This window comes from Nostoc sp. (genome assembly GCF_036917465.1).
In the GTDB taxonomy this organism is placed as follows: domain Bacteria; phylum Cyanobacteriota; class Cyanobacteriia; order Cyanobacteriales; family Nostocaceae; genus Nostoc.
The window spans coordinates 1-42207 of record NZ_JBALDL010000040.1 but is presented as its reverse complement, the minus strand read 5'-3'; the positions used below and the strand labels follow the sequence as shown (position 1 = coordinate 42207).

The window sequence follows — 42207 nt, the reverse complement described above, 5'->3', positions numbered from 1 at the left end:
AAATTATTTGTTTACTTGGTCTATCACCTGATATTTATGGTCATTTGGTCGATAATTCCTCTTAGTCAAATCCTATTACGCGAACGGTGAGTAATTCATGTTGTGTATTGAAGAATTGATCGACTTAGACCCGTTTCAACAGCTTTCTCAAGAGCAATTAGAGTGGGTTTGCGATCGCGCTCAAACAGTTGAACTTTGCGCCGGAGACGTGTTGACGCATGAGGGAGATCCTGGACGAGGCTTATTTCTCCTAGTCAAAGGCAAAATTAATCTCACCCGCCGTAATCAAGGAGTTGAAATTCCCATTGGGCAACATCAAGCCCCATCCTTTTTTGGTGAAATTCCAGTCCTCACAGACGAACCAGTACCTGTGACAATGCGGGCATTGACAGATTGCAACCTCTATGAAATCAAGGCAGAGGACTTCCGTAAACTGCTCTATGAATGTCGGAATTTTGAGCGGATGGTCTTCCGCATTATGGAACGTCGGCTGCGGGGATTAGAGTCTTTTATTCGTGGGCGGGAAAAGATGGCAGCTTTAGGGACACTTGCCGCCGGTTTAGCTCATGAACTTAACAACCCAGCCTCAGCCCTGGTTCGGACTTTAGGGGAAATGCCAGCTGCCATCCTGGAACTACAACGGATGAACTTAGTTTATGGGCAACGCAATGTAGAGGAAGCCCATACTCAAGAATGGTTGAGAGTACGCGATCGCGGTTATGATGCGATTTTAAACAATCGTCTAGATCCGGTGACACTAAGCGATCGCGAAACCATATTACTGGAATGGCTAGAAGATTATGGTGTGAACCAGGCATGGAAATTAGCAGAACCTTTAGCAGAAGGTGGTGTTGATGTCGAAACCTTAGATCGCCTCATGGAACGTTGGCGCAACGACAACACTGAATTGCGAGAAATCGGATTGCACTGGCTATCGCTCTCCTTTGAAGTCATATCAATGATTAAACATGGTTTACGAGGAGCCGAGAGGATTTCCGAACTTGTGCAAGCGATGAAGTCATACTCTTACCTGGATCAAGGCGTTCAGCAAGAAGTGAATGTGCATCAAGGTTTAGAAGATACATTGCGATTGTTTGTTCATAAACTCAAATGCGGCATCCAAGTACAACGCAATTACGATCGACACCTTCCTAAAATCCTTGCTTATGGCAGCGAACTGAATCAAGTATGGACAAACTTAATTGACAACGCCATTGATGCAATGGATGATAAAGGACTGCTGGAAATTACAACACACCATTGCGATCGCTTCGCTCATATTGACATCATCGATTCTGGTAGTGGAATTCCACCTGAAATTAAAACCCGCATTTTTGAACCTTTCTTCACCACCAAATCAGTAGGACGTGGTTCAGGACTTGGTTTGGAAACCGTTCGCCGGATTGTAGAAAATCGCCATCACGGTACGCTCTCATTTGAGTCCCACCCAGGGAGAACTTGTTTCAGTATTTGCTTGCCCTTATCCGATATTCCGCAGGCTAGCTCAATATAATAGATAAGATTTCTGACAAGCGCTCCCACAATAGCAGTATTTCTACTTAAACTCTAAAATACCATCACCTGACCCTCCAAGCCTTGGAATGTCGGCTCAACCGCGTACCTATAGGGCTTCTCGTACTCTGCAAGAAGCCGCTATGCATCTATGGATGCAATACACTTTGACCTCACTTCCATTCCTCTCTCCTGAAAAGCTACGCTGTACACACAAGTCATCGAATGACCTAAAACAAAAACCACCTCACCCTGTCCTATCAGACATCCCTCTCCTTACTAAGGCTACGGTGTACACACAAGTCTAATTACCCCCCTCAATCCCCCCGATGTATTGGGGGGAAGCCGGAAATCTAGTTCCCTCCCCTTTGCAAGGGGAGGGTTAGGGTGGGGTAAAAACCAGATTAGTAAACTACTTCAGACTTGTGTGTACACCGTAGCGTTACTAAGGAGAGGGACAGGTTTTACTACGTAAAACCAGGGTGAGGTTTCTTAGAGGCTATAAGTATGAGATTGTAATTATTGTTCTTACAGAGTTCAATCCCCAGTTAAAAGGGGTTTTGGCTTAACTTGACACCTCTATACTTTAAGCTAAAGTATGCTGGTAAGTAGTAGGCATAATTGAATACAAGATGTCATTGCCAGAGGCAGCGCCAACGTTTGCAATCACGGAATATATTATATTTATTTACGCTCATCTACTTAAGCGATGATAATTTTCTCATATAATTTTGCTTACTGATTTCATGTTCAGTTGGATTCAAAAAATTATTATTTATTGAAAATTTACTTAGTAACTGATATGGATATTCAAAAAATCAAAATTTTATTAGTTGATGATAAATTAGAGAATCTAAAATATTTATCAAATATTCTTCAAACCCAAGGTTATCAGTTGCAAATTGCCATACCTGAAGAATTGGGAATAAATATGGTAATTACTTCTTCACCTGATTTACTTTTGCTAAACTTATCCATATCAAATAAAGTTTATCAAAACTTGAAGGCATCCCAAAAAACTGAAGATATCCCGATAATTTTTTTCGGGTTTATAGATGAATTAGATGAAGAATTAAACATTTTTGAGTTAGGTAATGTTGACTATATTACTCAACCCTTCCAAACTAAAGAAGTTTTATTCCGCATCCAAAATCAATTAACTCTCCAAAGGCTAAAACAACAGTTAAAAGAGCAAAATATCCAACTGCAACAGCAGATTCAAGAACGCCAACGGGCAGAAGCAGCGCGACAAGCTTCTGAAGAAAAGTTAGCATCAGCTTTTCGGTCATCTCCCGATCCAATTGCCTTAATTACTCTTCCCCACAAACACTATGTCGAAGTTAACGACAGCTTTTGTCGGTTTTTTGGTTATTCTCGTTCTCAGGTGATTAATCGCACCGATCGAGAATTGAATATTTGGGCGAATCCAGAAGAATATAATTTCCTCACCCAAATGCTGCAAAAAACTAAAGCCATCCGTAACTATGAAGTTGATGTCTGCACTTGTTCAGGAGAAATTAAGACAACATTGTTGAGTGCAGAAATGATCGAGATTGATGGAAAATGGTATGTACTCGGTACAGCGAAAGATATTACTGAACGCAAGCAGGCAGAAAATGAAAGCCGTTTGTTACTATTGACAACCCAAGCGATTACTCGCGCTAGTGATGTCAATAGCGCGTTAGTCCTAGTATTGCGTTTAATTTGTCACACTATTGGCTGGGATTTTGGTGAAGCGTGGATACCTAATGAAGATGGTACTGTTTTAGAACGCAGTCTCGGCTGGTACGGAGAGGAGAGCAGTTTAGAAGAATTTTGCCGCCAAAGCCAAACAGTGAAATTTCCTCTGGGAGTGGGACTACCAGGAAGAGTTTGGCAGAATCAAGAACCAGAATGGATAGAAGATGTTTCGGAAGTGACAGAGCCAATTGTTTTGCGTAGGCGTAGCCCGCCGCAGGCATCGCAACAAGCACCAAAGGTAGGATTAAAAGCTGGTTTTGGTGTTCCCATCCTGGCTGGAAACCAAGTATTAGCTGTTTTAGTGTTTTTTAAACGTAGCTCAGTATTGATAGATAAACGTTTGCTCTTGCTAGTCAATACTGTTGCTGCTCAATTAGGTGGGTTAATTGAGCGCAAAACCCTAGAACAAGAACTAGCACTCAGACAAGCCCGCCTCAATGCCTTTTTTAGCAGCGCTCCCGTCGGCATGAATATCATAGATAACCAACTGCGGTTTGTGCAAATCAACCACCTACTGGCAGAGATTAATGGACTACCCCAGGAGGATCATATTGGTAAGACTATTCATGAAGTTTTACCCCAGATGGCTCCTCTAGTGGAACCAATCTATCAACAGGTTCTGTTAACTAGTCAACCCATTCTAAATCAACAATTAAGTGGCGCATCAATTAAACAACCAGATATTATCCGCCACTTCTTAGCTTCTTATTTTCCGATTCCTGGTGAAGATCATCGCCCCTCTGGTGTAGGCACGGTTTTAGTAGAAATTAGTGAACTGCAAGCAGCGCTACGCGAACGCAAAAACGTCGAACAAGAACTGCGTTTAGCCAACGAACGCCTCCAATATCTGCTCACCTCTGGCCCTGTGGTGATTTATAGCAGCAAAAAAACATCAGGCAACTTTAGCACTACCTTCATTAGTGAGAACATTAAAGCGATGGTTGGCTACGAAGCGCGAGAATTTCTCGAAAATCCTAGTTTCTGGCTCCATCACGTCCACCCAGAAGATGTTGAACTGATCTCAGAAAAATTTTCTCAGTTGGTTGAGCAAGAGTACAGTTCCTACGAATACCGCTGGTTACACGCTGATGGAACTTATCATTGGTTTTACGAAAAGATGAGGCTAATCCGTGACGAAACTGGTAAACCGATAGAATGTGTTGGTTATTGGGCAGATATTAATGATGCTAAACTAGCGGAATTAGCTTTGCAATCAAGTAGGCAGCAATATAAACTTTTAGCAGAAGCCTCACCAGCTTGTATATTTCACACTGATGTCGATCGCAATGCCTTATATTTTAATCAACGCTGGAGTGAGATTACTGGATATAGTTTAGAAGAGTCTCTGGGAACAGGTTGGACAAAAGCCGTACATCCAGACGATCGCGACCAGCTATTGTTGATATGGAATCAAGCAAGAACTGATAAAAGCACGTATAAGTACGAACATCGTGTTTTACGTAATGATCATACAGTTGTCTGGGTAATTTGTCAGGCTTTGCCAGAATTTCGAGATGATGGAGAAATCAAAGGCTACATCGGTACAATTACAGATATTACCGAGAGAAAATTGGCAGAAGAAGCCCTGTGTGAGAGTGCAGAAAGGGAAAGAGCGATCGCCCAAGTTATTCAAAGGATGCGCCAAACACTGGATTTAGAGACTATATTTGCAGCTACAACCCAAGAATTACGGCAAGTACTTAATTGCGATCGGGTTGTTGTCTATCGTTTCAATCCCCATTGGAGTGGCGAATTTGTCTCCGAGTCGGTGGGTAATGGTTGGATATCTCTGATAGAAGAACATAACAATGACCCTTATCTCACAGAGGGTGTCTTAGATGATGGCCGTTGTCTAGCAAAAATTTTGGATAGCATCGATAATCATCTAGAAGATCCTTATCTGCAAGCAACCCAAGGTGCAAGTTTCCTCTGTGTGCCAGACATTTACAACGCTGAGTTTCATCCTTGTTACATCAACCTCTTAGAGCGCTTTCAGGCAAAAGCCTACATTATTGTCCCCATTTTATATGGTAGTCAGCTTTGGGGATTACTAGCGAGTTATCAAAATTCCGATATCCGCCAATGGAAACCAGGAGAAATCAACATCGTAGTTCAAATTGGCAATCAATTGGGTGTCGCTTTACAGCAGGCACAATTACTAGCGCAAACTCAAAGGCAGTCACAAGCATTGCAAGAAACTGTGATCGTTGCTGATGCTGCCAACCGTGCCAAAAGCGAATTTCTCGCCAATATGAGCCACGAACTACGTACCCCTCTCAACGCCATCCTTGGTTTTACCCAAGTTATGAGCCACGATCTTGCTTTATCTACTGAACATCAGCAAAACCTAGCAATTATCAATCGTGCTGGCGAACATCTCCTCAACTTAATCAACGACATTTTGGAAATGTCTAAAATCGAAGCTGGTAGAATCACATTAAATCTCAACAGTTTTGACTTAATTCGCCTCTTAGAAAATCTCGAAGAGATGTTGCGCTTTCGTGCTACGTCCAAAGGATTAGAATTAGTATTTGAATATACATCTCACCTCCCCCAATACATCCAAACTGACGAAAGTAAACTGCGTCAAGTCTTGCTTAACCTCTTAGGAAATGCCATCAAATTTACCGATACAGGAAGAGTGATATTACGGGTGGGGACTGGGGACTGGGGAGCAGGGGAAGAAGAATTAATAACCAATTCCCAATTCCCAATTCCAAATTCCCAGTCCCCAATCCCCAATGCCCAATCCCTAATCTTCGAGGTTACGGATACTGGCCGCGGTATAGCCCCACAAGAAATTGACTTGTTGTTTGAAGCTTTTGGGCAAACTGAAACTGGAAGAAAATCGCAACAGGGAACAGGATTAGGTTTAGCAATTAGCCGCAAATACGTGCAACTAATGGGGGGAAATATTAGTGTTACCAGCATTATTGGTGAGGGAAGTAAATTTGCCTTTGATATTCAAATTAGTTTATCCGCAGCCAGCGAAATCCAGATTAAGCAAATTAGACGGCAAGTTCTGAGTTTAGCCCCAGATCAAAGCGAATATCGAATCTTGGTGGTTGATGACTCCATAGACAGTCGTTTAGTGCTGGTAAAAATTCTGACATCTATCGGCTTTGTAGTTCAAGAAGCGGCAAATGGCATCGAAGCGATCGCACTTTGGCAGAAATGGCAACCACACCTAATTTTAATGGATATGCGGATGCCGATTATGGATGGTTACGAAGCCACAAAAATTATTAAAACAACAGAAGAAACCTCAATCTCAAATTGCAAGACTATTATCATCGCCTTAACCGCTAATGCCTTTGAGGAACAGCGAGAGGCAATGATTCAAGCGGGTTGTGATGATTATATGAACAAGCCTTTCCGTGAGGAACAATTACTGGAAAAATTGAGTGAATATTTAGATGTTCAATATATTTATCAAGAAGATAATTATCAGATAGGAAACTCAAAAGAACAGATAACAAAATCTATCTTAAAGCTTGCAGATTTAGTGCCTATATTATCTGAAATGTCACCTGAATGGGTTCAACAGGTGTATACTGCCGCAGCCCAATGTAGCGATGACTTAATTTTAGAATTGATTAAGCAAATCCCTTCAGAAAATGAGGGACTGCAAGATTTTATTAAAAATTTAGCTCAAAACTTTCAGTTTGAGAAAATTATGGAATTGACAAGTATTGCAGGAGTATTATCCAGTTAATCAGAATTGTAGGTTTGCCCATACTTGAAAATCTGGCGTTGCTGAATTAAGGGATGATTATTGTGGGGTGGGCATCCTGCCCGCCCGGAAATACAAGGGACGCTCATGTTGCCCATCCCACAAAAATAGTAAAATCATCCCGCAAATATACAACGCCGAAAATCTTTCTTTTCCGCGATTTTGCTTGAGTTCTGAAGGTGAAGGAGGCAGGAGGTAAAAGCTTTATCAAGAATTTTTTTCAATAAATGGCAACTCTGCATTAATCGCCTCAATCTCCTGCTGTTCGAGTTGATTCACTTCCTTAATATAGGGACGGATAATTTGTCCGAGACGATTGTTGTAAAAGCGGTGCAAACTGTGATTGGGCATGGCGGGGAAACCGCGCCGTTTTTTGTGGCGGCCACCCGCACCAGGATCAAAACTTTGGATGTTGTTAGCGATCGCCCACTCAATCGGCGCATAATAACAAGCATCGAAATGTAGGCAATCTATTTCTTGAAAACTCCCCCAATAGCGTCCATAGAGTTTGTCATCTTTAAACAAACAAAAGGACATTCCTAAAGGATGAGAATTATCTTCTTCGCTATATGCAGCGACAAACAAGACTCGATGGCGATAATCGGTGTATAGCTGCTCAAAAAATCGCTGTGTGAGATACTTGCTACCCCACCAGCCAAACTTATCACAGGTGTCAGCATAAAATTGGTACATCAAAGGAAATAAAGAGTGGGGAATTTCATCACCAGTCAGAGGTTGCAATCTTAAACCTGCTTTCTCTACAGCTTTGCGTTCCCGCTTAATATTGCGACGCTGATTAGCGTTGAAAACTTTCAAGTAGTCATCAAAAGTTTTAAAGCCAGCATTTTCCCAAACGTAACTGTGGTGCAGCCAAGTTGTAAAACCATGCCGTTCCAGCATCGGCCGCCATTGGGGATCGACGTAGAGAAAATGACACCCAGAAATCCGATTTTTGGAGCAAAAAGTGTCAATTTCATGCACCATCATCGCTGTGATTTCATCCTCATCTTCTCCAGGGGCAATTAAAAACCGATAACCTTCAGCTGGGGTAAATGGTGTCATTCCCAGCAATTTTGGGTAATATTGAACTCCGATGCGATCGGCTAACTCTGCCCATTGGTGATCGAAAATAAATTCACCAGAGCTATGTCCTTTGAGATAAAGTGGCGCAGCCGCAATCAGTGTTCTATCTCGCCACAATGTCAAGTGATTTGGCAACCAACCAGTTTTAGCCGTAGCACTCTGGGAGGTTTCGATATTGTTTAACCACTCCCATTCTAAAAACGGCGTTTTGAGTGGCATTGCCAAAGCATTCCAGGCATTTTGGGGTACTTCGGCAATTTTGTTCGTCCAAACAACAGAATAGCGAGGCTTAAGTTGTTCCACCATCTTAGAGAAGTAGGGGACAGGGGATAGGAAGCAGGGGAAGCAGGGGAAGCAGTGGGAGAAGAACCATTTATGATTATTTACCCAATGCCCAATGCCCAATGCCCAATTCCCAATTCCCAATAAATAGCGTAATCTAATTTGCTGATCGTTGCAGGCGATAGTGCAGAAACACTTCTTGCTCGACTGTATGAACCTCTAAAAGTTGCAACTTGGGAGCTAAATCTGATAAAAATCCTTTCCCTCCGACGGGTGTGGGGGCGGTGTTACCACCTAAAATTAAGGGACAGACAGTTAGCCATAATTCATCGATTAAATCTAAGCCCAGCAGGGAAGCGACTAATTCACCTCCACCTAAGACTACCAATCGTGTTATATCTATATTGGCTAGATGCTTCAAAGCTGCGGAAATGTCGATTTCTCGCGTTGGTGTTTCAAAAACCAGAATCTGTTCAAATTCTGGAGAACACTCTTGTGTTCCGGTTCTTATAGTTGAAGGAAGCGTCTGTAAGCGTCTTTTCCATGAAAGTGTTCCCGCTTTTGTCGTGAGTAGCCAGCGTCTAACTGGTTGCTTAAAAAAGTTAATTTCCGGATTGAGGTTTGCAGAGTGTGTAGTCACTATATGAACTGGCTGCGGAGGCTTCCCTTGTTGTGCCCGAAGTTCCACTAGAGTTGGATCTGATACAGTAAGTGTCGTTCCGTAGGCCCGGAGAGTACCAGCACCGAATAAAACCGCATCAGAGGCAGCGATTTGTTTTTCTAGATGTGCTTTATCAACCCTTGAGCCAAACCGAGCAGGCGATCGCCTAAAATCTGCTATCTTGCCATCTACACTCATTGCTAAAACAACTGTAGTATGAGGACGATGTTGCAACATTAAATTGATTTCATCGGTTGAATATTTTTTTTATTAGTGTGTAGATTCTCAAAAAAATCCCTGCCTGTGAGTTGCTTTTTTACAATTTTACCACTGTATTTATATGCAATACAAACAAGTTTTGCATTTAGCATATATAACTTTTGGTATAACAGGTTTCTTTTTAAATTATAGCAATTTGTTATTTTTAAACATTGAAAATAAAATTCTGATAATTTAATAAAATGTCTCATCTAGCCAGTCTAATTACATATCTTTGCTGTTGTGGTTTGCGGATGCAAAGTGAGACACTCGATGATTAATTCTCGCCAATCTTCCTTTCGTCGAATTTTAGTAACGAAAATATTGCTGCTGTTCGTTCCAGTTTTACTTATAGGCGAGATTATTGCGTTGAATAAGGCACGTTCTAGCATATTGGGAACTGCGCGTCAAAATTTAACAGAAAGTGCCATCAATAAAGGGGAGAGAATTGGGGATGCGATCGCAATCTTAAAAGCTAGTTTACTCAGTGTAAGTAAAACAACAGCGATTCCGTCGGGTTCACCTATACAAGAGCAAGAAATTCTCACGCAGCTAAAGCAACAACTTCCAACCAATATTGAGTGCATCCAATTAACGGATCTCCTAAACCAGAAAGTAATTGCCAGCAGCTGCGGGGATCAAGCAATAGGAGAATTGGTATTCCCTTTGCCTAGTGATGGAATTGATGTCAAAGCAATCTTCCCGCCAAAGGCAGGAATGACTGGAAAAAGAAACGCACAAAATCAATTGCGATTAGTGGTATCTGCACCAGTCTCTGATAGCCGAAAAAATTTAGTTTACAGCTTAAGTATTCAGTCTGCACTATACCAACAAACCAGAAATCCGCCGGGATCGCTCACAGGCTCTATGGTCGTGATTGCTGAAGATGGCACAATTTTAGCGCACCCATACACAGACTGGGTGGGAACTAATATCAATCAACACCCAAATTATTCCCAATTTAAGAGCATAATTAAAAATGCCCTTGCCGGACGAAACGATTCGATAAATTTGTCTTTTAAAGAGGGGAACGAATTAGTCGCTGGTTATACGGCTATTGCAAATCCGCTTACCCAAGAACAGCAACAAAAATGGGTAGTCTTAGCTGTTACTAGTATCGATAATGCGCTTTTTGGTTTAGAAGAAATTAAACTGATTCTCATCGTTTTGACAGTTGGTTTGATTGGCGCAAGTTTGTTTGCATCCCTATATTTAGCTCCTTACTTGGCACGTCCTGTAGAAGAATTGCGAGACTACGCTCTCAATATTCACTCTCACCACGCCGCACAACCAGTTCCCCACAATTTCCAAATTCGAGAATTCAATCAACTAGCCCAAGCATTAGACCAAATGGTAGAACGCCTCAAAGCTGGGGCAGAAGAGTTAGAAATAGCATGGAAAGAAGCAAAAAGCGCTAACCAAATTAAAAGCCAGTTTTTGGCTACTACTTCCCATGAATTGAGAAATCCATTACATACTATTATTAGCTGCATTCGCGTGGTTGAAGATGGCTTATGTGATAACCGAGAAGAAGAAATGGACTTCCTCAAACGTGCCGATGAAACAACCATTCATTTGTTAAATATTATTAATGATTTACTCGATATTTCTAAAATCGAAGCAGGTAAACTTTCTGTAGTTATTACACCTCTTGATCTCCGACAAATATTGCTAGAGGTGATTAATTTACAATCAGTTAATGTTCAACAAAAAGGCTTGCAATTGAAATGCGAGTTAGATCCTCAATCAATACCAATTAAGGCAGACGCGGCAAAACTGAAGCAAGTGCTGATTAATGTTATTGGCAATGCTACTAAGTTCACCGACACAGGCAGCATCACCATTGCTACAGAAATTCAATCTAGTAATGGTAAATCTCAAGTGGTGGTAATAGTTAAAGATACAGGTATAGGCATTGATCCCGCTCAACAACACAAACTATTTCGCCCCTTTGTGATGGTGAATGGCACAACCACGCGCCAGTTTGAAGGTACTGGACTTGGACTCGCAATTTCACGGAACTTAATCGAACTCATGGGAGGCAGCATTACTCTTGAGAGTACGGGACTTCATCAAGGTACGACACTGAAGATTACCCTACCTTTGATTGATATCTCGCTGTTACCTGTTTCAAAAAAAGATGAAAATGTCGGGGATTTGGGATTTTCCTCTGAGAAGAAGGGGGCAAAAGCAAGCCAGCATTCTAGTCTACACCAGTCTGGGGAAAGCCCCTCTTTGGGAAGCAACAAATCTGTAAAAGCAGGTGTAGATAAAGAGAAGTCGATGAAATTCCAGGTGTTACTTGGGAGTGAGACTTACGAGATTAGTCTTTCGCCGCAGCAAACTCTCTTGGTAAGTCTTCCAAAAACAGAAGTTTATGCAAATGGGACTTCTGAAAGGTAATACTATTTAGAATTTTAGATTTTGGATTGAGAATTCTTTTTCTTAAAGGGTTCTTTGATTCCATCTGTCGCAATTATTTTTCAAATTGGTAGAACCCCTTTTTTGATTTTTTCAGCAAGCCCTAATTATTTAATGCTATTCTCAATTGCGTAGGCGTAGCCCGTCGTAGACATCGTTGCGATTAGGTGGCGACAGTTGAATAATTTCAGAAAAACGTGAATACTTAACCACATCAGTAAGAGGATAATCCTCTGACACTGCAAGTAAGCCAATTTTTATATCATCGAAATAAATCACACCCCCAATACGTCCTTCAACTTGGAAAGCTCCATGAAATAACTGATACTCTGCAATGTAGATCAGAAAAAAACCAGTAATCTTTGTTGCTTTACCAAACAAATGCTTACAACTTTTGTGGACGATAGCATCTAGGTATTCATTATAGGCAGGCTGACCTAGTTCAGTAAATTCTGGATGATCGGCAAAATGATCCATATAAAATAACCAGATATGTGACAAATCTGATTCATTCGTCAATTTTTGCTTAATTTCCTGCAATCGGTCGATTTTCATAGTGTGGATATTCACTCTTATGGGCTAGCAGACAGCAATGGTGAACTACTCCTAACTGCATAAAAAAACTCAACTGGATCTATTAAGTTACTGAAGGGTTTTAAACCTACAATCTGGAATCCTATTGCTTGCTTTTGTAGCTAAGTATCTACAAAGGGATAGACTCTCTAGTAGTTCAGCTTTAAGTATATATTCAAAAGGAAAAAGACTTGATATGCAAAAGCAAATTTTAAGTTTAGCGATCGCGTTACCAACAATATTATTCACTGCCTTACCCACTTTGGCAAATCCCATACAACCCATCACACCCAAAGTTCGTAATTTACAACCAGGTTTGGTACAAGCCGAGTTTCAAATTCCTGGAATTAATAATCAACTCAGGAACCCAGGCGATAGCGAATCACCAGGGCAAACAGGTAGTACCAAACCAGTAAAAGGCCCTGGGCCTAAACCTCCTCGCAAAGATCAAGATACATCGTTCCACAACCGGGGCATAGGTTTACCAAATACGCTCAATTCTAGCCCCGTAAATCTGAACATAGCGAACCCCGCTCTTGGTTACTAATCTTAGGGTTAGTTTTGAGGTAATCGTTTAGCAAATTACAACTGCGAATCAGGAGATTGTCTAAATCTTGGGTTTGCAGTTCTGTGCTAAGAAGATGCCAAAGTTTAGCTGTACCATCAAAACTGGCAGAAGCCAAAAATTTTCCATCTGGGCTAAAACTGAGGCTTAAAACTGCATTAGTATGACCTGGAAGAGTTTTCAGTTCTCTACCATCACGGTTCCAAAGTTTGATGCTTCCATCACCGCTAGCTGAGGCTATCATCTTGCCATTAGGACTAAAGCTGATGCTATAAACACCATCAGTATGTCCGGTAAGAGTTTGTAGTAAAACTCCATTGCTGACTTGCCAGAGTTTGATAGTTTTATCATCACTAGCCGAGGCGAGTACTTGACCATCAGGACTGAAACTGATGGCGTTGACAGCATTAGTATGTTCTGGAAGAGTATACAGTAACTTGCCATCTTTAACTCTCCAAAGCAAAACTTTGTTATCTCTACCAGATGAAGCCAGTACTTGACCATCAGGGCTGAAACGAACGCTCAAAACTTCAGCCGTATGTCCTTGGAGAGTTTTAATTAAAGCTTTTGTCTGAATATTCCAAAGTTTAATGGTCGTATCAGCACTAGCGCTTGCCAGAATTTGATTATCAGGGCTAAAACTAAGACCATTAACTTCGCGGCGATGATCTTGGAGGGTTTTAATCATATAGCCGTCACGAGTCCGCCAAAGTTTAATGTAATAGTCTTGACTCGCTGAGGCTAATGTCTCGCCGTCAGGACTGAAGCCTAAAGCGTAAACATCAGAACTGTGTCCATAAATTGAAGTACTATAACCTTCCAAGGTTTGGCGCAAAGTTCCGTCACGCCGCCAAAGTTTGATAGTAGTGTCTTGTCCTGCGGTGGCTAGAGTTTGCCCATCGGGGCTAAAACTCACACTATAGAGTTTACCTTGATGTGCTGTGAAAGTTTTGAATAGAAGATTATCTCGCTGCCAAAGTCTCACAGTTTTATCAGCGCCAGCCGAAACTAAAGTCTGGTCATCTGGGCTAAAACTGACGCTGTAGACTGCAATACTATGTCCTAATAAAGTTTGAACTAAAGAGCCGTCGTGAGAATTCCAAAGTTTGATTGTGCTATCAGCGCTAGTGGAAGCTAGGGTTTGACCATCATGACTGAAGTTGACGCTGAGAACCTCTGCATTGTGGGCTGCAATAATTCTTTGTAAACTGCCGTCTCTGTGCCATAGTCTCACAGTTTTATCTTCACTGGCTGAAGCTAAAGTTTGACCATCGGGGCTAAAAGCAACACTGGAAACTCCAGCACTATGCCCTTGCAGGGTTTGCCGCAACATTCCATCGCTAACGCTCCAAAGTTTAACAGTTTTATCTGCACTAGCGATCGCCAAAATTTCACCATCAGGGCTAAAACTTACACTATTAACAAAATCCTTATATCCGCTCAAAGTTCTCAGCAAATGACCATCGCTAACTTTCCAGATTTTAGCAGTGCGATCGGCGCTACCTGTGGCGATCGTCTCACCGTTGCTAGACCAAGATAAGCTCAGAACTTCCGCAGTATGACCGTTTAGTGTTCTAATTAAACTACCGTCTTTAGTTCTCCACAGCTTGACAGTACGATCGAAACTAGCAGTTGCAATCATTTGACCATCTGGGCTAAAACTGACACTCCGCACTTTAGCAGTATGCCCTGTTAATGTTCGTAACTTTGTGCCATCACGTCCCCAAAGTATGGCTGTTTTGTCGTTACTAGCCGATACAATTGTTTGCCCGTCAGGACTAAAACTGACGCTCACTACTTCAGCGCTATGGGCTTCCAAACGATTGCGTTCTTGAGTTCCAGAAATTACTTGTTGTAAAACACCCAGAGTTTGAGTTTGCACCTCAGTTGGTGCTAGAAGAGTGTTTTTTAGCTGTTTACCTGCTTTGACACTGGCAATCAGTGCTTCTAACTGCTGATGTGATAAAAGATTAGCTTGAGATGAGGCATTTAAGGCTTCAATTTCTCTTAATTGGGCTGCTTGGGATTTCCAATAGGCCAAAGAGCCGAAACAGACAGCCGCTAATCCCAAAACACTGAGTGCAACTACAGCCCTTTGAGCTTGCTTGAGTCTTGTTTTCTCTTGTAGTTGCTGTTGTTTTCTTTGTACTAAACAAGCTTCAATAAACCGTTGCACATCAGCAGAAAGTTCGTCGGTATATTTGATATAGATATCTTCTGCCTCGGCTAGCCGCACTCCTTGCAACAAGAAATCAGCTTGCTGAGTCCGTTGTAGCCACAATTGGGAAGCCTGCTCAATTTGCCGTTGTTTTCGTAAGCGATCGCGGTTTTCTTCTAACCACCAACGTAAAGTTGACCAATGACGGATGAGGATTTCATGGGCAACTTCTACTGTTATGGGAGAAGGGGAGATATTGAGCAGGGGAGCAGGGGGAGAAATGTTTTCTATTTCGCCTTGTCTACCTTGTCCTTGTGTGACTTCTTCTTCTTCTAAATTCATCACTACTAACTTGGCAGAGGTTAAAGCGTTGAGGGTTTTTTCTACCAATGCGGCTGGATATTTTTTAACTATCAACTCTGATTTATGTATCCGTCTGCGAGTATCTTCTGTACCCTCGCCTAGTTGCGTCAAAGATAAAAAAATCCATTTAGCACACTCGCGCATTTGAGGATCTAAACTTTCGTAAACAGCTTGAGACGATCGCTCTAATGCTCCTTTAATTCCACCTAATTGCTCTTGGTAAACCTGTAAAGTCAACTCACCAGCAACTCGATGTTGCCATAATTGCTCTAAAACAAATTCCAGTAACGGCAAATCTCCTGGCGAGTGATTTAGCTCCCGCAACAATACTTCCACCAATTCTGGTTCTACTTTTAACCCGACTTGTTGAGCCGGGTTAAGAATCACCCGCCGATAATCATCCAAACTGAGCTTCGGTGGAACTAACACGCTAAAATCCTGCAAAGCTTTAGCTAGTGCTGGTACTTCTAAACAGGAAGAAATAAAGTCTGCGCGTAAAGTAATAATTAATTTGAAGCGATCGCCAGCATATTGCACCGCTCCCAGCAATAATTCTAAAAATAGCTCTCTGTCTGGGGTTGGAGCGAGAGTAAAGAGTTCCTCAAACTGATCTACCACTAGCACCACAACTCGATGGGGTTGATTACGTATCCAGTAAACAAATCCCTCTACCCCTTGGTGAAATATTCCCTCTAACAAGAGATGGGGGGATTGGGGATTGGGGATTGGGGATTGGGGACTGGGGATTGGGGACTGGGGATTGGGGATTGGGGACTGGGGACTGGGGATTGGGGATTGGGGACTGGGGATTGGGGACTGGGGACTGGGGATTGGGGACTGGGGATTGGGGATTGGGCAAGAATAATTCTTTTGCTCTTTTGCTCCCCCTGCCTCCCCTGCTCCCCTGCTCCCCTGCTCCTCTACTACTCCCCCAAGCCGCCGCGCTAAAGCTTCTAAGGGATTTGCTCCGGGACGAATGCTTTTAATCCACCATTGTTCGCTACTGGGTATTTGTTTACCCGATCGCAGTTGAGGGATGACACCAGCTTGTACAATTGAAGATTTACCGCTTCCTGAAGCACCGATGACGGCTAGAAAGGAGCGATCGCGTAGTTGGTGAATTAATTGCTGAGTTAAAGCTTCTCTACCGTAAAAATACTGGCTATCTTCTTCCGAAAAAGCACTTAGCCCCATGTAAGGGCATACTCTCAAATCCAATCCTGTGGTTGATTCTTGGGTGTCTTTGTAAGTTTTTGCGCGGAGAATTTCTATAATGCCTTGTTTGCCTGATAGCCAGATGTAAAGAGGAACACCACTACCTGCCAAGAATAATTGTAGTTGAGCGATCGCTCCGGCGGCTGAGAGTCCATCTGCTTGAGAAGTTGCCATCAAAGTATCGAGAAATTTTTGGGCGAAGCGTTCTGGTGCTTCAGCAGGGGAGGTGTAGGCGATTAAACATTGTCCTTGGTGGGAATCAATTTGCAAATCTTCTACCCAATTTTGCAAGGATGTATTACCTAGAGGGCAATCAAGGATGATAATTTGTTGAGCGGTGCATTGGCGTAGCTGTTGTTTCAACCAAGAGCGTTTGATCCGAATATTTTCTCCCAGCAATAACCATTCACCTGCTTCGGTTTCTTCAATTCGTCCCCGCAGATAAAGCAGAATCACTTCTGAGGCTGGTTGTTGTAACTGACGAGCGATCGCTTCTTTAATCTGCTCGGCAGAGACTTTTGTTGCTGGCAAATACTCTACTGCAAAACCCCCAGCACTTCCGAGAAATTTGCTAATATCTAATGTTGTTTTACTAACTGACAATCCCTCTACTACTATTCCTATCCGGCGTACCCCAAGGGTTGCCTTGGTTAATCCTTTGCCGATAATTAGTTCTCCAACTCCCTCAACAATTCGCTTAGGAGTTTGCAAAGGATATTCTCGAAAAATTTGAGTTTCTCCTTTGTTTTTTTTCTGCTGATTTATCAGCCGCAACTGTTGATTGCTTTTGTCTATATATTGGAGAGTTTGATGATATACATAGCGATACAAATTATCTAGATAAATTAGACCTTGGCTATCTGCTGCCTCACCTTGCAACCCTTTCATTAAATAATAAGTAAATACCCCGTGTCCCAATTCGGGAAACTCCCAAGATTGCTGGTTAGTATCACAAGAAAGCAAAGCATAGAAACCTTTACTTTTAGTAGCACACTGTTGTAATACCTCAACCATTTTTGGTGTAGCGTTCAGAAATGTTTCTTTTGTTGTACCTCTGAGTGTCATGCCACCGCTATGACAAGCATCTAACCAAACAAGCTGATTTTGCGCCTTACTATTACCCAACAATTGTAAAAGTTCTTGTAAAGCTAAAGCTGTGTTTTGGAGATCGGATTTTTGAGTATCTGCTAAACATAAAAATGCTTGTTGCGTACTCGGTTCTACAATCCCATGTCCAGAAAAATAAAATAAAACAGTATCAATAGATTGAGCCGCAATGGTAATTTGCTGAAGACTAGCACGAATGTTTTCTAAAGATGGTGGTTGCGGTGCAAAATCGTGGTAGATTTTGACCTCTGTTTGGCTAAATTGTGCGGCTGCATCTACCAATGCTTCTGCTAAACCTTGACAATCTCCTGTTGAATAACTAAGGCTGGGTAATCCGTCATCTTGATACTGATTGACTCCCACCAAGATTAGCCACAATTTAGGAGTTGCAGTTTGTTTGACTGAAGTTGAGCGATTGGTAATCCCAATTGGTGACATTATTTACACAGCAGTAGCTAAAGAAGGGACAAAAGCAGGTAACTTAATTTGTTCTATATCTAGTTTTCCAGTCTGCGGATTAATAATTCTAGCTTGTTTGAGGCGATACTCAATATGTTGCAGCGTTCCTTGATCTACGATGCAACGAATCGCACCCGATTCATCAATATCATTATATTGCCGACTACCTTCGGCAACTGGAGAACCACTACAACTACCAAAGTAAGTACATGTACTACAGGTTGCTGCCATCCGTTCTTCAGCTTCTATAATGATTTGTTGGTGGCGTTCTCCTACTATTAAATCTGTTAGAGATGTGGTGAATATATTACCATGACTACGCTCGATTTCATAGGCATCAGCATAGCTATATATATCGCCTGTTGTATTTACTAAATAAACGCTTTCCCATTCTCTTTTATCATAAAAAATTAAAGAAGAGTTGAGAGTGTAATGTTGAATAACCTGCTGAATGTAATCAACTATAGGTACAACTGATACAAACTCTTGATCTTCTAGCCAAAAATCTACCAGACTACAAAAAGCATCTAAAGTTTCCTGGGCAGAAATCTCAAAACCTTGATGTTGTCCATCAAAAGAACCTTTAAATAAAGGTAGAACCCTAAAAGAGAGATTCATGGTTCGATAAAAGTTGTAAATCTCTCGTAGATATGGCAAGTTAAGTTTGGTTAAAACAGTGATGCAACCAAATTGAATATTTTCTTGACTCAAACGATCCATATTTGTTAAAGCAGTATCTAGAGAATCAACAGCAGAACGATTAACTCTCAATCCTCCAAATAAATCTATAGACACACCTACCTCGTCAAATCCATCTTTTAATAGGCGAATACGTTCGGGATTAAGTACAGTTAGGTTAGTTTGAACTGCATTTGTGATATTGTTGGCTAACTCACCAAATATTTGGCGTTGAAGGTCAAATGCTTGCCAATAATAGTCTGGTGATTGTAATAGAGGCTCGCCACCATGCCAAACAAATTGAATATCAACAGGAAAGTCAAGTTGACGATAATAGCTGGCAATATTATGGAACATTTGCGCCAATTGTTCAGGCGCGATCGCTGCTTTATTTCCTAATTCTGCATATTCATAGCAATAGCGGCAACGTAAGTTGCAAAACTTTGATGTTTTTACAACAAACTGAACTTGTCTGGGGCTGGCATTCATGACTTTATCCTGATAAATTATAGATAGGAAAAAGTTCCCTGAAGCAGAAGAGATATAACTGTTTTCTTCAGGGAAAAGTATTTATTAATCGTTAGAAAGATAGATATCTTTCTAGGGGACTTTGTTCAAAGTGCGGAAAGTATTGACTGCCGAAGTAGGTGCGGCTGGTTGGGTTAGAACATTAAGAGGATTATTCTGTTTGCCCTTTTCTTTGAAAGAATCTCTAAAAGCATCTCGGAAACCATCCTTACCTGTTAAACCGCCTGGACGTAATACATCCACTTTATTAATCACATTGGGAGCAAACTTAATAGGTGTTTGGACACGATTAACTTCTAAAGGTGTTTTGTTTACTACTGGTTGTGCTTTAACAGTTGTAGAAATAAATGCTGAAGGAACAGCAATACTCAAAGCTAGAAGTAAAGCACCAGAGAGATTTCTAGAAAGTTTCATATTTTGTTAATCCTGGAAGTTAGTAATGTTGTTGTGGGTTTCAACCCCTTCACTTACTCAATAGGTTTGCCTTTTGATTTTTATGCAGTGTTGTGAAAAAGTTTTGGATAATTTGTCAAAATAATCTTGATCGAGTAATTGTAATGAGATCAATGCAAATAAATATAAAAACGGTGTTGCTGAATATTAACTGTGACACAAATAGAAAAACCCCACAGATGTGAGGTTGAATACTAGAGAAATTTTTATTGATTATTTATCTTATTCAAGAATTGATAATTATTTTTTATTTTCAATAATCCATTAACAATAACAAGATGAACAGCAGCTAAGTATTCAATATATTAAATATTTTGTTGAAGTCGAAATATAATCTTCGCCCCTTGTAGTAAAGTTTGTGTAGACGTTGTTTAACGCTTTCAGTCTTCCTATAGGTTGGGTTCCAATTTTTTATGCATCCTCGGCAAAGCATCATTGAAATCTTTTCAACTTTTGTGCAATTTGAAGCCGATCGCTTCAGTCGTTGGGCGACGGAATCAAGTTTGCGTCGCAGTATCCAAAACTGTCTCAACCGCACACCTCAAGAAAGTTCGGAATATTTTTGGTCTTTATATTGGTATAAATTTTGGCTGATTCCTGAGACAAATTTACTAGCTAAACAGCATCTGACAGCTTACTTGCAAGAATCCTGTTATTGGGCATCCCAAAAAACAGTTAATAGTTTTGCTAGTACTCAATACAAGCTATCAGACTGTTTTCAAATTGCGATCGCTCAAGTTGATAAAGTCCTCAAAGGATTTAATGCAGATCGAGGTTTTATTTTAAAAAACTATGCCAATGCCATCTTTGGCAGTGCTATTCGGGAAAATTTACGCCAAAATCGTGAAATTGATATTTGTACAGATTGGGGACTATTACGAAAAATTACTAAAAAATTTTTGGTAGAGTCTTTACAAAATGCAGGTTTATTGCTAGAGGATATTAATGCTTACATCCTTGCTTGGAACTGCTTCAAAACTCTATATATACCAACAAAAAAAGGTAATTCTCGCCAAATTGCTCAACCAGATAATGAGATTTGGGAGGCGATCGCTAAAGCTTATAATGCACAAAGTAGTCATAAAGTCAATTCCCAAACCCTAGAAAAGCGGCTGTTAACTGCTGCTAAAGCCGCACGCCGCTATCGTTATTTTGCCGTTGATTCTCTCAATATCCCTAAAGGTGACGATAATTCGTGGGAATGGCTGGATAATATTCCCGGAACCCAACAAGAATCTTTAATTAATGAAATTCTTGCTCAAGAAGAGGAACAAACAAGAAACTTTCAACAAACTGAGATTAACAAAGTTTTAGTAGCTGCGATCGCTCAACTTGAACCGCAAGTACAAGAAATTTTACAACTTTATTATGCTCAAGAACTAACTCAAGACAAAATTGCCAAACAATTAAAAATACAACAATATACAGTTTCACGGCGGCTAAAAAAAGCCCAAGAAACTCTATTACGCTTTTTAGCTAACTGGAGTAAAGATAGTTTGCATATTTCTATCACCTCAGACCTACTCCATAATATAAACACACTAATGGAGGAATGGTTGAAAAATTACTATGGTGTATGACTGGGGATTGGGTAAGTTAGAACCTCGTTCATCCATCTCGAAACTCAGTTCATCCACCTCAAAGCCTCGTTAATCTAACTGAGAACCTCAACCCCAATCCTCAATCCTTATGACTCTTGACACCACTATATTTACTTTCGTTAGTTCCACAGATTTAGTTTTAGAAATCCCTATAATTACCCAAAATCAAGCAGATTTGGAGAGTCAAGCTTTTTCTAATGCTAATTCTCGCTATCAAGCTTATATTAATCAACTTTGCCTGGGTGCTATCTTGCTATGGTTGCAAGAAGACTGGACACCACAGACAAAGGTTTGGCCAACTACCAGTGCTTTACCCAGTTTCTGGGAACTGGTTAATGGAATTGCACTCACCCTTGAGACAACAAGATTAATCTTGATACCAAGTGAAGCAATTGATTTGAGTGAATTGCGAGTACCTCAAGAATGGGTGGATATTCCTAGTTGGGTAGGGGATTATTATTTAGCTGTGCAAGTCGAACCAGACGAAGGCTATGTCAGGGTTTGGGGTTATTGTAACCATGAAAAACTTAAAACTCAAGGCAGTTATGATGCCAGCGATCGCACTTATTGTCTAGACGCTGCTGATATAATCAACGACATCAGCGTTTTAGCTATAGCGCGTCAATTGTGTCCAGAAGAACCCACCCGTAGCGCCATTGAAGAGATTCCCAGCTTATCGCCACAACAAGCAGAAAATTTAATTGCCCGTCTGGGAAACCCGGAAATACTTACACCCCGGCAAGAAATTCCTTTTCAACTGTGGGGGGGATTAATTCAACATGGCGGTTGGCGAAAAAACTTATATCAACAACGCTTAAGATTACCAGAACAGTGGTCAGTTATCCAATGGTTGCAAAGCGGTATTTCTCAAGTTGCTGAGGCTGTCGGCTGGGGAAGCTTTGATTTACAACTGAGTGCGGCTGGGGCGCGGGGTGAGGAAGACACACAACTAAGTACTATTCTTTCTCGGCGGTTAGCGATCGCAGGTCAAATTTATGAGCTTACTATTATACCACAACTAGAGCAAGATGCAACTATTTGGCGTTTTGAATTACGTAACGCCGCCGTCGGTGCAGCTATCCCCGGCGGTTTTAAACTCCGATTACTCACCGAAGATTTACAGCCTTTTCCCGATAACGAAGATGTAGCCACAACAGCTGTAGAACAACTCTATGTAGAAGTTGCTTTAGAGGTAGGAGAAAGCATAGTCTGGGAAATACAACCTTTTCCCGACAACTATGAGCGGGAAATACTCAAGTTTTAGCAATACTCTCACGCAAAAAAAACAAAGACGCAAAATTATATCTTTGCGCCTTTGCTTTTTATCCGAAATCATTTTCAGATTTACTTGTTAGGCTGAGGAGTTAGCCGCAGATATGGTTTGACTTCCCGATAGCCTTTGGGGAATTTTTCTTTGAGTACTTCTGGATCTTTCAGTGAGGGGACAATTACAACATCCTCTCCATCTTTCCAGTCGGCTGGTGTCGCCACGCTGTAATTATCAGTCAATTGCAGAGAATCAATTACCCGCAAAAGTTCGTCAAAGTTGCGTCCCGTGCTGGGGGGATAGGTGAAAGAGAGACGGAGTTTTTTATTAGGATCAATTACAAAAACCGATCGCACTGTCACAGATGCATTAGCATTGGGGTGGATCATGTCGTAAAGGTCAGCAACCTTACGATCCGCATCCGCCAAAATTGGATAGTTAAGGGTGGTGCTTTGAGTTTCTTCAATATCTCCCACCCAGCCTTTATGGGATTCTACATCATCAACGCTGAGTGCGATCGCTTTGACATTGCGCTTGTCAAATTCTGGTTTTAGCTTGGCAACTGTGCCGAGTTCTGTTGTACAAACAGGTGTAAAATCAGCAGGGTGAGAGAACAGCACAATCCAGCTGTCACCTGCCCATTCGTAAAAATCGATATCGCCGTGTGTTGAGGCTTGCGTAAAGTTTGGTACTGTGTCACCTAGACGGAGAGCCATGTGAGATTCCCTGTAGTTAGAAAAGCATATATATTCTAGTATGCCATCATGACACAAAACCCCGATTCCCCAATCGGGCTTTAGCTGTTTGAAACAAAATTTTAGGTTGTCAGCACTCTCGGATAAGGAACGAGCGGTGAGAAACGTTCTCTAACTTTCTCATTCCACACCATAATCACTCATTTCACGCATAAAAGGAGGATGGAACTAGGCTGTTGACTTTGGGTGTTTTGAGTCAATTTCAGAGAAAATTATTTATGCTACTTTTCTTTGTTGCAAAGCGGCTGGAACAGCCGCTTTGCAACAAAAACAGGCGACACATTTTTTGCATGAAGTCTTATAGGGTAAAGGGTTCAGAGTCAACACCCTAGGATGGAACCCCAGTACAATATCTTGTTTTGGTACACCCAGCCTGACTAGATTAGCCGCGATATCATGTTCAGTTGAATTGTAGAAAATCCAAATTTTTTCATTCCGAATATCAAGATGCATTACACATTGATGAATCCAGCGCTTATGTTGCCAACCCAAATGCATAATTTGATAATGATTTCGCTGAGTATCAAAAATAGTTTCAACTTCAATATCACCATAAGCAGGCTTATTTTGAGCATAGCCAATCAATAATTGCTGCACAGTTTGCTGATAGTTGATTAATTGATCTGTCAGATTTTCCATTTTACAATCTGCTCCAATTGAATATCGTATATCAGCAGTTTCACAGTATTTTCTTGTAGCTGAGACTTACGGTTTATTTGCCAGAATTTTTTGGTAGGCTTGGATTGTTTGCTTTGCGATCGCATCCCAGCTAAAATTTTCTAAGGCATATTTTTGGGCGTTTAATCCCCGTCGTTGGCGTTCTGCGGGATTTTGCAAAGCTTCTTGCAGTAACTCTACCAAAGCTTGGACATCTGTTGCGCCTACCCAACCAGACTCGCTATGACGTATTTGTTGACAAATATGCACTTGGTCAGAAATGACTACGGGTACACCTGCTACCATTGCTTCCGCTACAGCAATCCCAAAATTTTCGTAGTAGGAAGGTAGGACAAATAAATCAGCAGCTTGTAGTAAACTAACTTTGAGTTCACCAGTAACAAAGCCTGTAATTGTAGTGTGCGATCGCAGTGGGGAATTTTGAATTTGGGATATTATCTTTTGTTCGTAATCTGGATCTTGAGGATTTGTCCCAGCTAAGACAAAATGAAACTTATAACCAACCGCTAACAGTTTCTCTAGCGCCGGAATCAACAAATTTAACCCCTTTTTCGGGTCAATTCGTGACATAAACAGTACCATTGGTACATCCTTTGGTATTTCTAACTGGCTACATATATTTTTAATAGAAGATTGAGGGGGAATAACACCCAATGGAATCACCAAATCTGGCGTAGATACTCCAAATCGTTCTGATATTTTAGCTTCTTGGTCGCTGGTAAAATGAATTGCTGCCGCACCAGCTAGATTTTGACGTTCTATAATTGCAACATAAAGCCGTTTTAATTGCTTTTTCTTCTGTAAATCAGCCGGATCGAGAGTACCCAAAGGACGGAAAATATAAGGTAGCTTTTGCTGACGACACACAATAGCAGCAGCGCTAATTATTGGGGAGAATAGAGCATGAATATGTGCTACATCAAACTCGTGAGCATGAAGTTTTAGCCAGTTTAATAAATCTAAAGAAAATTTGTAGCGACGAAACGGCGCACAACGAAAGTAAATTATTTCATAGCCATCTTGTTTAATTGGGCAATTTAAAGGAACATCCAGAGGTGTTTGACCATTATCGCCATTACTATCAGTTGTGAGAATCGTAACTTCCGCTCCCTCTTTTACCAACGCTGGAGCTAATCCTAGTACCATTTGACTAGGGCCGCCGTAAATTAGAGAAATAGAGGGGACAATTTGTAATATCTTCATTTTCTTGTCATTTTTTTTATTTGTTATTTATTAATCAATAGGGTTAAGTTAAAAATTTTTTCCTTCTCTTTCTTCTCTCTGTGTTCTCTGCACCTCTGTGCTAGTCTGCGGCAAGCCGCTCCGCGTCTACATTAAAAAAATGACTTCTAGAAAGACTGCTAACCTTAACTGAACCGTAATAACTTTTTTGTTTGCTCGAACTGCATTGCACAATTAACTCAAGCCGCAAAATCCTATACTCTACCATAAAAATAATTTTGCAATAGGTCTATTATATCCATAAGTGCTTTGGAGGCGGGTTTAGATATCGGGTCTATTGATGCAACTATCGTACAAGGACGAAATTTTGGGGTACTGTATAGTACAAAAAGGTTGGCGAAGCAATTTTTTACTAATGCTGGTTCCGTTTTTCTCAAACACTATTAAGTGCAATACTTGCTCTAGGAAACGCCGTTTGTCAAAAATTCCTTGAATCAGCACCTCTAATTCAGTTGCGCCCTTGGGAGGAAAATCCTCGCCATCGATTGTGTGCCAAGGTAAAAACTCCTGCCAGTCCGAGCTTAATGTACCGACTCTTGCCCGATTTTCGCAAGTGATAACTAGGAGTGTATTGTAAGAAAACAGCTTTGGTATCTCTTCAAGGTAAGACTGGATTTGCTGATAACCTGCTTGGAATATGGCTCGTTCGTTGCTTGGATCAACCGAGACAATAACTGCTAAAGGTAAACCGTTGATAAAGACAACTAGATCGGGACAGTGAGCATGATTCCCCTCAACAACAGTTAAGGGATGAATAACTAGCCAATCATTGTTGAGTAGATTAGAAGTATCAATGAGCCACACTAAGTCATGAACTATTTCTTCGTTATACAGGTATTCAACTTCCACACCATTAGTCAATAATTTGTGAAAGCGAAGGTTATTTTCCAACAAGTCGGAACTCTCTGCACAAGTAACCTGATGAATGGCTGCGGCGATCGCCTCATCCGGTTTTGTCGGGTTAATTTTCTCCAAAGCACTATGAAGGCGCTGATACAAAACCACATCACTATAACTACTCCGCCCTATCTGGTGCTTACCTAAAGCAATATCTGGCTCTAACAAAACTGTGTAGCCAATAACCTCGAACCAAGTGAGCAAAGATGGTGTAACGACAGATTGTGTAACGTCAAAACGGCGGCGAAGTTTTCTTGTCACACAACTCGCTTTGGCAGTTGTTTTTTTTAGCTGTGCTGGATTCATGAAGAAGACTTAATTTGAGTCTATGCAGAAGCTAGTGCCTAGTTACTAGCATTGGTTGGTATATTCCCAGATGGAATATACGGCTTGATACTAACTATCAAAGCTAAAGTTGATCGTCAAGATTGTATCTTGTGCTACATATTACCAATATTATTGGTAATATTGTGATGAATCTGTTTAATGCTTAACCTTTGTTTCTTGCTCTAAAAACAGGTTGCCAATATCAAATAAAAGCTGCATAGTACCTCGGTAGCCAACCTTGGTAAACTGACTGTGATCTAAGCGGTCAAAAATGGGAATCCCTTGACGATAGAGAGGAATTTGTAAGCGTTGGGCGATCGCAACTCCATGAGAGTTGGTAATTAGCAAATCAGATCCAACCGCCAATTGTTCAAAGTCTTCCAAATCGCCGATAGTGATGCTGGGAATTGGAAGTTTTTCCAAAAGAGGAAAGCGTGTTGTCGTCACTGCTGCGTGAATTTGGACTCCTAGCGATCGCAAAAAAGCAACTGTTGACCAAAGTAAATCTGGTTCCAGCGCCAAAGCAACTCGCTTGCAACCAAAGTAAAAGTGATTCTCCAACATCATATATTGTAACTGACGACGCTGATGACGGTATTTCTGTGGTACACTTACACCACTGATCTCCGCCAGTGCTTGTAAGAATTTATCTACTGCTAGTAGTCCTGTCAGTTCACTAAACACCTCATAGGGTATATTGAATCTCTTTTCTAAAATTTGCGCCCCAGCCCGCATACTATCACCTAGCGCCAAAGTGAATACAGAACTGCCAAGCGATCGCAATTGTGCTGCATTTGTGCCATTAGCTGTAATAGCACTAGAAGAATCTTCTATAGAACCATCTAATGAGCCAGAAAGGTCAGGTACAACAATAGGCACGAGTCCAAAGGAAGTAACAATCTCTTTGATTTCCTGTACATCCCCTGGTGTGAAGGCAGAACTCGCCAAAATAGTGATTTGTGTCGGACAAGCATCTTGCTTCTCGCCTTTTTGAGGAATTTCCCTAACCATACTCTCAACTGCGCCAGCAAAGCCATCCTGTAATGTACCTTTGAAATCCGGTGTAGAGACAAGCACAATTGGTAAATAATCTAGTTCTGGGTGACGGTGGCGAATTTCCTTAACAAAGCGCCCCATATCATCGCCTCTGGTTTCTACAAGTCCAGTGCTACAAAGACCGATAATTTCTGGTTTGGATCTCTGCACCAAAGTCAAGATAGCTTGTTCAACTCTTTCCTCGCCGCCCAAAATGGTTGCAACTTCTGTCATCGCCGTACTGGAAAGGGGAATCGTTTGACGGAAATTTTGTACTAAGACTGCCTTAGTCAAAGCAGTACAGCCTTGAGAACCGTGTAATAAAGGCATCATTCCCTTTAACCCCAAAAAGGCTAAAACTGCACCCACAGTCTGGCTTTGCTTCAGGGGATTAACTGCAACTGATGTACTCGTAACGCTAATAATTGCCATTAGATGTCCTCCTCTAGAGAATTTCCTGCTCCCCCTACTCCCTCTACTTCTCCATCCTCTTCCCACGGGGCTGGTTGGGATACTTGCTCCCACACAGGGTTGTAAAAAGCGGCATACAGTTCTCGTGCTACCTCTAAAATCCCTATATAGCCTGCATAGGCATGGTTGCGTTCTTGATTAATATCTAGAAATGGAATCCTAGCTGTGAGAGATGTATCTTGATAGCGTTTATCAGAAATTAACATATCAGCTTGATTTTCGTTAATTATCTGTAAAATCTCTTCAGGACTATTTTGTTCTAAAATTATGCCATCTTGACTCAGCAAACTTTTGACTCTAATTCTATCCTCCTCAGTATTACTATTAGTACTAATAGCAATAACTTCCATACCCAATTTCTTAGCAGCAAAGATAATCAACCAACTCTTGAAACTTCCAATAGAAAGGATAACCCGCTTGCCTTGCAATCGGGTGATATAAAGAGCAAGTTTTTCTTCTAAGGCAGCAGTTTCTTCTGCAATTATTTTTTCTGTACGTTCTTGCAAATCATAATTACTCAACTTTGCAGCAATATTTCTTAGAAACTGATTGATTTGCTCAACACCATAAATAGACTCTTCAATATAGGGGATGCTATATTCTTTCTCCATCCTTTTAGCCATGTTGATTAATGCTTTTGAGGAGAGGATCACATTCAGCTTGGCACGATGAGCATAGCAAACTTCTTTGTAGATAGCATCACCTGTAATTTTTGCCAAAACTCTAATACCTAATTTCTCCAACAACGGTAGAACATTCCATATTGCACCTGCAATATTGTGTTCACCAATTAGATTGATATCATAAGGTGTAATAGTATCTGGTTCATCTGTTCCAATAACGTGTTCTAGCATTGCTTCACCAGCAACACGGTTGCCCAAATTTTGGTTCCCAATAAATCCTGGGCAATGTACAGGGATAGTGGGTATTCCTGTTTTCTCGGTAGCATCTTTGCAAACTCCTTCAATGTCATCCCCAATCAAAGCGGTAATACAAGTGGAGTAAACAAATACCGCCGCAGGTTTGTAGCGTCTTTGTAATTCTAAAATGCCTTTATACAGCTTTTTGGCTCCACCAAAGATGATATCGTTCTCATCAATGTCGCTGCTAAAACGTATTTTATACAGCATCGAACCAGAAGAAAGACTGCTATAACTTCCCCAAATACTGGCAGCACAGCCGCTTGGCCCGTGGACTACATGAGCAGCATCGGTAATTGGTACTAGGGTAATCATTGCACTGTCAAAAGCGCAACTCCCTTGGGTAGTTCCAGGTTGGGGTAATTGTGTGGAGGACTTTTTTTTATGCAGTATCTGCTGACAAGCGTCTTCGGAATTGGAGTCACTGAGTGAATCGTTGCTTTTTCCTGGGGTGGGATTCATTTGTTTAGTGACAATAGGTAGAAGTTATTAGTTATTCACTGAATTCCCAAAAGCTGAAAAGGATTTTTATTTATTCACCGTGTATCTAAAGATGAAATAAAAGGAGATGATAAAGAGAATTTCACATCTCCTAAAGCATAAACATCATCTAGGTTAGAGAAGGATAAAACAAAAACATGAACTAGACTATTAAAGTATTAATGTTGTCATCTACACGTTAATGAATTAGTGTTAACACGGTGAATAAAAAACACAGAAGTTAAGATTAGCTATTCAACTACCTTCATTTTAAATGATTTGTGAGAAGGTGGGCTATTCTCGCCCACCTGATATTTACTTTGTATTTAGCACCTGAGTCATACCAAGAGCCTTACTTCTTCTCGCTACCAGAAACTATTTCTACGTTTCCTTTTTTCAGCGCTTCTAGTGCTTCGCCTTGGGCATCTTCTAGCTTCTTCTCACCATCTGCTTGAGCGTTGGCGGCACTTATCAGTTTTGCATGGCTAGAGCAATAAGACATCACTCAAGGAATATTGCAAGTATTACCATCCACTCACTCAAATGATTTCTCTGGCGGCAGTAATACCAATTAGAAAAAAGAAAGCTACAGATTCCAAACTCGAAATCCCAATTACGAATTACGTAAAGCCTGCGGCATGGCTTCGCTTAACGCGGAGCGTGCCGGAGGCTCTATTACGAATTATCAAAGGTTGCTCACACCTCAATAGTGGTTGCAGCAGGAATTTAAATTTACGCCAAGTATTCCTTCAAGCACACAACCAACCATTGGAATCCACTCTAAACAGTCGCTACAACTTCCCCAATCTTGCTGATATCGTAACCGCCAAGAATTTCAAATTGTGAGTGAACCATCCGATGTCCCAAAGTACTGAGCAACTGCTGTACAGGTGCTTCTTCCAAATATTCTTTGAGAATCACCAAATCATATCGTGACTGATGTAAAGGGATAAATCCTAGCCCAAAAGCGGTAGCTACAGATGCTGTGCTCATACCAGCATCAGCAATTCCTCCTACTATAGCTTGGGCAACATCTTGGTGACTTTTAAGTATATTGTCAAAGCCCTTCACAGCATCGAATGGTATCTGCTCTTTTTGGAGTGTTTGTTCCAAAAGCATCCGACTACCAGAACCTATTTCGCGGTTGACAATAGTCGCTCCCCCTGCAACTAAGTCAGTAACTGTTCTAATTCCCATTGGGTTGCCAGATTTCAACAAAAGTCCTTCTTGCCAGACACCAAGGGTAATCAGAACTGCTTCCCTGCCAGCCAAAACATCTCGAGCAAAGGGAGTATTATACTCACCAGTTTCAGGATCGTACAGATGCATCCCAGCAATATGCGCTTCACCTCTGCATAGACTGTGCAATGCAGCCATGCTATTGGCGAAGTTATATTGGACTCGCAGTTGGGGATGCCAGCGTTCGGTGGCTCTCGCCCATAGTGAAATCACAGGGGCACAACCAGCAATCACAACTGTGTTGTGAAGTGTGTCGAGATTATCGTCTAAAAGACGGACTCGAACCTTATTTGTACCTGTAAGGCTTGTACTTTCACCATCAGCCGGAATCATATCTTGGCGAAAAGCATCCTTACCAATCAAGGGATAAGCTATCCATTGCCCTCCCACACGAGCCATGCTAACTCGTAGTTGCTGACCGTTAGGAACAGGTTTGGCAAGAACGGCTTCAATTTCAGGTAAATCCCGCTCTAACCAGAATAGATCCTCAACTTGACAGCCAAGCGCTTTGGCCAAACGAAGTGTTATAGCCACTGAGGGAGCATATAGTCCCGACTCTACACCGCTAATAGTCTGACGAGTCACACTAGCGATGTTAGCCAAATCTTGTTGGCTCATGCCTAAGCGAGTTCTGATTGACTTCAAGTTATTACGGAGGTCGCTATCCTGCTTCATTGGCTTTATCTCTTAGTTTCAAAAAGCCGTAGCGGATTTAAACATTGCATCTGCCAAGGCGAAAGTGTTGTCTTTGAGTTTATATCATTTCTCTTTGACGACATGAATGTGCTTTCGCTGTCTTGATTCCCCATATAAAAAGACTATCACAGAAATTGCCAGTTTGCTTGCCAAGCGCAAATTATTTTTGCAGGAGATTGCTTTTTAGCTGTTATTATGGCTCAAAAGCCCCAAATTCCAATAAACAGAGCATTTGTCTAGTAGAAGAAATATACCAACTATATTGGTAAAAAGTAGTATTTAATACAGTTTTAGAAATTAGTTTCAGCTTTGATGCTTGATAGGCGAGTATTAGAAGCCGTAAAAAACATACCAACCAATTTCGCTTTTTGGGGTAAATTTTGCCCTAACTAAAAATTACCGATTTGACTAGAGTGAATATGCACATAGCACCAGCAAAGATTGCTGTTTTAATTTTTTGCAAAATTAGATATTTACCAAAGTATGCAACAGATGACATGAAATTACTGTTCTTAGTAACAAAGCAATGGAGAGAGTAATGATTATCGAAGAAGACTTAGCCCAGCAATTTAACGTAATTATTGAACACACTCATCCACGGGTATGGAAACTGTTAAGCCAATGTTATGTGAAAGCGATCAATCCTCATCCTCAGTTAAGAAGAGTAAATTGTATCCGCTATGCAAAATACATTGCAATTTACTGCCCTGATAGACTAATTAGTGCTGTAGTAGAACAAAAAAATATCATTAGAGAAGTAGCAGAATACCTGGGGCTAGTTGAGGTTGTTTGCTTGAATGCCAATAACTTGATGCGCGATCCACTTTCAAATCTCAAACAAACTTATCCCCACTTGTGGTTAGATTTGTTGTGGATTGTCACCCAAGAACAATAACCTTAGCTATCAGAAGCAGATTCTTCTATCTGCAAAAAACCCTAATTACCAATCTTTACCACAGCTTCCTTATTTTTTGAAGCTTGCCAAAACCTTATGACTCAAGCATGCTTGCATCCAGATGATTTGCCTTCGCGTCAAACAATAAAGCTGAGTGAAATATTGTTTAGACAGCTTGAAGAAGCAACAAAAAAAAGCTTTTTCTTAGCGTGCGACAAAATGACACGTATTTTGTTATCGAGTTGTCATTGGTATTTCCAAATCAATAGTGGCGTTTTGACGTTGATCGTGATTTGTAATAATATGGAAAGTTATCGTCAGATCATGAAAACTGTTCCCCAATTTGCTGACAAATTAAAACAGTTTAGCAACAGAGCTAAAATTACTGTCAGTTCTCCAGTTAACAAAGGTTTCCCGTGGGTACTTAGCATAGATAATGTCTTATCTGAAGGGGACTTGCCTAGTACCTGATAGATAAACCAGAATTTCTTCTAGGAAAATCCTCATTTCAGCCCTATCAATCATTAAATAGACTTCTTTCTCTCCACCGGACATAAGTTTTTTGCTAAATCTTTCGGCATGATGGAAGTAATGGCTACTCCTGGTGTTGGGCGGTGAAATACTCTTGTTGCAACTGGCATCGCCAGGGGCGATGGGGTTTTTCCCCAGCCCGATCAAGGTGACAAATAGTCGGATAATGATAGCATGCGATCGCAAACTAAAAAGTAGCGGAGGGTATGGTGAATGCTGGGTGTAATATTTGAGTGTTTTATCAAGTAGATACAAAATCACAATTATTGATGGGAACTGCTTTGAAAAAAACGACCACCGGCTCAAAATACTGCGAAAAATCGCTGCGGTTCAGGCAAGTTGTTTTGAAACTAAAAAACTAAATCTTGATAAAACTCTAGTTGCTGTTTAGCCAAAGCTTTATTTGTATATTTAACCATTGCTTTTTGATAACCCATTTCACCCAGAGTATGAGCAAAATCTGGTTTATCCATTAATTGAACTAAACAATTAGCAAGGGCTTGAGCATCACCTTCAGGAAATACTAAACCACTATCGCCAATTACATAGGGAATTTCACCAGAATCGGAACCAATCACAGGTACTTGGCAAGCCATCGCTTCAATTAGCACATGACCAAATTGTTCTTTCCAGCCAACAGAAGTTAAGGTTTTAAACTTATAAGTTGTTTCTGAAGGCAATACTAAAGTACTCATTAAATTGATATAGTTTGCAACTTCGTCATGTGGGACGCTTTCTATCAAGATTAGCCGTTCTTGAAGATTGTTTTCTGCTGCAATTTTGATTAATTCAGTTTGCAACTCTCCTCTTCCCAGTAGTAGTAATTTCCAAGGTTTATTTTTCAATGTAATTAAGGCTTGCAAAAGCGTTAACAAACCCTTCTCTTGCACAAATCGCCCAACAAAACCTACAACAAAATCCTCTGTGTTAATGCCAAACTTTGCTGCTAACTCTGGTTGGGCTTTAGGAGTAAATAAACTTTCATCTATACCCAGTTGCGGCATGACTTTAATTGCCCCTTTATATCCTCGTTGTCGCAAAACTTCTGCTCCATCTTGATTGCCAGAAATAATGCCGTGGCTGTGATTGAGGTTATATTTTTCTAATAAAGCAATTGGTAATTTCAGATTGTATGGTAAATTCCACCAGGTAAAAAATACATTTTTTGCCTTGAGTCCTAATAGCTGATTTAAGGCAATCATCTGAGTATAAGCTAGCCCCCTAGACCCTTGTTCCACTTGGATGATTTGCGGACGAAATTGTTTTAGCAAAGATATCAAATCAGCGCCAAAAGTAAGAAGTCCCTGATGATTTTGACTAAAATTAGAAACCGGAACTATTCTAAATGTACCTTCATCACGGTATTCAGCTTCAATAATTCTGTTTTGTACGCCGCCTGGTTTCCAGCGCTTTGGTACTACAACTGTCACTTCAACTCCCGATTCTAGTTGAGATAACGCGCGTAATTTTTCACAGTTGAGGTCTACGATATAAGTGTGACTAGCAACTAAGATTTTCATTAATATTTATTAATTTTTATTTGTCATTTGTCATTTTTTTAAATAACTAATGCCCAATGCCCAATAACTAAACTTGTTGATCCAATTGAGTGTAAATTTGACCATCGTTCCACAGTGATTGGATGACAGTACCCAAGGCTTTGAAAAAACCCAAAGTGTAGAAAATAGCACGAGTGGCAATTTTGATGGGTGAACCGCTTTTGTTACAAGGTGGGTGTCCCAGAACGTGACAGTCAAATAAACGACCGTATAAACGTAAAGCTTGAGTTGCAGTCAGGTTTTTCAGCCCTAGCAAGAAATGGTTGTGGTAGAAGGTCAGTTGATATTTGAGCGATCGCATACTAATATCATGACAACCCCCTGTTTCTTCGCCTAAATGCACCAAATGGGCTTCTGGGTCGTACCAAATCTTATATCCCGTTTTTCGCACCCGCAAACAAAAATCTGACTCTTCGCGCACTGCACTACCGCGAAACCTCTCATCAAACCTCAGCCCGTACTTAGTAAATATTTCGCTACGAAATGACATATTGCAACCCCTTGCTGTCAGCACTTGCTGGGGTTTGATAGTATGTACTAAATCAATATGATACCAAGCAATTCCTGGATCCATAGCTTCGGGAGGCAGATATTCAATCTGTAAATCTCCTCCAGAATCACCTAATTTCATTCTGTCAAATACCCGTCCGGCCACAGCCCCCACTTCTGGATTTTGCAAATAATTTTTTGCATGGGCTGCTAACAATTCTGGGGTTAGCTGAACATCATCATCAATAAATAATATTATTTCACCAGAAGCTCGCCGCACAGCATAATTTCGCGCTCCTGGCAAACTTGCCCAATCTAAGCGCAACCATTTAATTTTAGCTGCATTCGCCATCTCTTCTAGGTAAGCTTGAATTTCTGGTTGGTGCGTTGGAGTTTGGTCTACTACTAAAACCTCAAAATTTGGATAGTCCTGTTTTAGCACGTCTACAATACTATCCCGTAGCGCTTCCTCTCTACCATAAGTCGGGATAACTACAGAAATTAAAGGATAATTATCCATGATTTTTATTAAGTAATTTTTCTATTTTGATAATAACTTTATAAGAATTAATTTCCATTAACTTTCCTAAGCTACTATTGCCTGGTGGATTAGTGTATGTCTAGAATTACCTGGTAGGTTAGGAATTCTGATGTGATTCTGACCGCATATAATAACTTTTGCCATTGTTCTCTGATTTAAATTGTTTTTAGACGTTTTTTCTTGTTTTTTTGCTCCGGGTTGGCATCTTCTTTATCTTGTTTATCCAGTTCTGGCAATTTAAAAAGAACTCCCGCAAAAAACCAATAATAGACAGCAACAGGATCGACATCCAAAGGGTAGTAGTAGGTGTTGTAGCTAATAAACAATATAAACACCCATAAAGCCGCTCCGTAACTGCGGAAATTACGGTTCTTTATGGAGCGATAGGTTTTAAAGCCAATAATTGTTAAACTTGTTACCAAACCTAGAAAAGCTAGTACTCCAATAATTCCAACTTCATAAAGTACTTTGGGGTAGTAGGTTTCTACCAGCTTAGTTGTACCCATTACGCGGGCAGAGTTAGTTGCTCGACCTAAGCCACTTCCCAAAGGGCCGTCTACATCTTTCCAATTCTCTTGAAATTGTTGGATGATAAAATCTTGAGGTGGTGAAGCGTCCCAGCGACTGGTAAAACTAGCGGTTCTTTCTTCGACGACGCTAGGGTTAGTCACCATCACAATTCCTAAAACTATAGCCAGTCCTATCCCTATGGGGATAAATCGTTTAAGGTTGCCAATTTGACCAGTTAGCAATAGCAAAATCCCGAAGCAGATTGGTACTAAGGCTAAGGCGATTCTTTGTCCAGAAATTACAGCATTGATAAAGACTGTTACTAAAGAACCTAAACCGACTAGCCGCCAAATTATGGAGGGATCGGTGAAGCCGGTGGCAAAGGTAAAAAAGGTGCTGGAAATTAAGAACCACGACCATTGCCAAGGGGCTACAAATGTTCCTGGTAGACGAATCACTCCTTCTTCGGGACTATATAAGAGCGCTCCACCAAAATAGCATCGGGCTTCTAGTGATGTCACAAATAGGGCATTGCCTTCAAGACCTCTAGTGCCTTTACATATACCAGTTAGTAGTAACAGGTATTGGATAAATCCCAACAGACAACAAACCAGTATGAGGACAATCTGGAGGCGCGATAAAAAGAGAAAATCCCGCTTATCCCGAATTAGATAGTAGGCACAACCAAGTAGGGGGACATATCCTAAAAATACTTTTAGTCCGAGAATTCCCATACCTAAAGGTATTTCTTTCTCTGCTTTTGCCAATAGTCCTACACTAGGTGGGTTAAACTGCTGCCCACCATTGACAAATAATAGTGTTAGAAGACTGCAACCCAAGACAATATAAAGTGGAATTTTAATTCCTTGGGGAATAATTAGGGGTAGCCCCTGTTTACGGCAAGTTTGCCAAAGTCCAATTAGCGCAGGGACATAAAAGGCATCTTTAGCTAATTGGAGTATGGGACTATTGCCTAAGTAGTAAGTGATAGTACCACCAATAGGGACGTAAATGATGAAGGCATATAATGCTTGGCGCGGGTATTTGTAGGAAAGGGACATAACTATTATCCCCAATACACCAGGGACTGCTGCTTTAATTCCAGCTACAAAAAAAAGCACAATGCCAACGAAGATCCCGCCAAAAGAGGCGGTGGTGAGCAAACTAATGAGTTCTTTACGTGCTAGGGCTGCTTTGCGTTTTTGGGCTAACTGTTCTTTGAGGCTAAGAGTAGAAGTTTCCTTAGAAGCCTGCTTTTTCGAGTTTTTAGATTTCTGTGATTTTGACTTTATTTTCGGCATAGTAGCGCTGTAGCCTTTCAGCATCAAGAAATATATTATACTTGAGAAATTTCTTTGGATTGCTGTAAGTCGTACAATCCGAATTCATCTCTAACTGATTGATTCAATAATTTGCGATTAAAAATGCTAAATCTCAATCTTTTAGAATTATCAAAAAGGTTTTCTCCTGTATCCAGGATATAAACTGCTCCTGGAAATGGTAATGATTTAATCGCTTTTCCTTGATTCTCTAAAATATCCTTAACTTTGCCATGATCTATATAATATCTATAGTATCCGTAGCCACGATTATATTCGGCGGTTTCGGGCAAATAGTTCAAATTATAGCGAATAATATTACAGCTACCGCACATTTTATAAAAGTTTCTTCTTTTAAGATATATATATTTACTGCCTTCCTGATATTTATAACCTTTGTTGATAACCCATCCATCAGAATCGGGATGTTGTTGAATAAATTGGGCTAATTTTTTGCTGACACAATCATCAGCATCAATTGCCATAGTATGAGTAGGAGAAAATTGTTGAGCATAAATTAATCCTTTTAAGACTTTACGCCCTTTATCTGTATCTCCTTTAGCTACAGGGTTAATCTCGTTAGGAGGGGAAAAATCAACTGTAAGGTATGTAATATGAGAATGGCTGAATTCTATTTTTGGCTTTTCGTGACAAACAACAATAACGTGAAAGTTAGGTGAGGTTTGATTGCAAACTGATGTAATGCATCTTTCAAATAATTGTGTAACACGTCCCCAGGAATTAGAAACTTTTGCACTTTTGAGTGGGATAACAAAAACAAGCATTAGATTATAAGATTCGTATTTAATTTCTAAAATATACGTAGGGGAGCCAGTCGTGTGGGCGGGTTTCCCGACTTGAGCGTCACTGGCGTTGCTTTATGCCAAAGTCTAACGCACTACCTGAAATTTTTAGTGCGTTACGCTATGGGATATAGCGGTTCTCAGTTGAGTGAGGTACAACAACCCCTCCCCGCAAGCGATGATGGGGCTATGATCTACTTCATGTGATTAGGAAACGCCATAACACACCCTACACATACTTAGATTTTTTCATAAAATCAAATCAGATTACTAAATCTTAGAAAAATAGCTAAGAATATCGAGGTAGATAATAACATGTTCATGCTGATGTAGTAAGTTTTCTCGGCAACTAATTAGGCGTAGAGGATATAACAATACCAATACAAATATCACAGGTTCTACGGTTAACCAAGGCTAGTTAATTTGTAGAAGCTGTGACAGAAAATTGGCGTTTGTTAAAAGCTGAGATAATCGCTTATTTAGTCCATCAGATGTTGCTGAACTTTTGAAACTAATTCATTTGTCCAGTAGTTGGTAAGTTCGGCATTAGCGGCTTCTACCATGACTCTGATCACTGGTTCTGTACCAGAGGCGCGAACCAAGATTCTGCCGGAATCACCCATTGCAGCTTCAGCAAGGGCGATCGCTTGTTGCACCGGTTCGCAATCTTGCCATCCTAAACGGCGATCGCGATCTACAACTCGCACGTTCCGCAATATTTGCGGATATGTCTGGAAGCTTTGATCTACTAATTCACTAAGAGAAACACCCGCTTCTTTCACCAAAGCTGCTATATGCAAGGCTGTTAACAAGCCATCTCCAGTAACAGCATAATGACGGCAAAGAATATGACCAGATTGTTCGCCACCTAACATTGCCCCAGTTCGCTGCATTTCGGCTTGCACGTACTGATCGCCAACTGCGGTGCGAATTAAGTTACCACCAATTTGTTGCCAAGCTTTCTCAAAGCCTAAGTTGGCCATGACTGTAGATACAATCAGGTTATCTGGCAGTTGTTGGTTTTGTTGTAAATGCCGTCCCCACAGGTAAAGAATATAATCGCCGTTAACTTGCCTACCAGTGTTGTCTACTGCTAAGACGCGATCGGCATCACCGTCGAAAGCAAAGCCGATGTCGGCGTTGTGTTCTTGGACTGTGGCGGCCAGAATATCTAGGTGGGTGGAACCGCAGTTGACATTAATGCGATCGCCATCTGCTTCATTATGCAAGCAGATCACCTCTGCCCCCATTTCTGTAAATACTGATGGTGCTAACCCGACTGCTGCACCCCACGCCAAGTCTAAAACAATCTTCATTCCCTGAAGATTTAGCGCACTGTTCAAGGGTTTTTTCAACGCCTCGCCATAATGCCCCACTAACTCAAAACGTGAGTAATGCCGTCCGCAATTACTAACTTTAGCGATCGGTGATATTTTACCACGCAGCCCCGCTTCTATTTCTGCCTGAAATACTTGCGGTAATTTCCCACCATTCGCACCAAAAACCTTAATGCCATTGTCCTCTGGGGGATTGTGGCTGGCAGAAATCATCACTCCGCCAATTGCGTCACTGATGCTGGTAAGATAGGCAACGCAAGGAGTGGGGCATAATCCCAAATACCAAACTTCTAATCCTGCTGCTGTTAACCCTGCACTCAAAGCCATTGCCAGCATATCGCTGGAGTTTCTAGAGTCCTGTCCGAGAATGACTGGCCCTATTTGAGTCGCATGGTTCCGTAAAACAATCCCCGTCCAAAACCCAACTTGTAATGCTAAAGGCGCATTTAGTAATTCTCCGACTCGTCCACGAATCCCATCTGTACCAAATAAAGGATTAGCCGGTAGTGGGATTAAATTCAGCCCAAAACTGCTTTCAATCCCTTTGTCTAATCCTTCAACTTCGGAAGCAGAACCCTCAGAAATCCCCGATGTTCGAGTTATAGATGAAACCATATATTTAAACACTCCACACAATCACACTGAAAAATAGCACTTAAGACTTTATTCAGCAATTTTGACATGCTTTTTCTCTTTAGAAATTCATTCTAAATAAAGCTACTTTTACGTAATCATACTGAATCGATGACTTTGAAATTGTAAATATTCCATGAAGTCAGTATTAGCTTTTACCTTATCAGTAAAGTTTCCACATTTTAGCTAATTATTTCTTTTATGTCCTTAACTTGAGTTTTGATTTTTATCTGCATTAGTTCACACTTTGCAATGCTGTTAAGAGAAAATAGAATGTCAGAAATATTACTTAGATTTCATCATCAATGTTTTTTAGGAAAACTCAGAATGAAAGCTAAAGTTAGCTAATAACAACAAAAAATCTAAACACGGCAATGTAAAGTTATATTCCCATAGTCTTGCTGTTGTGTAAAAAACGACAAAATACCTGCTGCTTAAAAAATTTTAATATAAATTCTCATCAAATAGTTTTAAGGTAACTTTTTAATGGCTTTTTTAGCCGTTAGTGAATTAAAACTCCGGCAGTTAACTTTTAAAGTTGAGAAATTTAACATGAGCAGCAATTTAGCAACCAAATTACGTGTAGGCACAAAGAAAGCCCACACGATGGCAGAAAATGTAGGGTTTGTCAAGTGCTTTTTAAGAGGAGTAGTCGAGAAAAACTCTTACCGGAAACTAGTTGCTAACTTCTACTTCGTCTACTCAGCGATGGAAGAAGAAATGGAAAAGCACCGCCAGCACCCAATTCTTTCTAAAATTAACTTTCCCCAGCTAAATCGCAAGTATACCTTAGAGCAAGACCTGGGTTATTACTTTGGTGCTAACTGGAGAGAGCAAATCAAACTATCTCCTGCAGGTGAAGCTTATGTAAAGCGCATCCGAGAAATATCTGCCACAGAACCGGAACTGTTAATAGCTCACTCATATACTCGTTACTTGGGCGATTTATCTGGGGGACAAATTCTCAAAAACATTGCTGTAACTGCGATGAATTTGTCTGAGGGGCAAGGGACAGCTTTTTATGAGTTTCCAGAAATTCCTGATGAGAAGGCATTTAAAGCCAATTATCGCCACAATTTGGATGAATTACCCCTTGACGAAGCGACAACCGATCGCATCGTTGATGAAGCTAACGCCGCTTTTGGTACGAACATGAAGATGTTCCAGGAATTGGAAGGCAATTTGATTAAGGCGATCGGTGTAATGGTGTTCAACAGCCTCACACGGCGACGGACACGCGGCAGCACTGAACTCGTCACTGCTGAGTAACTCTGTTGATATTGCGGAGTATGGTATGGTGTGTGGAATCTAAGCCCAGATAGCCTGATGAAGGATAATTCATAGGTGTTTCTGGAGAAAGAGCGATTAACGCTCAAAATATTTAGGGGCAATAGCCCTGTGACTGCTTTGGATTGGTAAAAGCAAGCATAGGGAGATTGCCCCTCAATTTATGGTTTATGTAACTAAATTTAAAAATCTTGTTACAAAAATCCTCCTAAGACTGTGCGTACTAATACCCTATTACTTAACTTATTTGAGTGAAAAGGCTCAAAAATCAGGTTTGTGGCATGACCATAGATTTTTGGCTACCTGTTCAGAACAATAAACGCTTTTATTAGTTCTGAAACTACAATAATTGAAGAAGCAATCATTTAGTGAAATTTTGATGCAATCAATTTTCTAGACTGTAGAAGAAGTAGCCTTAAGAGCTAAACAATTTTACGAAAATGGTATTCGTCAAAATGTCGAGTCTGGTGACAATATCGGTAAGATGATTGTGATTGATGCAGAAACTGGTGAATACAGCACTTCCGGCTGTTATGAGGTACAGTAGCAGCAACTAGCAAACCAGTTTCTTAAATGTTGAGGATTTATTAAGTCGAGTGCAACTGAGATTAGTTGATCAACTATTTCTGTTGTAGTTGGAGCAAAACTGCGTAAAAAAGATTTAAGTTGTGACCACCATAATTCAATTGGATTAAAATCGGGGGAGTATGAGGATAAACAAATAACTTTTGCACCTACAGCTTCAATCATTGGCACAATTGAATCTAGTTTATGCGCGGATAAATTATCCATCACCACCACTGCTCCTGACCCAGAAGTGTTGAATGTTAAGAAAAATCTGATAAAAATAACCCAAAATATGGTAGTTTTGGGCGAATGCTTAAAATATATTAGTTTGATTGTGAT

28 protein-coding genes and 1 pseudogene are annotated in these 42207 nt (G+C 40.7%); 9 read left to right on the top strand and 20 right to left on the bottom strand.

Translation table 11 applies throughout. From position 1 onward, the window contains the following. The first annotated feature begins 97 nt into the window (after nt 1–97). Both V7K38_RS07880 and V7K38_RS07875 read left to right on the top strand, forming a co-directional pair. A complete protein-coding gene (locus V7K38_RS07880) occupies nt 98–1513 on the top strand; it encodes a sensor histidine kinase (RefSeq protein WP_334856800.1) in 1416 nt (471 codons plus the stop codon). 801 nt (nt 1514–2314) lie between these two features. Next, a complete protein-coding gene (locus V7K38_RS07875) occupies nt 2315–6967 on the top strand; it encodes a PAS domain S-box protein (RefSeq protein ID WP_334856799.1) in 4653 nt (1550 codons plus the stop codon). Between the two features lie 225 nt (nt 6968–7192). Here the strand turns inward: V7K38_RS07875 and V7K38_RS07870 are convergent, their stop codons facing one another. Continuing rightward, nucleotides 7193–8374, bottom strand: coding sequence for a GNAT family N-acetyltransferase (locus tag V7K38_RS07870; protein ID WP_334856797.1), 1182 nt, complete (start codon nt 8372–8374; stop codon nt 7193–7195). A 133-nt stretch (nt 8375–8507) separates the two neighbouring features. Next, nucleotides 8508–9248, bottom strand: coding sequence for a RibD family protein (locus tag V7K38_RS07865; RefSeq protein WP_334856795.1), 741 nt, complete (start codon nt 9246–9248; stop codon nt 8508–8510). Between the two features lie 294 nt (nt 9249–9542). Here V7K38_RS07865 and V7K38_RS07860 point away from each other — a divergent pair, with 294 nt between their 5' ends. After that, complete coding sequence (locus V7K38_RS07860) at nt 9543–11672, top strand: ATP-binding protein (RefSeq protein WP_334856793.1); 2130 nt, start codon at nt 9543–9545, stop codon at nt 11670–11672. Nucleotides 11673–11813: 141 nt separating this feature from the next. On the opposite strand, the gene V7K38_RS07855 is transcribed toward V7K38_RS07860, so the two are convergent. After that, nucleotides 11814–12245, bottom strand: a complete 432-nt coding sequence (locus V7K38_RS07855) for a hypothetical protein (RefSeq protein ID WP_334856791.1) — start codon at nt 12243–12245, stop codon at nt 11814–11816. Between the two features lie 214 nt (nt 12246–12459). Between V7K38_RS07855 and V7K38_RS07850 the strand changes: the two genes are divergently transcribed. Then, nucleotides 12460–12810 (top strand): hypothetical protein, encoded by a 351-nt coding sequence (locus V7K38_RS07850; RefSeq protein ID WP_334856789.1) that lies wholly within the window; start codon nt 12460–12462, stop codon nt 12808–12810. Here the strand turns inward: V7K38_RS07850 and V7K38_RS07845 are convergent. The 3 genes from V7K38_RS07845 to V7K38_RS07835 all read right to left on the bottom strand — a co-directional run bounded on the left by V7K38_RS07845 (nt 12764) and on the right by V7K38_RS07835 (nt 19750). Continuing rightward, nucleotides 12764–18109, bottom strand: a complete 5346-nt coding sequence (locus V7K38_RS07845; RefSeq protein WP_334856787.1) for an nSTAND1 domain-containing NTPase — start codon at nt 18107–18109, stop codon at nt 12764–12766. The two genes, V7K38_RS07850 and V7K38_RS07845, sit on opposite strands and share 47 nt — an antisense overlap. Before the next feature lie 3 nt (nt 18110–18112). Further along, complete coding sequence (locus V7K38_RS07840; RefSeq protein ID WP_334856786.1) at nt 18113–19297, bottom strand: radical SAM protein; 1185 nt, start codon at nt 19295–19297, stop codon at nt 18113–18115. Between the two features lie 111 nt (nt 19298–19408). Further along, nucleotides 19409–19750 (bottom strand): hypothetical protein, encoded by a 342-nt coding sequence (locus tag V7K38_RS07835; protein ID WP_334856785.1) that lies wholly within the window; start codon nt 19748–19750, stop codon nt 19409–19411. A 452-nt stretch (nt 19751–20202) separates the two neighbouring features. On the opposite strand from V7K38_RS07835, the gene V7K38_RS07830 reads away from it, so the two are divergent. Beyond that, on the top strand, nt 20203–21369 hold the full coding sequence (locus tag V7K38_RS07830; protein ID WP_334856784.1) for a sigma-70 family RNA polymerase sigma factor: 1167 nt from the start codon (nt 20203–20205) through the stop codon (nt 21367–21369). Between the two features lie 109 nt (nt 21370–21478). Further along, on the top strand, nt 21479–22654 hold the full coding sequence (locus tag V7K38_RS07825) for a DUF1822 family protein (RefSeq protein WP_334856783.1): 1176 nt from the start codon (nt 21479–21481) through the stop codon (nt 22652–22654). Between the two features lie 80 nt (nt 22655–22734). On the opposite strand, the gene V7K38_RS07820 is transcribed toward V7K38_RS07825, so the two are convergent. The 8 genes and pseudogenes from V7K38_RS07820 to V7K38_RS07785 form a co-directional block, all read right to left on the bottom strand. Beyond that, a complete protein-coding gene (locus V7K38_RS07820; RefSeq protein WP_334856782.1) occupies nt 22735–23373 on the bottom strand; it encodes a peroxiredoxin in 639 nt (212 codons plus the stop codon). A 375-nt stretch (nt 23374–23748) separates the two neighbouring features. Continuing rightward, nucleotides 23749–24051: pseudogene (locus V7K38_RS07815) on the bottom strand (XisI protein); the annotation flags it as partial. Between the two features lie 66 nt (nt 24052–24117). Then, nucleotides 24118–25293: a hormogonium polysaccharide biosynthesis glycosyltransferase HpsP gene (hpsP, locus tag V7K38_RS07810; RefSeq protein ID WP_334856779.1), complete on the bottom strand. Its 1176-nt coding sequence runs from the start codon at nt 25291–25293 to the stop codon at nt 24118–24120. Nucleotides 25294–25593: 300 nt separating this feature from the next. Beyond that, nucleotides 25594–26535, bottom strand: coding sequence for a type I restriction endonuclease (locus V7K38_RS07805; RefSeq protein ID WP_334856777.1), 942 nt, complete (start codon nt 26533–26535; stop codon nt 25594–25596). A 177-nt stretch (nt 26536–26712) separates the two neighbouring features. Beyond that, on the bottom strand, nt 26713–28023 hold the full coding sequence (gene nifN / locus V7K38_RS07800; RefSeq protein WP_334856775.1) for a nitrogenase iron-molybdenum cofactor biosynthesis protein NifN: 1311 nt from the start codon (nt 28021–28023) through the stop codon (nt 26713–26715). Beyond that, the gene (nifE, locus tag V7K38_RS07795; protein ID WP_334856773.1) at nt 28023–29444 is read right to left on the bottom strand and encodes a nitrogenase iron-molybdenum cofactor biosynthesis protein NifE; all 1422 of its coding nucleotides are present in this window, start codon (nt 29442–29444) and stop codon (nt 28023–28025) included. Before nifE ends, nifN begins: the two co-directional genes overlap by 1 nt. Before the next feature lie 370 nt (nt 29445–29814). After that, nucleotides 29815–29964 (bottom strand): hypothetical protein, encoded by a 150-nt coding sequence (locus V7K38_RS07790; protein ID WP_334856771.1) that lies wholly within the window; start codon nt 29962–29964, stop codon nt 29815–29817. Between the two features lie 278 nt (nt 29965–30242). Continuing rightward, nucleotides 30243–31376 (bottom strand): substrate-binding domain-containing protein, encoded by a 1134-nt coding sequence (locus V7K38_RS07785; RefSeq protein WP_334856769.1) that lies wholly within the window; start codon nt 31374–31376, stop codon nt 30243–30245. A gap of 559 nt (nt 31377–31935) precedes the next feature. Here V7K38_RS07785 and V7K38_RS07780 point away from each other — a divergent pair. Both V7K38_RS07780 and V7K38_RS07775 read left to right on the top strand, forming a co-directional pair. After that, a complete protein-coding gene (locus V7K38_RS07780) occupies nt 31936–32292 on the top strand; it encodes a hypothetical protein (protein WP_334856767.1) in 357 nt (118 codons plus the stop codon). Between the two features lie 96 nt (nt 32293–32388). After that, nucleotides 32389–32763 (top strand): hypothetical protein, encoded by a 375-nt coding sequence (locus V7K38_RS07775; protein WP_334856765.1) that lies wholly within the window; start codon nt 32389–32391, stop codon nt 32761–32763. Between the two features lie 410 nt (nt 32764–33173). Here V7K38_RS07775 and hpsO read toward each other — a convergent pair whose 3' ends face one another. The 5 genes from hpsO to glmM form a co-directional block, all read right to left on the bottom strand. Continuing rightward, entirely contained in the window at nt 33174–34343 is a 1170-nt protein-coding gene (gene hpsO / locus V7K38_RS07770) for a hormogonium polysaccharide biosynthesis glycosyltransferase HpsO (protein ID WP_334856763.1), read from the bottom strand. A 67-nt stretch (nt 34344–34410) separates the two neighbouring features. Further along, nucleotides 34411–35391, bottom strand: coding sequence for a hormogonium polysaccharide biosynthesis glycosyltransferase HpsN (gene hpsN / locus V7K38_RS07765; RefSeq protein WP_334856761.1), 981 nt, complete (start codon nt 35389–35391; stop codon nt 34411–34413). Between the two features lie 176 nt (nt 35392–35567). After that, nucleotides 35568–37223, bottom strand: a complete 1656-nt coding sequence (gene hpsL / locus V7K38_RS07760) for a hormogonium polysaccharide biosynthesis protein HpsL (RefSeq protein WP_334856759.1) — start codon at nt 37221–37223, stop codon at nt 35568–35570. Nucleotides 37224–37258: 35 nt separating this feature from the next. Next, the gene (locus V7K38_RS07755) at nt 37259–38026 is read right to left on the bottom strand and encodes a glycosyltransferase family A protein (RefSeq protein ID WP_334856757.1); all 768 of its coding nucleotides are present in this window, start codon (nt 38024–38026) and stop codon (nt 37259–37261) included. A gap of 497 nt (nt 38027–38523) precedes the next feature. Beyond that, entirely contained in the window at nt 38524–39996 is a 1473-nt protein-coding gene (gene glmM, locus V7K38_RS07750; protein ID WP_334856756.1) for a phosphoglucosamine mutase, read from the bottom strand. A gap of 570 nt (nt 39997–40566) precedes the next feature. On the opposite strand from glmM, the gene V7K38_RS07745 reads away from it, so the two are divergent. Then, nucleotides 40567–41283: a biliverdin-producing heme oxygenase gene (locus V7K38_RS07745; protein WP_334856804.1), complete on the top strand. Its 717-nt coding sequence runs from the start codon at nt 40567–40569 to the stop codon at nt 41281–41283. A gap of 549 nt (nt 41284–41832) precedes the next feature. Here V7K38_RS07745 and V7K38_RS07740 read toward each other — a convergent pair. After that, nucleotides 41833–42207, bottom strand: a 375-nt coding sequence (locus tag V7K38_RS07740) for a transposase (protein ID WP_442940757.1), incomplete at its 5' end; no start/stop codon positions are given.

What these genes read in the sequence shown, in the direction of transcription:
- V7K38_RS07880 (WP_334856800.1), top strand. Translation starts at nt 98, where the DNA reads ATGTTGTGTATTGAAGAATTGATCGACTTAGACCCGTTTCAACAGCTT.
- V7K38_RS07875 (WP_334856799.1), top strand. Translation starts at nt 2,315, where the DNA reads ATGGATATTCAAAAAATCAAAATTTTATTAGTTGATGATAAATTAGAG.
- V7K38_RS07870 (WP_334856797.1), bottom strand. Translation starts at nt 8,374, where the DNA reads ATGGTGGAACAACTTAAGCCTCGCTATTCTGTTGTTTGGACGAACAAA.
- V7K38_RS07865 (WP_334856795.1), bottom strand. Translation starts at nt 9,248, where the DNA reads ATGTTGCAACATCGTCCTCATACTACAGTTGTTTTAGCAATGAGTGTA.
- V7K38_RS07860 (WP_334856793.1), top strand. Translation starts at nt 9,543, where the DNA reads ATGATTAATTCTCGCCAATCTTCCTTTCGTCGAATTTTAGTAACGAAA.
- V7K38_RS07855 (WP_334856791.1), bottom strand. Translation starts at nt 12,245, where the DNA reads ATGAAAATCGACCGATTGCAGGAAATTAAGCAAAAATTGACGAATGAA.
- V7K38_RS07850 (WP_334856789.1), top strand. Translation starts at nt 12,460, where the DNA reads ATGCAAAAGCAAATTTTAAGTTTAGCGATCGCGTTACCAACAATATTA.
- V7K38_RS07845 (WP_334856787.1), bottom strand. Translation starts at nt 18,109, where the DNA reads ATGTCACCAATTGGGATTACCAATCGCTCAACTTCAGTCAAACAAACT.
- V7K38_RS07840 (WP_334856786.1), bottom strand. Translation starts at nt 19,297, where the DNA reads ATGAATGCCAGCCCCAGACAAGTTCAGTTTGTTGTAAAAACATCAAAG.
- V7K38_RS07835 (WP_334856785.1), bottom strand. Translation starts at nt 19,750, where the DNA reads ATGAAACTTTCTAGAAATCTCTCTGGTGCTTTACTTCTAGCTTTGAGT.
- V7K38_RS07830 (WP_334856784.1), top strand. Translation starts at nt 20,203, where the DNA reads ATGCATCCTCGGCAAAGCATCATTGAAATCTTTTCAACTTTTGTGCAA.
- V7K38_RS07825 (WP_334856783.1), top strand. Translation starts at nt 21,479, where the DNA reads ATGACTCTTGACACCACTATATTTACTTTCGTTAGTTCCACAGATTTA.
- V7K38_RS07820 (WP_334856782.1), bottom strand. Translation starts at nt 23,373, where the DNA reads ATGGCTCTCCGTCTAGGTGACACAGTACCAAACTTTACGCAAGCCTCA.
- hpsP (WP_334856779.1), bottom strand. Translation starts at nt 25,293, where the DNA reads ATGAAGATATTACAAATTGTCCCCTCTATTTCTCTAATTTACGGCGGC.
- V7K38_RS07805 (WP_334856777.1), bottom strand. Translation starts at nt 26,535, where the DNA reads ATGAATCCAGCACAGCTAAAAAAAACAACTGCCAAAGCGAGTTGTGTG.
- nifN (WP_334856775.1), bottom strand. Translation starts at nt 28,023, where the DNA reads ATGGCAATTATTAGCGTTACGAGTACATCAGTTGCAGTTAATCCCCTG.
- nifE (WP_334856773.1), bottom strand. Translation starts at nt 29,444, where the DNA reads ATGAATCCCACCCCAGGAAAAAGCAACGATTCACTCAGTGACTCCAAT.
- V7K38_RS07790 (WP_334856771.1), bottom strand. Translation starts at nt 29,964, where the DNA reads ATGTCTTATTGCTCTAGCCATGCAAAACTGATAAGTGCCGCCAACGCT.
- V7K38_RS07785 (WP_334856769.1), bottom strand. Translation starts at nt 31,376, where the DNA reads ATGAAGCAGGATAGCGACCTCCGTAATAACTTGAAGTCAATCAGAACT.
- V7K38_RS07780 (WP_334856767.1), top strand. Translation starts at nt 31,936, where the DNA reads ATGATTATCGAAGAAGACTTAGCCCAGCAATTTAACGTAATTATTGAA.
- V7K38_RS07775 (WP_334856765.1), top strand. Translation starts at nt 32,389, where the DNA reads ATGACTCAAGCATGCTTGCATCCAGATGATTTGCCTTCGCGTCAAACA.
- hpsO (WP_334856763.1), bottom strand. Translation starts at nt 34,343, where the DNA reads ATGAAAATCTTAGTTGCTAGTCACACTTATATCGTAGACCTCAACTGT.
- hpsN (WP_334856761.1), bottom strand. Translation starts at nt 35,391, where the DNA reads ATGGATAATTATCCTTTAATTTCTGTAGTTATCCCGACTTATGGTAGA.
- hpsL (WP_334856759.1), bottom strand. Translation starts at nt 37,223, where the DNA reads ATGCCGAAAATAAAGTCAAAATCACAGAAATCTAAAAACTCGAAAAAG.
- V7K38_RS07755 (WP_334856757.1), bottom strand. Translation starts at nt 38,026, where the DNA reads ATGCTTGTTTTTGTTATCCCACTCAAAAGTGCAAAAGTTTCTAATTCC.
- glmM (WP_334856756.1), bottom strand. Translation starts at nt 39,996, where the DNA reads ATGGTTTCATCTATAACTCGAACATCGGGGATTTCTGAGGGTTCTGCT.
- V7K38_RS07745 (WP_334856804.1), top strand. Translation starts at nt 40,567, where the DNA reads ATGAGCAGCAATTTAGCAACCAAATTACGTGTAGGCACAAAGAAAGCC.